At 71.8% G+C, this 45,087-nt stretch carries 34 protein-coding genes, 1 tRNA gene and 1 other RNA gene; 27 read left to right on the top strand and 9 right to left on the bottom strand.

Features of this window, described 5'->3' with window-relative positions:
- Positions 1-139: 139 nt before the first annotated feature.
- Positions 140-334: a hypothetical protein gene (locus AB0C46_RS37855; RefSeq protein ID WP_362833654.1), complete on the bottom strand. Its 195-nt coding sequence runs from the start codon at positions 332-334 to the stop codon at positions 140-142.
- A gap of 249 nt (positions 335-583) precedes the next feature.
- Between AB0C46_RS37855 and ftsE the strand changes: the two genes are divergently transcribed.
- The 6 genes from ftsE to AB0C46_RS37825 all read left to right on the top strand — a co-directional run bounded on the left by ftsE (position 584) and on the right by AB0C46_RS37825 (position 5,350).
- On the top strand, positions 584-1,273 hold the full coding sequence (gene ftsE, locus AB0C46_RS37850) for a cell division ATP-binding protein FtsE (protein WP_168479372.1): 690 nt from the start codon (positions 584-586) through the stop codon (positions 1,271-1,273).
- Positions 1,274-1,305: 32 nt separating this feature from the next.
- Positions 1,306-2,220 (top strand): permease-like cell division protein FtsX, encoded by a 915-nt coding sequence (gene ftsX / locus AB0C46_RS37845; protein ID WP_362833653.1) that lies wholly within the window; start codon positions 1,306-1,308, stop codon positions 2,218-2,220.
- Positions 2,221-2,287: 67 nt separating this feature from the next.
- Entirely contained in the window at positions 2,288-3,505 is a 1,218-nt protein-coding gene (locus AB0C46_RS37840) for a S41 family peptidase (RefSeq protein ID WP_362833652.1), read from the top strand.
- An 18-nt stretch (positions 3,506-3,523) separates the two neighbouring features.
- The gene (smpB, locus tag AB0C46_RS37835; protein ID WP_362833651.1) at positions 3,524-4,021 is read left to right on the top strand and encodes an SsrA-binding protein SmpB; all 498 of its coding nucleotides are present in this window, start codon (positions 3,524-3,526) and stop codon (positions 4,019-4,021) included.
- 124 nt (positions 4,022-4,145) lie between these two features.
- Positions 4,146-4,515: a transfer-messenger RNA gene (gene ssrA, locus AB0C46_RS37830) on the top strand.
- A 142-nt stretch (positions 4,516-4,657) separates the two neighbouring features.
- A complete protein-coding gene (locus AB0C46_RS37825; protein WP_362833650.1) occupies positions 4,658-5,350 on the top strand; it encodes a hypothetical protein in 693 nt (230 codons plus the stop codon).
- Here the strand turns inward: AB0C46_RS37825 and AB0C46_RS37820 are convergent.
- Positions 5,343-6,710, bottom strand: a complete 1,368-nt coding sequence (locus tag AB0C46_RS37820; RefSeq protein ID WP_362833649.1) for an MFS transporter — start codon at positions 6,708-6,710, stop codon at positions 5,343-5,345. The two genes, AB0C46_RS37825 and AB0C46_RS37820, sit on opposite strands and share 8 nt — an antisense overlap.
- A 121-nt stretch (positions 6,711-6,831) precedes the next feature.
- Between AB0C46_RS37820 and AB0C46_RS37815 the strand changes: the two genes are divergently transcribed.
- Both AB0C46_RS37815 and AB0C46_RS37810 read left to right on the top strand, forming a co-directional pair.
- A complete protein-coding gene (locus AB0C46_RS37815) occupies positions 6,832-7,806 on the top strand; it encodes a LysR family transcriptional regulator (protein ID WP_362833648.1) in 975 nt (324 codons plus the stop codon).
- A gap of 177 nt (positions 7,807-7,983) precedes the next feature.
- Positions 7,984-8,523, top strand: a complete 540-nt coding sequence (locus AB0C46_RS37810; RefSeq protein WP_362833647.1) for a DUF4232 domain-containing protein — start codon at positions 7,984-7,986, stop codon at positions 8,521-8,523.
- 6 nt (positions 8,524-8,529) lie between these two features.
- Here the strand turns inward: AB0C46_RS37810 and AB0C46_RS37805 are convergent, their stop codons facing one another.
- Positions 8,530-8,850 carry a DUF397 domain-containing protein gene (locus AB0C46_RS37805; RefSeq protein ID WP_362833646.1) on the bottom strand — a complete coding sequence of 107 codons (321 nt, stop codon included), beginning with the start codon at positions 8,848-8,850 and terminating at the stop codon, positions 8,530-8,532.
- A gap of 7 nt (positions 8,851-8,857) precedes the next feature.
- Positions 8,858-9,673, bottom strand: a complete 816-nt coding sequence (locus tag AB0C46_RS37800) for a helix-turn-helix transcriptional regulator (protein ID WP_362833645.1) — start codon at positions 9,671-9,673, stop codon at positions 8,858-8,860.
- A gap of 270 nt (positions 9,674-9,943) precedes the next feature.
- Here AB0C46_RS37800 and AB0C46_RS37795 point away from each other — a divergent pair, with 270 nt between their 5' ends.
- Positions 9,944-11,392, top strand: a complete 1,449-nt coding sequence (locus AB0C46_RS37795) for a nitrate/nitrite transporter (protein WP_362833644.1) — start codon at positions 9,944-9,946, stop codon at positions 11,390-11,392.
- Positions 11,393-11,621: 229 nt separating this feature from the next.
- Entirely contained in the window at positions 11,622-12,848 is a 1,227-nt protein-coding gene (locus tag AB0C46_RS37790) for a uroporphyrinogen-III synthase (protein ID WP_362833643.1), read from the top strand.
- A gap of 92 nt (positions 12,849-12,940) precedes the next feature.
- Here AB0C46_RS37790 and AB0C46_RS37785 read toward each other — a convergent pair whose 3' ends face one another.
- A complete protein-coding gene (locus tag AB0C46_RS37785) occupies positions 12,941-13,717 on the bottom strand; it encodes a class I SAM-dependent methyltransferase (protein ID WP_362833642.1) in 777 nt (258 codons plus the stop codon).
- Positions 13,718-14,130: 413 nt separating this feature from the next.
- On the opposite strand from AB0C46_RS37785, the gene AB0C46_RS37780 reads away from it, so the two are divergent.
- The 6 genes from AB0C46_RS37780 to AB0C46_RS37755 all read left to right on the top strand — a co-directional run bounded on the left by AB0C46_RS37780 (position 14,131) and on the right by AB0C46_RS37755 (position 21,575).
- The gene (locus AB0C46_RS37780) at positions 14,131-14,772 is read left to right on the top strand and encodes an ABATE domain-containing protein (RefSeq protein WP_362833641.1); all 642 of its coding nucleotides are present in this window, start codon (positions 14,131-14,133) and stop codon (positions 14,770-14,772) included.
- Positions 14,773-14,890: 118 nt separating this feature from the next.
- Positions 14,891-15,412 carry a sigma-70 family RNA polymerase sigma factor gene (locus AB0C46_RS37775; protein WP_026169908.1) on the top strand — a complete coding sequence of 174 codons (522 nt, stop codon included), beginning with the start codon at positions 14,891-14,893 and terminating at the stop codon, positions 15,410-15,412.
- A complete protein-coding gene (locus tag AB0C46_RS37770; RefSeq protein WP_362833640.1) occupies positions 15,409-16,149 on the top strand; it encodes a zf-HC2 domain-containing protein in 741 nt (246 codons plus the stop codon). Before AB0C46_RS37775 ends, AB0C46_RS37770 begins: the two co-directional genes overlap by 4 nt.
- A gap of 348 nt (positions 16,150-16,497) precedes the next feature.
- Entirely contained in the window at positions 16,498-19,125 is a 2,628-nt protein-coding gene (locus AB0C46_RS37765; protein WP_362833639.1) for a UvrD-helicase domain-containing protein, read from the top strand.
- A gap of 427 nt (positions 19,126-19,552) precedes the next feature.
- Positions 19,553-20,986 (top strand): NAD-dependent malic enzyme, encoded by a 1,434-nt coding sequence (locus AB0C46_RS37760; RefSeq protein WP_362833638.1) that lies wholly within the window; start codon positions 19,553-19,555, stop codon positions 20,984-20,986.
- A gap of 307 nt (positions 20,987-21,293) precedes the next feature.
- A complete protein-coding gene (locus tag AB0C46_RS37755) occupies positions 21,294-21,575 on the top strand; it encodes an HU family DNA-binding protein (protein ID WP_006605312.1) in 282 nt (93 codons plus the stop codon).
- Positions 21,576-21,911: 336 nt separating this feature from the next.
- On the opposite strand, the gene AB0C46_RS37750 is transcribed toward AB0C46_RS37755, so the two are convergent.
- A complete protein-coding gene (locus AB0C46_RS37750; RefSeq protein ID WP_362833637.1) occupies positions 21,912-23,108 on the bottom strand; it encodes a serine hydrolase domain-containing protein in 1,197 nt (398 codons plus the stop codon).
- 166 nt (positions 23,109-23,274) lie between these two features.
- Entirely contained in the window at positions 23,275-24,621 is a 1,347-nt protein-coding gene (gene murA, locus AB0C46_RS37745) for a UDP-N-acetylglucosamine 1-carboxyvinyltransferase (protein ID WP_362833636.1), read from the bottom strand.
- 296 nt (positions 24,622-24,917) lie between these two features.
- Between murA and AB0C46_RS37740 the strand changes: the two genes are divergently transcribed.
- The 10 genes from AB0C46_RS37740 (at position 24,918) to AB0C46_RS37695 (ending at position 41,772) form a co-directional block, all read left to right on the top strand.
- A complete protein-coding gene (locus tag AB0C46_RS37740) occupies positions 24,918-25,589 on the top strand; it encodes a YqgE/AlgH family protein (protein WP_362833635.1) in 672 nt (223 codons plus the stop codon).
- 211 nt (positions 25,590-25,800) lie between these two features.
- Positions 25,801-26,481 (top strand): hypothetical protein, encoded by a 681-nt coding sequence (locus AB0C46_RS37735; RefSeq protein ID WP_362833634.1) that lies wholly within the window; start codon positions 25,801-25,803, stop codon positions 26,479-26,481.
- 270 nt (positions 26,482-26,751) lie between these two features.
- Complete coding sequence (locus AB0C46_RS37730) at positions 26,752-27,045, top strand: DUF3039 domain-containing protein (protein ID WP_078568732.1); 294 nt, start codon at positions 26,752-26,754, stop codon at positions 27,043-27,045.
- 761 nt (positions 27,046-27,806) lie between these two features.
- Positions 27,807-29,513, top strand: coding sequence for a beta-N-acetylhexosaminidase (locus tag AB0C46_RS37725; protein WP_362833633.1), 1,707 nt, complete (start codon positions 27,807-27,809; stop codon positions 29,511-29,513).
- Positions 29,514-29,850: 337 nt separating this feature from the next.
- On the top strand, positions 29,851-30,747 hold the full coding sequence (locus AB0C46_RS37720; protein ID WP_362833632.1) for an FAD binding domain-containing protein: 897 nt from the start codon (positions 29,851-29,853) through the stop codon (positions 30,745-30,747).
- Positions 30,744-33,002 carry a 2Fe-2S iron-sulfur cluster-binding protein gene (locus AB0C46_RS37715; RefSeq protein WP_362833631.1) on the top strand — a complete coding sequence of 753 codons (2,259 nt, stop codon included), beginning with the start codon at positions 30,744-30,746 and terminating at the stop codon, positions 33,000-33,002. The genes AB0C46_RS37720 and AB0C46_RS37715 overlap by 4 nt, the downstream gene beginning before the upstream one ends.
- A 73-nt stretch (positions 33,003-33,075) precedes the next feature.
- Complete coding sequence (locus AB0C46_RS37710) at positions 33,076-35,403, top strand: xanthine dehydrogenase family protein molybdopterin-binding subunit (RefSeq protein ID WP_362833630.1); 2,328 nt, start codon at positions 33,076-33,078, stop codon at positions 35,401-35,403.
- A gap of 844 nt (positions 35,404-36,247) precedes the next feature.
- The gene (locus tag AB0C46_RS37705; RefSeq protein WP_362833629.1) at positions 36,248-38,368 is read left to right on the top strand and encodes an ATP-binding protein; all 2,121 of its coding nucleotides are present in this window, start codon (positions 36,248-36,250) and stop codon (positions 38,366-38,368) included.
- A complete protein-coding gene (locus AB0C46_RS37700; RefSeq protein ID WP_362833628.1) occupies positions 38,365-39,894 on the top strand; it encodes an ABC transporter substrate-binding protein in 1,530 nt (509 codons plus the stop codon). Before AB0C46_RS37705 ends, AB0C46_RS37700 begins: the two co-directional genes overlap by 4 nt.
- 630 nt (positions 39,895-40,524) lie before the next feature.
- On the top strand, positions 40,525-41,772 hold the full coding sequence (locus AB0C46_RS37695; RefSeq protein ID WP_362833627.1) for a DNA sulfur modification protein DndB: 1,248 nt from the start codon (positions 40,525-40,527) through the stop codon (positions 41,770-41,772).
- A 214-nt stretch (positions 41,773-41,986) separates the two neighbouring features.
- Here the strand turns inward: AB0C46_RS37695 and AB0C46_RS37690 are convergent.
- Both AB0C46_RS37690 and AB0C46_RS37685 read right to left on the bottom strand, forming a co-directional pair.
- Positions 41,987-42,058 (bottom strand) — tRNA-Cys (locus tag AB0C46_RS37690).
- A gap of 274 nt (positions 42,059-42,332) precedes the next feature.
- Positions 42,333-43,196 carry an alpha/beta hydrolase gene (locus tag AB0C46_RS37685; RefSeq protein ID WP_362833626.1) on the bottom strand — a complete coding sequence of 288 codons (864 nt, stop codon included), beginning with the start codon at positions 43,194-43,196 and terminating at the stop codon, positions 42,333-42,335.
- 139 nt (positions 43,197-43,335) lie between these two features.
- Here AB0C46_RS37685 and AB0C46_RS37680 point away from each other — a divergent pair, with 139 nt between their 5' ends.
- Entirely contained in the window at positions 43,336-44,904 is a 1,569-nt protein-coding gene (locus AB0C46_RS37680; protein ID WP_362833625.1) for an MFS transporter, read from the top strand.
- Positions 44,905-45,087 lie beyond the last annotated feature (183 nt).

The raw sequence follows: 45,087 nt of genomic DNA, 5'->3' as shown, positions 1-45,087 counted from the left end.
AAGGGTGTGCTCCCTTGCGCTCTGGGGGGCCCCGACGACACCCCGCCCGCGCGCCGGTGCGGGGCCCGGGCCCCCCCCGGCCCCCCGCGCCCCTCGGCGTCCGCGCTCCCGCGGCCGCCGAGGAAGCTTCTTACCGGTCTCAGACGGTCTGGTGGAGCAGTACACCCAGCGCAATCAGCAGGATCATCAGCGTCACCAGCATCGTGGGGCTGAGCTGGGCGAAAATACCGCCCGCTTGCTGCTGAAGCCGTTCTCTGCTTGCCCGGCACACGGGGCAGCGGCCCTCGTTCACAGGGGCCGCGCAGTTGGCGCACACCAGTCGGTCGTACGTCATGCGACCTCCTTCTCCACTGCGCCAACGCACCGGAAGGCGCATTGGTTCCCTCCTCCACTGTGCCAGCTCGCCGCCGGAACGGCGCGCCCCGCGGGATTGTGCGCCTTTTGTCCTGTAGGTGCCGTGAATAAACGGACCAACCCCCCACGGCGATGCGCCGCCGTGGGAGGTTCGCGTATGGTCACGCACACCGACGGGAGCCGCAACTCGGTAACCCGTACCTCTATCCAGGTCGACCGTGGTGCATCAGTGATCCGATTCGACAACGTCTCCAAGACCTACCCGAAGCAGAACCGCCCTGCACTCAGGGACGTCTCCCTTGAGATCGAGCGCGGCGAGTTCGTCTTCCTGGTGGGCTCCTCGGGCTCCGGTAAGTCCACCTTCCTGCGGCTGCTGCTGCGCGAGGAGCGGACCAGCCATGGCCACGTGCACGTTCTGGGCAAGGACCTCGGCAAGCTCTCCAACTGGAAGGTCCCGCAGATGCGGCGCCAGGTGGGCACGGTCTTCCAGGACTTCCGACTGCTCCCCAACAAGACCGTGGGGGAGAACGTCGCCTTCGCCCTGGAGGTCATCGGCAAGCCGCGGGGCCAGATCCGCAAGACGGTTCCCGAGGTCCTCGAACTCGTCGGCCTCGGCGGCAAAGAGGACCGTATGCCGGGTGAACTCTCCGGTGGTGAGCAGCAGCGCGTCGCCATCGCGCGGGCGTTCGTCAACCGCCCGATGCTGCTCATCGCGGACGAGCCCACCGGCAATCTCGACCCGCAGACCTCGGTCGGCATCATGAAGCTGCTGGACCGGATCAACCGGACCGGTACGACGGTGGTCATGGCCACCCACGACCAGCAGATCGTCGACCAGATGCGCAAGCGGGTCATGGAACTCGAAAAGGGCCGGCTCGTACGCGACCAGTCGCGCGGCGTGTACGGCTACCAGCACTAAGCGTGTACGGCCCCCAGTACTGAAAGGACGCCATGCGCGCCCAGTTCGTCCTGTCGGAGATCGGCGTCGGTCTCCGCCGAAACCTCACGATGACTTTCGCCGTCATCGTCTCCGTAGCCCTTTCGCTCGGTCTGTTCGGCGCCTCGCTGCTGATGCGCGACCAGGTGAGCACCATGAAGGGCTACTGGTACGACAAGGTCAACGTCTCCATCTTCTTCTGCAACAAGAACGACGCCGAAAGCAGCGGTGCCAACTGCGCCAAGGGTGCGGCCACCCAGCAGCAGAAGGACGACATCAAGGCCGAGCTGGACCGGCTGCCGATCGTGCAGAACGTGACGTACGAGTCCAGCGACCAGGCCTACAAGCACTACAAGGAGCAGTTCGGTGACACGCCCGTCGCCGGGCTGGTGACGCCCGACCAGCTTCCGGAGTCCTACCGCGTCAAGCTCAAGGACCCGACGAAGTTCACGGTCATCAAGTCGGCGTTCTCCGAGCGGCCAGGCGTCCAGGAGGTGCAGGACCAACGGGGCACCGTTGAGCCGCTGTTCAACCTCCTCAACGGCATGAACATCGCCGCGCTGGTCGTGATGGGGCTGATGCTGGTCGTTGCGCTGATGCTGATCGTCAACACCGTCCGGGTGTCGGCGTTCAGCAGGCGGCGGGAGACCGGGATCATGCGGCTGGTGGGAGCGTCCAGCTTCTACATCCAGATGCCGTTCATCCTGGAAGCGGCCATCGCGGGTCTGCTCGGCGCCGTGTTCGCCTGTGTGCTGATCGTCGGCGGCAAGTACATCCTCGTCAACAACTGGCTGGCGGAGAAGATCCAGGTGATCAACTTCATCGGCTGGGACTCGGTGGTGGCGGTCCTTCCGCTGGTCCTTTTGATCGGGCTGCTGATGCCCGCGCTCGCCGCGTTCTTCGCGTTGCGCAAGTACCTCAAGGTGTGAGCTTTGCCAAGGGGCGCCGTACGGCAACTTGCCGTACGGCGCCCTTTTGTCCCCTAGACTCACCGGCATGTCGGGCCCGTGTTCGTACGACCGGCCCCGCCGCATTCGCCGCGGGGCGGCCCTGACGTTGTTCCTCGTGAGCGTGCTCGCCACCGGCGCGGTGACCGGCACCTGGAGCGATGAGGCGGAGGGCGCCGCGGGGCGCACCGCCCCGGACCGTATGTCCTCCGGAGCGCACACCCGCGAGTCCCTCGCGGACCGCGCCGCCGTCGAGCGGGCCGCTTCCGAAGCCGTCGAGGACGGCAAGTCCGGTGCGCAGGCCGCCGCCGAGGTCGTCAGCCGCAGCGGCGACCGCTGGTCGACGATCTACACACCGGGCCAGTACGAGGACTTCCAGGAGCAGTTGGGCGGCGGCTATGTCGGCGTCGGGCTCTGGGTTCGGCCGGCGGCCGGCGGCCGGATCGCGGTGTCCCGGGTCCAGCCCGGCAGCCCCGCCGCACAGGCCGGTATCGCGGTGGGCGACCGGCTGCGCGCCATCGACGGCCGCACCACCCGCGACGTCCCGGTCACCGATGTCGTCGCCCGGCTGCGCGGTGCCGCCACCGACGGCTCCCGTGGCCCCGCCGCCGCGGCCGGCACCCGCGTGACCCTGGATCTCCAGCGCGGCGACCGCCGCTGGACCGAGACCCTGCACCGCACCCGGCTGAGAGCCCGGAACGTCGTCGTGGACCGGCCGGCCGGCGCCCATGGCCCGACCCGCGTCAAGATCGCCGCGTTCACCAAGGGCACCGGCGACGCGGTCCGCCGTGCGGTGCGCCATGCCTCCCCGGACGACGGCATGCTGCTCGACCTGCGGGGCAACACCGGCGGCCTGGTCACCGAGGCCGTCGCCACCGCTTCCGCCTTCCTGGACGGCGGGCTGGTCGCGACGTACGACGTCCGCGGCCGGCAGCGCGCCCTGTACGCGGAGCGCGGCGGGAATACGCACGTTCCGCTGGTCGTCCTGGTCGACGGGGGCACGATGAGCGCCGCCGAGCTGCTGGCCGGCGCCCTCCAGGACCGCGGCCGGGCGGTCCTGGTGGGCTCCGCGACCTTCGGCAAGGGCGCGGTGCAGATGCCCAGCGAGCTGCCGGGCGGCTCGGTCGCCGAGCTGACCGTCGGCCACTACCGCACCCCCACCGGCCGGACCGTCGACGACAGCGGCCTCACCCCCGACCTGGTCGTGGGGAAGGGCGCCGAGAAACGGGCCCGCACGGTATTGAGTGGCCTCGGGGGCGGGTCTTAGTGCGAAAATGGCCGCACTATGGCTAAGGACAAGGGCAAGGACAAGGATCCCGGGCGCAAGCTCGTGGCGCAGCACAAGAAGGCGCGGCACGACTACCTCATTCTGGACACCTATGAGTGTGGTCTGGTGCTGTCCGGCACCGAGGTGAAGTCGCTGCGGCAGGGCCGGGCGTCGCTGGTGGACGGATTCATCCAGATCGACCGGGGCGAGGCCTGGCTGCACAACGTACACATCCCCGAGTACGCCCAGGGCACCTGGACGAACCACAGCGCGCGACGCAAGCGGAAGCTGCTGATGCACCGCGTGGAGATCGACAAGCTGGAGGCCAAGAGCCAGGAGTCGGGCCACACGATCGTGCCGCTGGCCCTCTACTTCAAGAACGGCCGGGCCAAGGTCGAGATCGCGCTGGCCAAGGGCAAGAAGGAGTACGACAAGCGGCAGACGCTCCGCGAGCAGCAGGACCGCCGTGAGACGGACCGGGCGATCTCGGCTGCCCGCCGGCGGCAGCGGGCCTGATCTGCCCCGACGGGCCCCGTCGGGGCCGGTCCGCGGGGAATACGCTGGCAACGGCAGCCGTTGTTCCCGTACGATGGCTCCACACCCCACGAGGGGTGCAGGCACCACCTTGATAAATCAACATGGGGATGATCGGTTTCGACAGCGGATGTCGAAGCAGGGGAAGCGAGTCGAGGAAGCGGCAATGATCTCGTAAACCATATGTCGCAACCAATAATCGCCAACACCAAGCGCGATTCCTTCGCCCTCGCTGCCTAAGTAGCGACTTGCGAAGTGTCAGCCCGGGGCTGTTCCCGACCCGGATCCTGGCATCGACTAGGGAACTAAACTTCTAGACCCGGTCACGGGGTCCAGAAGGAAATCAAACAGTGACTGAGCCCGTCGGAGACTTGTTCGCGTGATCTCCGGGGCCGAGAAAATCGCAGCGAACTGCACTCGGAGAAGCCCTGATTCCGCACCGTTGGACGCGGGTTCGATTCCCGCCATCTCCACAATTCCCATGTGAGGCCCAGGCCCCGTCTGTCCGAGAGGACAGCGGGGCCTGAGTCGTGTCGGGGTCCTGGTCGTGACGGCAATGGGGGAGTCGATGGAACAGTCGCCGGCCCGGGTGAAGCGGGCGGTCCGGGAGGTTTTCGGGTGAAGATCAGCGAGGTGGGCGACGCCCTCTGGGCGGGGGTCAAGGGCTGGCTTTCCGGCCCGGACCGGCATGCGCAGGCCCGGGCGGCCACGGAGCGGGCGGCGGCCGTGCTGCCGCCCGGGGAGCGGGTCGTCGCCGGCCATCCGGTCGAGGCGGGCGAGCGGCTTCCCGAGCCGCCCCGGCAGTTCCGGCAGGAGGCGTTCCCGGCGCAGCGCACCACCGGTGACCGGCTCGTCGACGGACTGGGGCGGGCCGAGGACGGACTGCACCGCCTCAATCCCGTCAATGCCGTGGTGGACAGGTGGGACGACCGGCACCACCGCGACACCCCTCAGCTGTCGGGCAGCTGGCAGAGCCTGGCCGGGCAGCTGGCGGCCGTGCTGCGGCCGCGCTGTTCGTTCCGGTATCTGTCGGTGCTGCTGGTGACCGACCACCATCTCCATGTGGTGCGGGTGCGACTGGCCGGCAACCGGCGGGAGCCGATGGGCGGTGCGGACGCGGTGGAGTACGCGTGGCGGGTGGAGCGGCGGCAGGTCGCCTGGGTGCGGAACCGTACCGATGTGCGGCACGGCACGCATGAGGTCGGCTTCGTGGACGGTTCCTGGGTGACGTTCGCCTTCACGGTCGGCGGGTACGGCCCGGTCGTGGAGACCTTCCCCCGGCGGTTGCGGTACACGGACCCGATCAGCTGACGGGCGCCGGCGGGCGGTTCGGGCCCCGGCGGGCCGTGCGCAGGGTGACGGTCAGCGCGAGGGCGGCCGCCGCCGCGGGCACTCCGTAGGCCGCGCCCGTCGCGGCCAGGTGGTCGACCGCCCAGCCGCCGCTCGCCGATCCCGCTGCGATACCGCCCAGCAGCGCGGTCACGGCGAGCGTCATGCCCTCGTTCAGCCGGCCGGGCGGCGTCAGCGACTGGACGAGTCCCATGCCGGTGACCATGGCCGGCGCGGTCGCCATACCGGCCAGGAGGAGCGCGACGGCCAGCACTGCCGGGCTCCCCGTCCCGGCCGCGAGCAGCGGAAGCAGCATCAGGGCCGCCATCGCCGAGGTGCAGCAGAGGAAGCGGTGGCCGGCGCTCCCCCATGCTCTTGAAGAGCGGGGAGGGACCTCCCTCGTCGGCCGCAGCAGGCCGTAGAGCAGCCCCGCCGCGCAGGAGCCGGCCGCCTGGAGGGCCAGCATGCCGCCCCCGGCGGAGCGGATGCCCTGGGCGTCGGCGTAGGCGAGGGTGGCCACCTCCAGTGAGCCGAAGATCGCGCCGGTGCAGAGGAAGCTGAGCAGCAGCGGCGGGAGGCCGGGGCGGCGCAGCGGGGAGCGGGCCGGGGGACGGTCCGCGCTGCGGGCGGCGACCGGGGGTTCGGTGCGGCGCTGGGCCGCGAAGAGCAGCACCCCGGTCAGCAGCAGCGCCGCGCCCACCGCCGTGCCCGCCTCCGGGAAGAGGGTGGTGCACAGCAGCGTGGCGAGCACCGGTCCGAGCAGGAAGCACAGCTCGTCCGCGGCCTGTTCGAAGGAGTTGGCGGTGTGCCGGGCGGCCGGATCGTCGCGGAACAGGTGCGCCCAGCGGGCGCGGGACATGCCGCCGGTGTTCGGGGTGGTCGCGGTGGCGGCGTACGAGGCGAAGAGGGTCCAGTCGGGCGCGCCGTAGTGGACGCAGAGCAGGAGTGAGAGCGAGCCGAGGGTGGCGAGCGCGGTGGCGGGGATTGCGGTACGGGCCTGGCCGTACCGGTCGGCCATCCGGGCGGTCCACGGTCCGGCCAGCGCCGTTGCCGCCAGTCCGGTCGCGGTGACCGCCCCGGCCAGCGCATAGGAGCCACGCGAGCCGGCGATCATCAGGACCGCACTGATGCTGAGCATCCCCATGGGCAGCCGGGCCAGCAGATTGGCCGCCGTGAAGGCGCGGGTGCCGGGGACGGCGAAGATCCGCCGGTAGGGGGCGAACGGGCGGAAGCGGGCGCGGCGGCGGCGCGGGGCCGGGCGTACGGGCGCGGGGGGTCCCGCCGGTCGAGCGGAGCCGAGAGTGGGGGAGGCGACCGGCCGGGCGGCGAGGAAGAGGATCATGCTTTCTACGGTCGCCGCCGGGCCCGATGCCCGTCCAACACCTGATCAGCGCCCATTCACGCACATGTGTTGTTGATGCGCGGCAGGTGTCGGCCGGTATCGGCGCTGCCAGGATGGCCCGATGCCGTACGACATCGATCCGCGACTGCTCCGCGCCTTCACCGCCGTCGCCGAGGAGCTGCACTTCACCCGGGCCGCCGCCCGGCTGTACGTCGCCCAGCAGGCGCTGAGCCGCGATATCCGGCGGCTGGAGCGGGAGTTGGACGCCACGCTGTTCGTACGGAGCACCCGCCGGGTCACGCTGACGGCGGACGGGGAGCGGCTGCTGCCGTACGCACAGCGGGTGTTGGCCGCGCAGGACGACCTGGCCGCCGCGTTCCGGGCCGCGCCGGAGCGACCGCTGCTGGTCGATGTGAGTGTCCCGATCGGCACCGCCCACGGGGTGCTGGAGGCGGCCAGGGGCCGGCTGCCGGACAGCTGTGAGCTGGTCGCCCGCTTCCACAGCGGGCTGACGGGCGCGGCGGCCGAGATGGCGGCCGGGCGGCTCGATGTCTCCTTCGGCCGGATCGCGGCGCTGCCGGCCGCCGTACGCGCCGGTCTCGGCCATCAGCCGGTCCGGCTGGAGCCGATGGCGGTCCTGCTGCGCGACGATCATCCGCTGGCCGCACGGCCCGCCGTCCCGCTCGCGGAGCTGGCCGGCGAGACGCTCTACGCGGCCGCCGGCAATCCGCAGACCGTGGAGTGGACGGACCTGGCCGAGCGGCTCTTCGCGGGGCGCGGTATCGCGACGGCCGAGCCGTTCCCGGAGATCGAGGGCTCGCAGGAGTTCGTACGGGTGGTGCGCAAGCGGGGGTGGTCGGTGCTGGCGAGCGTGGAGTTCATGGACGTGCCGGGGATGGTGCTGCGGCCGCTCGTCGACCCCGTACCGCTCTCGCCGGTGTCTCTGGTGTGGCGGCGCGGGCTGCGGCATCCGGGCCTGGACGCGTTGCGGGCCGCGGCGCGGGAACGGGCCGAGCGGCACGCCTGGCTGGCGCTGCCCGGGAGCGCATGGTGGCTCCCGGAGGCGGATGCGCGGGCGATGGGCGTGCACGGGTGACGGGCCGGCGTTGCGCGGCGTACGGCCGAAGTTGGGCGACGTACGGCAGAAGTTGGGTGACGTACGGCCGAAGTCGCGCGGCGTACGGCAGAAAGTAGCCATGCACAGGCAACCGCGGGTGTGTGAAAACCTTTCCTTAACGGCAGGGGATCTTATGGGGAACGAACAGGGAGAGCTGTGCAACGGCGTGCACTTCTTGCGGCGGCGGCCGCGCTGACCTTGACCGTCACGGCGGGCCTGGCCCTGACCGGCTGCGGGTCCCCGCGGATGGCGGCGCTGCACGCCAGCTGCACGACCAAGGGCCTGGGGTGGAAGATCACGGTCCTGAAGAAGAAGCCGCGCTCCCAGCACCGCGAAGCCCGGCTGTCCGTCGTCAACAAGGGTTCGGCCCCGTGTGTGTTCCGCGGCTTCCCGGCTGTCGCGGTGCATCTCGGCAAGGGGCCCCAGGCCGATGCCCAAGGGCATGGCCGGGCCCTGCCGATAGACCTGGGGCGCGGCGCCACGGTCACCACCGGCCTGCGTTACCGGGACTGCCCCAAGGACGCGCTGCTGAGCGAGCCCATAGCCGTCACCAACGACACCGCCGTGGTGTCCGCGCCGCGCGACTCCACGACCGGGCAGGCGGTGGTGGCCCGGGACGAGGCGGGCAAACGCCTGCGGATGAACATCTGCGCGGACACGATATGGATGGGCCCGCCGCGGGAAGCGGCCGAGTAGCCCTGTTTATGGGGCCATTGAGGCACCGGCGGTACGTGCCGCGAACGAGGTGAACGCGGCCCAGGCACCCGGCGGGAAGTCGAGGTGCGGGCCCTGGGGGTCCTTGGAGTCGCGGACATGGACGGTGGCGGGGTGGGCGGCCACCTCGACGCAGCAGCCGCCTTGTTCGCTGCTGTGGCTGGACTTGTGCCAGTTGTAGGCGACTTCTAGGCAGTTGCCGCCTTCGTCGCTGCTGTAACTGGACTTGCGCCATTCGTATGCCACTTCTAGGCAGGCGCCGCCCTCGCTGCCGCTGTAGCTCGACTTGAACCATGTCAGGTGGGTCATCGCTCTCCTACAGCCGATCCAGCAGACCCATGGTCTCTTCGGCATTGAGGGCCTGCATTCGCAGCATTCCATACTTCTGAGCGAGGATGCTGACCTCGTCCGGGTCAGAAATCAGCTCACTACTGCGCTGCGCCTCGGTGTAGGCGAGGTGTTGATGGTCGGGGGTCTCCAGCACCACGAACGGACCGGCGAGACCGGCGTGATGCTCGCGGCTCAGCGGCAGGATCTGCATCGAGACCCCATTGAGATCCGCACAGGTGCGCAGGTGAGAAATCTGATCCCGCATGATCTCCCGACCCCCGAGATTGCTCAGCACGGCGGCCTCGGAGAAGACGAAGCTGGCGATGACGGGCTTGACCTTGTGCAGGATCTGCTGGCGTTCCAGCCGTGCCGCGACCCGCCGTTCCACCGTCTCCTCGTCGAGGTGCGGGATATTGCTGCGGAAGGTGGCGCGGGCGTAGCCCTCGGTCTGGAGCAGGCCGGGGAGGACGCCGTGCTCGTATCCACAGAGCGCGATGGCCTGCTGCTCATAGGCGATGAAGTCCTCCGCCCAGATCGGATACTTGTCCTTCGGCGGCAGCTTCCCCACCCCGGTCGCCAACGCCCCGCCCGTGCGCAGGAGTTGATCGAACTCGGTGGCCAGATGCGGCATCAGGGCCCGCCTGCCCTGTTCGATGGAGGCGATGGTTTCCTCGGAGGCGGTGGTCTGTTCCCCGAGGCCGCGTTGGGTGAGTCCGGCGTTGATGCGGAACATCGCCAGTTGTGCGCCGATGACTTCCATGGCTGCGGAGTGCCGGTTCTTGGGCTTCTTTCGCGGCTGCATGGCCTTCCACTCCCCCTACTTGAGCGCCAGTGACCGTGTGTGCGCCCGTACTCACCAGGAGTACGGGTCCGTCTGGCGCGGCAGCATAGTTACGCAGCGCAACCGCCACGTCGGGAATGCGCAGATTGCACCCGCACGGGAGTCCGGGCCGCCTCACGACCGTCCGCCGCACCCGGTGAGTGCAAGGTTTCGTACGCGTCACCGGGCGGCACGGTATGGAAACCCGCCCTCCCTAGCGTCGGTGTGCAGGACACGACCCCTGGAGGCGCGATGACGGCCGCGGCAGCAGAGACCCGTAGCGACAGCCCTGACGAGACCCCTGCCCGCAGCCGTACCGAGGGCCGGCCGCGGAGGGGCGGCCGGTGGATCGAGCACTGGGACCCGGAGAACGAGGGGTTCTGGCGGGAGAAGGGGGAGCGGATCGCGCGGCGGAACCTGGTGTTCTCCGTGCTCTCCGAGCACATCGGGTTCTCGATCTGGAGCCTGTGGTCGGTGATGGTGCTGTTCATGGGGCCCGAGTACGGGATCGATCCGGCCAGCAAGTTCTTCCTGGTGGCGATGCCGACGGTGGTGGGCGCGGTGCTGCGGGTGCCCTACACCTTCGCGGTGGCGCGGTTCGGCGGGCGCAACTGGACGGTGATCAGCGCCGCGATGCTGCTGGTGCCGACCTCGGTGGCGGCGGTGGTGATGGAGCCGGGCACCTCGTATACGACGTTCATGCTGGTCGCGGCGCTGGCGGGGGTCGGCGGCGGGAACTTCGCCTCGTCGATGACCAACATCAACTCCTTCTATCCGCTGCGGAAGAAGGGGTGGGCGCTGGGGCTGAATGCCGGTGGCGGGAACATCGGGGTGCCGGTGATCCAGCTGCTGGGGCTGCTGGTGATCGGGACCGCGGGGGCCGCGCATCCGCGGATCGTGCTGGCCGTCTATGTGCCGCTGATCGTGCTCGCGGCGGTGCTCGCGGCGCTGTTCATGGACAACCTCGCCCCGGTGACCAACGACACCGGGGCGGCCCTCGACGCCGCCAGGGAGCCGCACACCTGGGTGATGTCGCTGCTGTACATCGGCACCTTCGGGTCGTTCATCGGCTACAGCTTCGCCTTCGGCCTGGTGCTGCAGAACCAGTTCGCGCGCACGCCCCTCCAGGCGGCGTCGCTGACCTTCATCGGGCCGCTGCTGGGGTCGCTGATCCGGCCGGTCGGCGGACGGCTGGCGGACCGGTTCGGCGGCGCCCGGATCACTCTGGGCACCTTCGGGGCGATGGGCCTGGCCACCGGGGTCGTCATCTACGCCTCGGCGGTGCGGTCGCTGCCGGTGTTCCTCGTCGGGTTCATTGCGCTGTTCGTGCTGACGGGGCTCGGCAACGGCTCCACGTACAAGATGATCCCGGGGATCTTCCAGGCCCAGGCGCTGCGGCGGGGGCTGGCGGGGGAGGCGGCCGCGGCCCACGGGCGGCGGCTGTCCGGCGCGGCGATGGGGCTGATCGGGGCGGTGGGCGCGCTCGGCGGGCTGGCCATCAACCTCGCCTTTCGCCAGTCGTTCCTGGTGGCGGGGTCGGGCACGCCGGCCTTTGTGTCGTTCCTCGGCTGCTACGTGGTGTGCGGCGCGGTGACCTGGACCGTATACCTGCGCCCGGCGGCCCGTGCGCGGCGTACGGCGCAGGCGGCGGAAGCGGCACCGGCGGACAAGGGGCGGCGCCCGGTGTACGCCGAGGTGTGAGCGGGGGGAGAGGCGGGCGTGGCGGCCGCCTGCGGGCCGCTGTACCCGCCCCCGCACCCGGCCGGTCGGGCGGGGTGGCGTGCGGAGCGTCGTAACCACGGGGAAATATGGGAGGACCGGGGTTGTCACGTGCCGTTGGCACGCTGGCGACTTGGCACTCCGTGCCGTCCGAGCCGCGGCGGTACGGAAGCACAGGGCACCACACCACTCTGGGCGGAGCGGGACGACCATGCACGAGCAGCAGCAGGAGCACGGTGAGCAGGAGCGGACGGCGCCGGAACCGGGGTCGGGACCGGGGCCGGACTCGGGGCCGGGCTCGGTCCCGGCCGTCCGGCCGCTGGACGGGTTCACCGTCGGGGTGACCGCGGCCCGGCGGGCGGAGGAGCTGGGCGCGCTGTTGGAACGGCGCGGCGCCCAGGTGCTGCATGCGCCTGCCCTGCGCATCGTTCCGCTGCCGGACGACACCGAGCTGCTCGCGGTGACCCGGGATCTGATCGACCACGCGCCCGACATCGTCGTGGCCACCACCGCGATCGGCTTCCGCGGCTGGATCGAGGCCGCGGAGGGCTGGGGCCTGGGCGAGGCGCTGCTGGACCGGCTGACCGGGGTGGAGCTGCTGGCGCGCGGGCCCAAGGTACGGGGCGCCATCCGGGCCGCCGGGCTGACCGAGAAGTGGTCACCGGCCTCCGAGTCGATGGCCGAGGTGCTGGACCGGCTGCTGGCGGAGGGTGTCGCCGGGCGCCGGGTGGCCCTGCAACTGCACGGGGAGCCGCTGCCGGGGTTCGTCGAGGCGCTGCGGGCCGATGGTGCGGAGGTCGTCGGCATCCCGGTGTACCGCTGGATGCCGCCGGAGGACATCGGGCCGGTCGACCGGCTGCTGGACGCGGTGACCGGGCGCGGTCTGGACGCGGTGACCTTCACCAGTGCCCCGGCCGCGGCGTCATTGCTGCGCCGTGCCGGGGAGCGCGGTATCCGTGCGGAGGTGCTGGCGGCGCTGCGGCGGGACGTGCTGACGGTGTGCGTGGGGCCGGTGACCGCGCTGCCGCTGGAGGCGGAGGACGTTCCCACGCTCCAGCCGGAGCGCTTCCGGCTCGGGCCGCTGGTGCAGCTGCTGTGCCGTGAACTCCCGGGACGGGTGCGGGCATTGCCGGTGGCCGGGCGGCGGATGGAGATCCGTGGGCACGCGGTCGTGCTGGACGGCGCGCTGCGGCCGGTGCCGCCGGCCGGGATGGCGCTGCTGCGCGCGCTGGCCCGCCGCCCCGGCTGGGTGGTCTCCCGCGCCGACCTGCTGCGCGCCCTGCCCGGCGCGGGCCGGGACGAGCATGCGGTGGAGACCGCGATGGCCCGGCTGCGGGTGGCGCTGGGCGCCCCCAAGCTGATCCAGACGGTCGTCAAGCGCGGCTACCGGCTGTCGTTGGACCCGCATGCGGACACGGACAAGTACGGCGGGGAGTAGCGGGCCGGGGCGGAGGCGGGGCCGGGGACGGAGGCGGGGACGGTGGCCGGAGACGGGGGCGGGCCGGTGTGCCGAGCTCCCCAAGGGGCGTGCTACTGCGGGTTGTTGACGCGGATCTTGGACTGGCCGTGCTTGCGCTGCTCCCAGTCGTCCATGAAGCGCGCCTCCAGGCCGTGCTTGCGGGCCAGCTGCAGCAGGGTCTCGGTCCGGTAGTAGAAGTCCTCGCGCAGCACCTGGTGTTCGGCGCCCTCGGTGCGGTCGAAGGTGAAGTCGAAGAAGCCGCCGGGGGCCAGAATCCGGCCGACATGGGCGAGGCACTCGTCGATGACGTCGAGCGGTGAGTGCGAGAAGACGCTGTGCGCGTGGACGACGTCGAAGTGGGCGGACGGCAGGAAGTCCAGCTTCAGGTCCTGCGTGATCGTCAGGTGCGGCAGCTTGTCCTGGAGCTCGTAGGTCGTCAGGGTCTGCTTCGCGGAGATCAGGATGTCCGGCGAGATGTCGATGCCGTAGTAGTTGCCGGTGTCCAGGTAGGCGATGAAGCGCCAGCCGGCGCGCAGATTGCCGCAGCCGATGTCCAGCATCCGGTGGCCGGGCTTCAGACCGTGCTCGGACAGGTAGTCGAACTGCATCTCGCCCAGTGCCAGCCAGCGCTCATGGCTGCGGCTGCCGACCGCGGCCTCCGGGTTGCGGCCGGCGTCGGAGGCCATCACCGCCCGGTAGTACGCCACATGGCCGGGGTGCTTGAGGCGCAGCCAGGCGTCGCGGGCGGTGCGCTTGACGTACGGGGCGATCCGGGCCGGATGGCGGAGCGCGTATCCGGCCTTGTGGGTGAGGCTGGCGCGGTTCGTGTGCAGGGACTTGCGCGACATGGAGACCTTCGTCCTGGAGGGGCTGAGGTGCTGAGGCCTGGCCGGTGGATCGGGACACGCCCCCAGCATGCGGCGGACCGGTGCGGGAGGCCTGCGGAGCGCCGCGCCGCGGACTATACATCACGTGTATACGCGTGGTGTCTACTCGCGGTGCCTACTCGCGGTGTCTGTGCGACGCGGGTGTGCGCGTGGATGTGGCGTGGGCGTACGTGTCCACGTGGCGTCCGCGTCCGCTTCCATGTGGTGTGGGCGTCCGCCTCCCCATGGCGTGGATGTGCGCATGCATGTGGCGTGAGTGTCCGCGTCCACGTGGCGTGGGTGCGCGGAGTGGCCGCCTCCGGAGGGTTCCGGCCGGCCCGTGGGCCGGGCACTCTGGGAGCACACACGTTTGGTCCCTAAGGAGTGACAGGCACATGGCGGCGCCTTGCGAGCTGCGGTTCGACTGCGGGCGGGTCTGCCTGGACCTGGCGGCCACCGCCGACGGCGCCGTCGCCGAACGCCTCGCCGGCCCGGACCAGTTGCGGGCCTGGCTGACCGGCGCGGGCCTGGTGCCGCACGGCACCCCGCTGGACGGCGTCGACGGCCGCTGGCTCGGCCGCTTCCGCGCGCTGCGGGAGCTGCTGCTCCGGGTGGTGCACGGCGAGCTGCGGGGCGGAGCGGCCGACGCCGACCTGATCCTGCTCAACTCCGCGGCCGCCGCCGGGCAACCGCCCGCCGCCTGCGCGGTACGGGCCGCCGACGGCACCCTGGTCCGCGCCCTCCCCGGCCCGCCCGAATGCGCCGGACTGCTGGCCGAGGTGGCCCGGGACGCGATCGGGCTGCTCACCGACGGGTCGGCGCGCGCGCAGCTGCGGCAGTGCGAGGGCGAGAGCTGCACCCTGGTCTACCTGGACACCTCGCGGGGCCGGCGCCGTCGTTGGTGCTCCAGCGAAGTGTGCGGCAACCGGGAGCGGGTGGCGCGGCACCGGAGGCGGACGATGGTGCGCCGGGAACAGTCCGGGGGCGCCGCCGCGGGCCCCGTCCACGCCGCGGAAAATTATTCCGCCGGACGCTGAACGCCCCGTCCGTCCCGTCCGTACTCCTCACCGCAAGTCCGATTCATGGCAGGGTCCCCGTCGATCTTGGGCGATCTGGGCTATCGACCCGGGAGTTGGAGTGCGTAAGGATGCCGTCGTGGCAGACAGGACGACACCTGAAGAGGAGCTCATGCGAGCCCTCTACGACGATCATGCGGGCCCGCTTCTCGCCTTCGTCCTGCGATTGGTGGCGGGAGACCGGCATCGCGCGGAGGACGTGGTGCAGGAGACGCTGGTGCGCGCCTGGCGCAACGCCGACCAGTTGCAACGGGCGACCGGCTCGATCCGGCCCTGGTTGGTTACGGTCGCCCGGCGGATCGTGATCGACGGGCACCGCAGCCGAAAGGCCCGGCCCCAAGAGGTCGACGCGACCCCGCTGGAGACCATGCCCGCCGCCGATGTGATCGACCGGGCGCTGCGCCTGATGACGATCTCCGAGGCGCTGAGCGACCTGAGCCAGGCCCACCGAGAGGCCCTCGTGGAGACGTACTTCAAGGAGCGTACGGTCAGCGAGGCAGCGGAGGTGCTGCGCGTGCCGGCCGGAACCGTGCGGTCCCGGGTGTTCTACGCGCTGCGCTCCCTGAAGCTCTCACTCGAGGAACGAGGAGTGACGGAGTGATCCCGCCCACGCAGCCGGACCGGCACAGCGACGTCGGCGCCTATGTGCTGGGCGTCCTGGACGCCGCCGACGCCGAACGGTTCGAGGCGCATCTCGTCGCCTGTGACCGGTGCGCGGCCGAACTTGAGGAGCTGATGGCCCTGACGCCGGTGCTCGCCGAGTTCAAACAGTCCGCCCCCACCCCGCAGACGATCACGGCCGTCCCCGGCCCCCGGGTGCTGGACGGACTGCTCGACGAGGTCCACGCCACCCGCCGCGGGCGCAGCCGGCGCCGGCTGTTCCTGGTCGCCGCGGCCGTGGTGCTGATCGTCGGCGGGCCGCTCGCCGCCTTCTCCCTCAAGGGGGAAGGGGACAAGGCGCCGGCGCCGCCGCTGGCGAACGCCGTCCGGGCCCAGTACGCCGCGGGCGAGAAGGTGACCTCCGTCGACCCGGACACCAAGGTCTCGGCGGGCGTCTCCATGGCCGCCCGGCCCTGGGGCACCCAGGTCGTCCTCGAACTCGCCAACGTCAAGGGGCCGCTGAGCTGCGACCTGGTCGCCGTCGGCAAGGACGGCAAACGGCAGACCGTCACCACCTGGGCGGTCCCCAAGGGCGGCTACGGCATCCCGGGCAGCGCCGCGAAGTGGAACCGCGAGCCCCTCTACGCGACGGGCGGCGCGGCCCTCAACCGCGGCGACATCGACCACTTCGAGATCAGCACGCTGGACGGCAAGCGGCTGGCCACGGTGAAGGCCTGAGAATCCGGGGCGCCCGGACCGGCGCCCCGGCCGGACAGGGTGCGGGGCGCCGGTCAAGGGCCGCCGCGGCTCCGACCGGATCGCCAAGGGTCCGACCGGAGCACCAAGACCCCGACCGGACCGCCAAGGGCCCGACCGGAGCACCAAGGCTCCAACCGGACCGCCAAGAGTCCCGCCCCGACCGCCAAAGGCTCCGACCGGCGAAATCTCCGCCGGCCACACCCGATGTAGCGGTCTGAATCAACATCCGACCAAACTCGCCCGCTTTTGTCCCTTTCACCAGGTGCGCGCGGTGCCTGGTTCGCGTACGGTTGACGGCTGCCCTACGCACAGCAGAAGGGGGCCTGGGTGGCCGCGCACAACGCCACGCACGCACCGGATCACGCTTCGGATTCCGTTCGCGACCGCGAGATCGAGGCCGAGCAGACGCATCTGGACCGTGTCTACCGGCGCCTTGAGGAGAAGATCCACGAGGCAGAGTTCCTGATGGACGACGCCGCCAAGCGCGGCCAGGTCGGCACGCCCGGCGCGCTCGCCGAGCGCGACGCCCAGGTGTTCCAGGCCGGCGTCCATCTCCACCGCCTGAATTCCGAGTACGAGGACTTCCTCTTCGGCCGGATCGACCTGCTCCTCGGCAAGGACGGCAAGAAGGGCCCGGACGGCGCCTTCACCTCCGTCGAACCCGCCGACGGCGCGATCGAGGACGGCCGCGCCACGATCGCCGAGACGCTGCACATCGGGCGTCTCGGCGTGCTCGACGCGGACTACACCCCGCTGGTCATCGACTGGCGGGCACCGGCCGCCGCCCCCTTCTACCGGGCCACTCCGGTCGCCCCGGGCCGGGTCGTCCGCCGGCGGGTGATCCGCTCCAAGGGCCGTAAGGTCCTCGGCGTCGAGGACGACCTGATGCGCCCGGAGATCACCGCGACGCTGGACGGCGAGGAGCTGCCGGCGATCGGTGACGGCGCGCTGATGGCCGCGCTGGGCCGGGCCCGCAGCCACACCATGCGGGACATCGTCGCCTCCATCCAGGCCGAGCAGGACAAGGTGATCCGGGCGCCCGCCGCCTCCGTCACCGAGGTCGAGGGCGGGCCCGGCACGGGCAAGACCGCGGTCGCCCTGCACCGCGCCGCCTACCTCCTCTACCAGGACCGCCGCCGCTACGCGGGCGGCATCCTGATCGTCTCCCCGACCCCGCTGCTGGTCGCGTACACCGAAGGCGTGCTGCCGTCGCTGGGCGAGGAGGGCCAGGTCGCCATCCGGGCGCTCGGCTCGCTCGTGGACGGCGCCGAGGCATCGAGCGGGGGTGGCCCGGAGGGCCTCGATGAGGGGCGGCGGTCGGGTGACGGGGGGGCCTATGACCCGCCGGCGGTGGCCCGTATCAAGGGCGCGTCGCGGATGCAGAAGCTGCTGCGCAAGGCGGCCCGCGGCGCGCTGGAGCTGGCCGCGCCGGGCGCACAGCACACCGGCCGGGAGGCTGCCAAGGCCGCGGCGAACGGGGGAGGGGCCCCGGAGGGGGACGCCCAGCTGTCCCTGGAGGACCTCTTCGCGGCGGCCGGGGACGACACCGACCGGGACGCGGCCGCCAACGGCAGTCGCAGAAGACGCACCAGGGCCCCGCGCCCGGCCCCGCCCGCCGCGGGCCCGCCCGCCCACCTGCGGGTGGTCGCGTTCGGCGGCCGGATCGAGCTGGACGCCGACGAGCTGCGCGCCATCCGGCAGTCCGCGCTCGGCGGCACCGCGCCGGTCAACCTGCTGCGCCCGCGGGCCCGCCGGCTGATCCTGGACGCCCTGTGGAGCAAGTCGGGCGCCGCGCGCCGCTACACGGACCCCGAACTCGCCGCCGAGGCCCGCGAGGGCTTCGACGAGGACATCACCACCGAGCCCGACTTCCAGGAGTTCCTGGACGCCTGGTGGCCCGAGCTGACCCCGCGCGGAGTGCTGGCCGCCATGGCCGACGAGCGCCTGCTCGGCCGCTGGGCGCGCCGCGTCCTCACGTCGCGCGAGGTACGCCAACTGGCCCGCTCGCTGCAGCGGCTGGACAGCTCCGGCCATGGCCCGCTGTCGGTGCACGATGTCGCGCTGCTGGACGAGCTGCAGATGGTCCTCGGCGCCCCGATGCGCCCGGCCCGCCCGCGCGAGGCCGATCCGCTGGACCATCTGACCGGCCTGGAGGAGCTCTCCACCCACGCGGACCGCATGGGCGGCGGCCGCAGCCGGCGCGAACGGCTGGAGGAGGAGCGCACCGACTACGCCCATGTCATCGTCGACGAGGCGCAGGATCTGACGCCCATGCAGTGGCGGATGGTCGGCCGCCGCGGCCGGCACGCGACGTGGACGGTCGTCGGTGACCCCGCGCAGTCCTCCTGGTCCGACCCGGACGAGGCCGCCGTCGCCCGCGACGAGGCGCTCGGCACCCGCCCGCGCCGCCGCTTCACGCTCACCGTGAACTACCGCAACCCCGCGGAGATCGCCGAACTGGCCGCCCGGGTGCTGGCGCTGGCGATGCCCGGTATGGCGTCACCGAAGGCGGTCCGCTCCACGGGCCTGGAGCCCCGCTTCGCGCTCGTCGCGGACGGGGACAGGGACGGGAACGGGGGCAGGGACGGGAACGGGCAGGCCCGGCCCGGTGACGACGCGGCGCTGGCGCAGGCCACGGTGGCCGAGGCGGAGCGGCTGCTGGGCGAGGTGGACGGCACGGTCGGCGTCGTGGTGGCCATGAACCGCCGTGCGCAGGCCCGCCGTTGGCTGGCCCCGCTCGGCGACCGGGTGGTGGCGCTGGGCTCCCTGGAGGCCAAGGGGCTGGAGTACGACGCGACGCTGGTGGTCTCACCGGCCGAGATCGCCGACGAGTCCCCGGCCGGCCTGCGGGTCCTGTACGTGGCGCTGACCCGGGCCACCCAGCAGCTGACCGTGCTGTCGGCCGAACGGGACGAGCCGGACGCGGCAGGCGTACCCGACCTGCTGCGGGACTGAACCGCCCGTCGGCCATGTGCCGACACCCGTACGGCGGCCCGCGCCGGGCGTGCGCGCCGCCGTACGAGGGGTCTTGAAAACAGCGCCCCGGGACGGGATTCGCTTCGGGGGATGGTTTGTTAGCCTGGGTGACGGCACCGGCCCGATCCAAGCCCCCGGGCCCAACCATCGTCGCTACGAGCGACCACTTGCCGCGAGGCGAGCATGGCGGGTCGGTGCCGCTGAATGTGGAAGAGGCCCACGTCACCCCGTGACGTGGGCCTCTTTGCCGTGGTGGCAAAATCTCGTATGGTGGAAGTTGTTTTCCGAGGCAGTCGCCGCCCGCGAACAAAACGTTCGCAATGCCGGGCGGCTACCGCGTACTCCGCGGTAGGTGCGACGATCGGACGGCAATCCAGCGACACGGTGAAAGCAGAGGAAGTCGGCCATGGCAACGGCGCCCAGCGTCTCCTACTCGATGACGGTCCGGCTGGAGGTGCCCGCGAGCGGAACCGCGGTCTCCCAGCTCACCACGGCCGTCGAGTCCCACGGAGGCTCGGTGACCGGCCTCGACGTCACTGCGTCCGGACACGAAAAGCTCCGCATCGACGTCACCATCGCGGCGACCTCCACGGCCCACGCCGACGAGATCGTCCAGCAGCTGCGCACGATCGAGGGCGTCTCGCTCGGCAAGGTCTCCGACCGTACCTTCCTGATGCACCTCGGCGGCAAGATCGAGATGTCGTCGAAGCACCCCATCCGCAACCGTGACGACCTGTCGATGATCTACACCCCGGGCGTCGCCCGCGTGTGCCAGGCCATCGCCGACAACCCCGAGGACGCCCGCCGGCTGACCATCAAACGCAACAGCGTCGCGGTCGTCACCGACGGTTCCGCCGTCCTCGGCCTCGGCAACATCGGCCCCAAGGCCGCACTGCCCGTCATGGAGGGCAAGGCGGCCCTCTTCAAGCGCTTCGCCGGCATCGACGCCTGGCCGCTGTGCCTGGACACCCAGGACACCGACGCCATCGTGGAGATCGTCAAGGCCATCGCCCCCGGCTTCGCGGGCATCAACCTGGAGGACATCTCCGCCCCCCGCTGCTTCGAGATCGAGGCACGGCTGCGCGAGGCCCTGGACATCCCGGTCTTCCACGACGACCAGCACGGCACCGCCATCGTGGTGCTCGCCGCGCTCACCAACGCGCTGCGCGTCGTCGGCAAGAAGACCGAGGACGTCCGGGTCGTGATGTCCGGCGCCGGCGCGGCCGGCACCGCCATCCTCAAGCTGCTGATCGCCGCCGGTGTCCGGCACGCCGTCGTCGCCGACATCCACGGTGTGGTGCACGCGGGCCGTACGGACCTGGTCGAGGCCGACCCGGACTCGCCGCTGCGCTGGATCGCCGACAACACCAACCCCGAGGGCGTCACCGGCACCCTCAAGGAGGCCGTGGTCGGCGCGGACGTCTTCATCGGCGTCTCCGCGCCCAACGTCCTGGACGGCGACGATGTCGCGAGGATGGCCGACGGTGCGATCGTGTTCGCACTCGCCAACCCCGACCCGGAGGTCGACCCGGCCGTTGCCCGGCAGACCGCCGCCGTCGTGGCCACCGGCCGCTCCGATTTCCCGAACCAGATCAACAACGTCCTGGTGTTCCCCGGCGTCTTCCGCGGCCTGCTGGATGCCCACTCCCGTACGGTGAACACGGAGATGATGCTGGCCGCGGCCGGAGCCCTCGCGGACGTCGTCCTGGAGGACGAGGTCAACCCGAACTACATCATCCCCAGCGTCTTCAACGAGAAGGTCGCGGGCGCGGTGGCCGGAGCGGTCCGGGAAGCGGCGAAGAGCGGCGACCCGTCTGTGACGGCTGCCACGACGGTCTGAGTACGGCGCGTCGCTGGACACGCCGTCGTTGGGGCCCCCATAGGGTGGCGGGCAGCAAGCGACCGCCGCCCTGTGGGGCCGGCCCGGAGCGGGAATGATACGGAGCGTCACCACTAACGAGGCAGTGGCGCTTTTCGTGTGACCCTCCTGGGTGCCGGATTGGCTTTACCGCCGCAGGTGGGGGCAGGATGCGTAATCGGGCGCGAGGGTCTGGCACCAGACCCGGGTCCGGGGACTGTCCGAGGACCCTGGCAGCATCGGCTTCGATCTCACGCCTCATTGGCAAGAAGAACACGGGAGTACAAACATGAACCGCAGTGAGCTGGTGGCCGCTCTGGCCGATCGCGCCGAGGTGACCCGCAAGGACGCCGACGCCGTTCTGGCCGCCCTCGCCGAGGTGACCGGCGAGGTCGTCGCCAAGGGCGACGAGAAGGTCACCATCCCCGGCTTCCTGACCTTCGAGCGCACCCACCGTGCCGCTCGCACCGCGCGCAACCCGCAGACCGGCGACCCGATCCAGATCCCGGCCGGCTACAGCGTGAAGGTCTCCGCGGGCTCCAAGCTCAAGGAAGCCGCCAAGGGTAAGTAACACCCTCAGCACGGCATGACAGGGCGGCCATCCCTTCCAGGGGTGGCCGCCCTTTTGTGTTTCTCGGGGGAGTGCGGGAGCCGTGCCGGACGGCCTGAGCCCGCGTTGGCCTTCCGGCGCCCGTGAGGCGGCCTGTGCCGCCCCGGGATCAGCGGCCCGGGCGAACGGAAGTCCGCCGGGTCCGCGTCCGCCGGAGAGGCCGTCAGGGCCGTACGGGGGCCGGGCGCGACGCCCGACCGGGGCCGCACCCCCAACAGGCGGCGGCAGCAGCCGGCTCCCTACGCCCTGCGCCCCCGCCGGCGTTCCTGCCGGCGCCGCTCGCCCGCACCCTCCGGGTCACCGGGCCCCGTCGTCCCGCGCGGCGCACAGCGCATGGTCGGTCAGGTCGGTGATGCCGCGGATCTGGCGCGCGGCGGTGTCGTTGTCCCCGGGCCGGCTGTGTGCGGAGACGGTGACGGTCGTCCGCCCGTCCGGGGTCACGGCGGGCCCCACCACGTAGCCGAACCCGGAGCCGCCGTGCCCCCAGTACCCGCCGCCGCAGGACAGCGGTGTCCAGAGGAGGCCGAGTCCGGCGCGGGTGCCCGGGGGATCGCCGTGGTCGTCGGGGACGTCGACCGTCCGTTGCATCTCGGCGAGCTGCGCGGGGGCAAGCAGCTTCCCGCGCACCAGCGCGCTGAAGAACCTGCCGGTGTCCGCCGCCGTGCTGATCATCGAGCCGTCGGCGTCCCCGTCGAACGGGAGGTACGCGATCGTGGTGTCGGTCATCGGCCCGGCCGGCTCGAACTGCTGGTAGTTGTGGGCGTGAGGGCGCGGCAGGAACGGCCGGTTTCCGGGCGTGCGGGTGTGGGTCAGCCGCAGCGGACGCACAATGCGGTCCCGGACCTCCTGCTCCCAGGAGTGGCCCGTGACCGCCTTGATCACCATGCCGGCGAGGACGTAATTGGTGTTGGAGTACTCCCAGCGGGCACCGGGGTCGAAAGCGGCCGGGTGCCGCAGGGCCAGGGCGACGCGCTGTTCGGGGGTGTGGACGGTCCAGCGGTGGTGGCGGTATCCCGCGGCGCCCGGTTCGGGGACGACGTCCTTGACGTAGTCGGGCACTCCGCTGGTGTGCCGGAGCAGGTGCCGCAGGGTGATCCGGCGCCCGTCGTTCCCGTGGCCGCGGACCACGCCCGGCAGCCATGTGTCCACCGTGTCGGTGAGCGACAGCCGCCCCTCACCGGCGAGCTGGAGCAGCACGGTCGCGACGAACGTCTTCGTGGTGCTGCCGATTCTCATGTACCCGTCAGGGGGCACCGGTTGTCCGGTGCGGAGGTCGCCGACTCCGCTGCGGACGGTGTGTAACCCATCGGGTGATGCCAGCCTGACCGATACGCCGGTGACCCCGGCGTCCCGCAGTGCGTCGGCGTCCTGTTGCAGACGGGAGGTCCGGGCGGCGGCGGCCGTCGCGGTGCCTGCGGGGAGAAGCGTGGTGAGGAGCGCGGCGGCAAGGAAGGCCGCTGTCCGGCGCGCCCTCCGGTGTGGGGTGATCGACATGCGGCAACCGTAGGAGCGGGCAGGTACGGCGACCATCCGGCCTGCCCCAGTTTCTGCGGTCGGGTTCTCCACCGTCCCGTGCCCGTACGCCCGTTGTCTGCACACGGCCTGGGGTGTGCGCGGAGCGGGCCGCCGGCCCGGAGCCGGAAGCCCGCCCCGCCCGCGCTCAGTTGGGCAGTGCGCCGTTCGGCAGCTCGACGTCGGCGCCGAGTTCCACGAGCTTCTCCATGAAGTTCTCGTAGCCGCGGTTGATCAGGTCGATGCCGTGCACCCGGGAGGTGCCCTGCGCCGCCAGTGCCGCGATCAGATACGAGAAGCCGCCGCGCAGGTCGGGGATGACCAGGTCGGAGCCCTGCAGCTTGGTGGGCCCGGAGACGACCGCGGAGTGCAGGAAGTTGCGCTGGCCGAAGCGGCAGGCGGAACCGCCCAGGCACTCGCGGTAGAGCTGGATGTGCGCGCCCATCTGGTTGAGCGCGGAGGTGAAGCCGAGCCGGGACTCGTAGACCGTCTCGTGCACGATCGACAGGCCCGACGCCTGGGTCAGCGCGACGACCAGCGGCTGCTGCCAGTCGGTCTGGAAGCCGGGGTGGACGTCGGTCTCCAGGGCGATGGCGTTGAGCAGGCCGCCCGGGTGCCAGAAGCGGATGCCCTCGTCCTCGATCTCGAAGGCGCCGCCGACCTTGCGGAAGGTGTTGAGGAAGGTCATCATCGACCGCTGCTGCGCGCCGCGGACATAGATGTTGCCCTCGGTGGCCAGCGCCGCGGACGCCCAGGAGGCCGCCTCCAGGCGGTCCGGGAGGGCGCGGTGGTTGTAGCCGTCGAGTGTGTCGACACCCGTGATCCGGATCGTCCGGTCGGTGTCCATGGAGATGATCGCGCCCATCTTCTGCAGTACGCAGATGAGGTCCTCGATCTCCGGTTCCACGGCGGCGTTCGACAGCTCGGTGACGCCCTCGGCCAGCACGGCGGTCAGCAGCACCTGCTCGGTCGAGCCGACCGACGGGTAGGGCAGCCGGATCTTGGTGCCGCGCAGCCGCTGCGGGGCTTCCAGGTACTGCCCGTCGTCGCGCTTCTCGATCGTCGCGCCGAACTGGCGCAGCACGTCGAAGTGGAAGTCCACGGGCCGGCCGCCGATGTCGCAGCCGCCCAGGCCGGGGATGAAGGCGTGGCCGAGGCGGTGCAGCAGCGGGCCGCAGAACAGGATCGGGATCCGGGAGGAGCCCGCGTGCGCATCGATGTCCGCGACGTTGGCGCTCTCCACGTGCGACGGGTCGAGGATCAGCTCGCCCGGCTCGTCACCGGGGCGCACCGTGACGCCGTGCAGCTGCAGCAGCCCGCGCACCACGCGTACGTCGCGGATGTCGGGCACGTTGCGCAGTCGGCTGGGGCCGCTCCCGAGGAGGGCGGCGACCATGGCCTTGGGCACAAGGTTCTTCGCGCCGCGAACCCGGATCTCGCCCTCGAGCGGGGTGCCGCCGTGGACAAGCAGTACGTCGTCAGTAGAGACGGTCATGGATCTCGCGTTCCTGGAGACGGGCAGGGGCCAAGCAGAAATGGTAAGGGCGGCGGGGGGTGGGTCCGTAGGCCCGTGCACGCTTTGAACGTGTAATGGCTTTGTCACAACACGCTCCGCTACGATCCGCCTTTGATCTGTAATCGCCTTTTGGGGTAATTGACGGGGAACGTCGTTAATTGGCTGTCCGGTGCCGATGGTGTGCGCCGGTGCTGCCGCCGTACGCCCTGCCCTGCTCTCGCGCGGGTCCGGGCGTTGACTCCCCGCTCCGGGCAGAAGTGCGGGATCATGTGGCCATGACCGAGGTGTCCTCGCTCACAGGCCGGCTTCTTGTCGCGACCCCCGCGCTCGCCGATCCGAACTTCGACCGCGCGGTGGTGCTGCTCCTCGACCACGACGAGGAGGGCTCCCTCGGCGTGGTCCTGAACCGTCCCACCCCGGTCGGCGTCGCGGACATCCTCGCGCCCTGGGCCGCGCTGGCCGGTGAGCCAGGGGTGGTCTTCCAGGGCGGTCCGGTGTCGCTGGACTCGGCGCTCGGGGTGGCGGTGGTGCCGGGCGGCCTGTCCGGTGAGGGCGGTATCCCGTCGGTGGACGGCGGCGTCCGCCCCCATGACGACGGCGCGGAGATGGCCGGTGCACCGGCCGCGGACCGGGCGGGCGTGCAGTCGGGTGACGAGCCGCTGGGCTGGCGCAGGGTGCACGGTGCGATCGGCCTGGTCGATCTGGAGGCCCCGCCGGAGCTGCTCGCGGCGGTGCTCGGCAGTCTGCGGATCTTCGCCGGGTATGCGGGCTGGGGGCCGGGTCAGTTGGAGGACGAACTGGTCGAGGGCGCCTGGTACGTGGTCGAGTCCGAGCCCGGCGATGTCTCCTCGCCCGATCCGGAGCAGCTGTGGCGCGCGGTGCTGCGCCGGCAGCGCAATGAGCTGGCGATGGTGGCCACCTATCCGGATGATCCGTCGCTGAACTGAACTCGTCGGGCGCTGCGCGCGCGGCCGGTGCCGGGGCGAGACGGCGGGGGCGAGGCGGCGGGGGCGCCACCGCCCCGTTTTTGTTGACGACTTGATTATTGTGACGGCTTCGGCATGGGGAATTGTCAGTCCCCGTCGCTAGGGTGCGGGATGACAGGGGACGGTGCGCGGCCGCGTCGGCGGGGCCGTGCTGGACAAACGGGGAGAGGCCATGCACAGGCCGAGCGTGCCCGAGGATCTGGACCACCCGGAGCGCCTGTGGGCGCGCGCCGCGACGCTGGCGGTAGTGGCGGCCGCCGTGGACGACGGGGACGAATTCTCCTGGAGCGACCAGGGGTTGCAGTGCTGGAACGTCGGCGGAAGCTACTGGTGGCGGCTGAAGATGTTCCAGGACGGCCGGGCCCTGCTGTGCGGCCAGGACTCCGACGGCAGTCACACGCACAGCGGAGGCCGGCAGATCGACTTTCTGGACGGCGGCCCCGAGTGGCTGCCCTGGGAGGAGCTGCGGGAGGACGCCGACGGCAATCTCTTCGGCTTCGTCTACTGGTGGCAGGACGGCGCCTGGGCCCGCGCGCCGTATCCCGAGAAGATGCCGGACGACGGCCTGGAGACGGCCATGAGCTGGGTCGCGCCCGGCGACGACGCGATCCGCGAGATCGCCGAGGACCTCGTGGCCCGCACGGAGACCGAGGTCGACGCGAGGGCGGCGGTGCGCGCCTTCCTCGCCGCCGCCGAGGCCCGCACGGTCTGCGCCCAGGACATCACCACCCTGCTCGACACGGTCTGCGGCCAGGACGCCTGGTACGAGGTCCGGCCGGACGCCGCGCTGGCGTTCGCCACCGAGCTGGGGCTGACGGCCGGGGACCGGGGCGGGATGGCGGTGGCTTCCTAGGAGCCGCAGGGGGAGGGGCTGGTCACCGTCCCCTCCCGGGCGCGTCCGGGGTGCTCGGGGCGAAGAAGCGCTCGGCCCGCCATCTGGGCAGCGCGGCCGGCTCCGCGCTCGGCGGGCCGGCGCTCGGGGTGGGGCTGGCGCTCGGGGCGGGGCTGGCGCCGTACGCGCTGCCCTGGGTGGCCGCCGGGGTGGCGGCGGCGGGTCTGGCGCTCCACCTGGCGGCGGGCCGAGGCTCCCGGGTTGCGGCGCGCGTGAGTACCCTTGGCTTTTATGAGCACTGTTGAGCCCGAGCGCGGGGCAGGTACGGGGACCCTCGTAGAGCCGACACCGCAGGTGTCGCACGGCGACGGCGACCACGAGCGCTTCGCCCACTATGTCCAGAAAGACAAGATCATGGCGAGCGCGCTCGACGGCACCCCCGTCGTGGCGCTGTGCGGCAAGGTCTGGGTCCCGGGTCGTGACCCGAAGAAGTACCCGGTCTGCCCCATGTGCAAGGAGATCTTCGAGTCCATGGGCGCCGGTGGCGACAAGGACAAGGGCGGCAAGGACGGCGGCAAGAAGTAACCGCCGCGGGCCGGCCCGACCGGCCGGCCCCGCCCGTTCCGTCAGCGCATGAGCACGGCCGCACGAGTCCAGCCGCACGAGCACAACAGAGCCGAAGAGTCGGAGAGCCGAAGAGTCGCCGGACACAGCCGTCGTCCTGCGGTGACGGCGCCCCGCCTCGGGTACGGGCCCGGGTCCCGCGTGGACCGGGCCCGTCCGCGTGCCCGGCCGGACTCCTGGGCGGAACCGTGGCCTGGCCGGGCTCCTGGGCGGAACCGTGGCCTGGCCGGGCTCCTGGGCGGAACCGCGGCACAGTCGGGCTCCTGGGTGGAACCTCGCCACGGTCGGGATGCTGGGCGGACCGCGGCGCGGTCGGCAGCCGCTTCCTGGACCGGAAGCACGGCCGATGTCCCGGCGCCCGGGGCGCACAACCACCTGCGATCTTCCCGGAGTTGCGCAGCCCGCGTCCCCGCCGCCACCTCCGTGCGCCGGTCACCTCCGCTCCGCCATCACGGCGCTCCCGCGTGCCACGTCCCCCTCACCGGCCCCACCCGGCACTCCACCCCGCCCGGCGCGGCCGGTCTTCCGCACGCCGGACGGGGCGAACGGCGCGGGGAACATGGCAGCATCGCCCGTGACGACCACCCCCGCGCTGGTCTTCGCTTCTGCGCACCCGTATCTGCCTACTCGTATCCGCCCACTCGTATCTGCGCACCCGTATCTGCGCACTCGTACAGGCCGGACCGGTCCTGGGCCGTCCGCCGCGGTGAAGGACGGACGGCATGCCGGAGACGGACAGCACCCCCACGGCACCCGGCGGCGGTCTGGTCCCCGCGCCGCTGAGCATCGACGGGCCCTACCGCAGCGCCGTCCGCCTGGACGAGGACACGGCGTTGGCGGCCGGGCCCGGCACCGAGGACACTGCGCGCTGGCTGCGCGCCACCCTGGGCGAGGCCTTCGGCCTGCCGCTGCCGCCCGGCTCCGGCAAGTCGGCGGACACCCTCGCCCTCGCCCTCGACCCGGCCCTCCCCGAGGAGGGCTACCGGCTGGCGGCCGACGCCCGTTGGGGCGTACGGATCACCGGCGGCAGCCCAGCCGGCGTCTTCTGGGGAGCGCAGACGCTGCGGCAGCTCCTCGGCCCGCACGCCTTCCGCCGGGCGCCGCTCGCACCGGGGTGCGCGGCCGTCCTGCCGCAGCAGACGATCGAGGACCGCCCCCGCTTCGCCTGGCGCGGCATGCTGCTCGACGTCGCCCGGCACTTCCTGCCCAAGGACGGGGCGCTGCGCTGTCTCGATCTGCTCGCCGCCCACAAGCTCAATGTCCTGCACCTCCACCTCACCGACGACCAGGGCTGGCGGATCGAGATCCTGCGCCACCCGAAGCTGACCGAGATCGGTGCCTGGCGGGAGCGCACCAAACTCGGGCACCGGGCCTCCCCGTTGTGGGACGAGCGCCCGCACGGCGGCTACTACACCCAGGACGACATCCGCGAGATCGTCGCCTACGCCGCCCAGCGGCATATCACCGTCGTCCCCGAGATCGACATCCCCGGACACTCGCAAGCCGCCATCGCCGCGTACCCCGAACTCGGCAACACCGACGTCATCGACACCACCTCCCTGAAGGTCTGGGACACCTGGGGCGTCAACCCCAACGTACTGGCCCCCACCGACAACACCCTGCGGTTCTACGAGGACGTCCTCGAGGAGGTCCTCGGCCTCTTCCCCTCGCCGTTCGTGCACATCGGCGGCGACGAGTGCCCCAAGGACCAGTGGCGGGCGTCCGCCACCGCCCAGGCGCGGATCGCCGAGCTGTCACTGGCCGGCGAGGACGAGCTGCAGAGCTGGTTCATCCGGCACTTCGACCGCTGGCTCGCCGACCGCGGCCGGCGGCTGATCGGCTGGGACGATGTCCTGGCAGGGGGACCGGCCGAGGGCTCCCGCCCGCCGCCCGCCATCCCCCTGCCCGACGCGCAGCGCGCGGCCCCTTTCGCGGTCTCCTCCTGGCGTGGCTACGCGGGCGGTGTCGCAGCCGCGAAATCCGGCCATGACGTCGTCATGTGCCCCGAACAGCAGGTGTATTTGGATCACCGTCAGGACCCCTCCCCGGACGAGCCGGTGCCGATCGGCTTTGTACGGACCCTGGAGGACGTCTACCGCTTCGAGCCGGTCCCGCCGGAGCTCACGGCCGGTCAGGCCGCGCACGTCCTGGGCACCCAGGCCAACGTCTGGACCGAGGTCATGGACAGTCAGCAGCGCCTCGACTACCAGGTCTTTCCACGGCTGGCCGCCTTCGCCGAGGTCGCCTGGTCGCAGCTGCCCGCCCCGGCCGACCGCGACTACCAGGATTTCACCCGGCGAATGGCTGCCCACTACACCCGCCTCGACGCCCTCGGCGTCGGCTACCGCCCGCCCGGCGGCCCCCTCCCCTGGCAGAAACGCCCCGGAGTGCTCGGACGCCCGATCGACGGGGCGCCCCCAAACGTGTGAGCCCTGGTGCAAGGAGGGCGCTCGTGCGGCCGGTCCCTGGGACGGTGGTGCGGTACGGCGGTTCCCCCCGCTCCGCCGCACCGGCCGCCGCCGCAACGACGGTGAGCGCCCGCCGGACGCACCCGCGGGACGCCTCCGCCGGACGCACCGCACCGCAGTTCCGGACCGCTGCGGCGGACGAAACCGGACCAGCAGCCTGTTCGGGGACGGATCGTCGCTTCGTGGACCCTCGCGCCGAGGGCCCGGGAAGATGTGCCAGAGTTGCCACGTCCGGGCTGCGAGCACGTACCGTACGGCGGAGCGGAACTGCCGGGACACCGGGGAAGGGGCAGCTGGCTTGACCACGCACGCACCGCACGCGTCGCACACGGTGACGTTGCCGGCCTCGCTCGACGAGGCGGTGGCGGCGCTCACGGCCATGCCTGCCGCCGTGCCCGTCGCGGGCGGCACCGATCTCATGGCGGCGGTCAATGCCGGACTCCTCAGACCCGCAGCCCTGGTGGGCCTCGGCCGTATCAGCGAGATCCGCGGCTGGCAGTACCTGGACGGCCATGCGCTGCTCGGCGCCGGCCTCACCCTCGCCCGTATGGGACGCCCCGACTTCGCCGCCCTGATCCCGGGCCTCGCCGCCGCCGCCCGCGCGGCCGGCCCGCCGCAGGTCCGTAACGCCGGCACCCTCGGCGGCAACATCGTGACCTCCGCACCCACGGGCGACACCCTCCCGGTGCTCGCCGCCCTCGAAGCCACGGTGATCATCGCCGGCCCCGGGGGCGGCCGCCGCGAGATCCCGGTCAGCCACCTCCTGGCCGGCCGGGAGATGCTGGGCCCCGGCGAACTCGTCGGCTTCGTACGGGTGCCGCTGCTGCATGCCCCGCAGACCTTCCTGAAGGCGACCGGCCGTACCGGCCCCGGCCGCGCCACCGCCTCGGTGGCGCTCGTCCTGGACCCGGCCAGGCGTGGTGTGCGCTGCGCGGTGGGCGCCGTCGCTGCCATGCCGCTGCGCCCCCTGGAGGCCGAGCAGTGGGTGGCCTCGCTCATCGACTGGGACGGCGAACGCGGCCTGGTGCCCGAGGCCCTGACGGCCTTCGGTGACTATGTCGCCGCCGCCTGCATCCCGGACCCGGCACCGCCCGAGGACGGCTCGGAACCGGCAACCCTGCCGCCTGCCGCACTGCACCTGCGCCGTACGGTGGCAGCGTTGGCCCGCCGCGCACTTGGGAGGGCGCTCTCATGAGCGACGCAGACAACCGCCATCCGTACCAGCCGCACCCCGATCAGGGCTGGCAGCCGCTGCCCCAGGGCGGCGAGTACGAGTCGGAGGCGACGGCCTTCGTGCAGCTCCCGGAGGGCTTCACCACCGGGGTCTACGGCGGCGGATCGCCCCGGTACAACACCCCGGGCCCCGAGCCGCTCGCCGCGCCCGGCCATGGCTACACCCCGCCGGCCTCCTTCAGTTCGCACCCCGCCGCCCCGCCGGTCGCGGACGCGGGCGCCGACCCGTCGTCCACCGGCCAGTGGACGATGCCGTTCGCCGACCCCTCGGCCGGTTACGCGGACCCGACCGCCGGATACCCGGCGCATACGGAGCACGCGCCCCACCACGACCCCTCGGCGGGCTACCGGGGCGGCGCGCCCGAGGCGGCCCAGCCGTGGGGCGGCGACTCCGTGGAGTGGCCCGTGGCGGGCAGCCCGGAAGCGGGTGGCACCGGCACCTGGTCGGTCCCCGCGGCGCCGGACGACGGCCTGGAGGAATCCGGCGAGTATCTGGTCGGCGACGACGGCCTGACGGGGCATACGGGATTTACGGGCGGCCACCCGGGCCTCCCCGGTCATTCGGGCCATCCAGGCCATCCAGGGCATCAGGTGCATGGTGTCGCCGACGGTTACCACGGCGCCGGTTACCCGGACGCCGGTGCGTACGGCGACGCCGGGAGCGCGGCGGACACCGGCGAGGCCGCCCGGACCGGGCACTGGAACTTCACCGCCGGGCTGAGCGCCACGAGCGCGCCGGAGACGCACCCGGCGGAGCCGCAGCAGGCCGGGCACGGCGGAGCGGGCCACGACCCCTTCGGCGGCCCTGCGGGCGACCCGTACGCGCACGAGAGCGGTCTCCGGGGCCACGGCGCCGAGCCGGGCGGCGAACTGCCCGGAGACGGCCGTCCGCCGGCCGACGACCCGTACGCCACGGACGCGGCCGCCGGCCGGAACGCCGCGGCAGGCGACGCGACCGGCCACTGGTCGCTGCCGGCCGATGCGCTCGCCCAGTGGCCGCCGGCCGCGGAGACGGCGCCGCCCCCGCACGACGGGACGCCGCACCAGCAGGAGGCGGCGGACCGTCCCGATGCGGCGGCGGACGCGCCCGGCGCGGGCGGCTGGACGCTCCCGGCGGCCGACGGCGAACAGCAGGAGCACTCCGGCGAGTTCGCGATCACCGACGCGGCCGGGCCCCTGGCGCCCGCCTCGCCCGCCGTGCCGGAGGCCGACGGAGTGGCGGACGCTCCCATGGAGCCCGTAGAGCCCGTAGAGCCCGTGGAGCCCATGGAGCCCGGTGCGCACACCGAGCCTGCGGACCTCACCGAACCTGCCGCCCCCGTGGTGGCCCCTGGCGAGGGCGCCGAGCCGCGCGACGCCGCCGACACTGCCGGTTCCCCCGGCAACGCCGAGCACTCCGGCGACGCCGCCCCCGACCCCGCCGCTGCCGGGGAACCCACGGGGACCGGGGAACCCACGGATACCGGGGAACCCACGGGTGCTGACGCGGGCGCCGACGCGGGTGCCGAGGAGCCCACCGGCCTCGTCGACGGGCTCGCCGCCGCCGCGCACGTCTCCGACCTCGCGGCCGATCCGGGCTTCGACGACCATGACGAACACCCCGCCGCCTCCTACGTCCTGCGGGTGAACGGCATCGACCGGCCGGTCACCGACGCCTGGATCGGCGAATCCCTGCTCTATGTGCTGCGCGAGCGCCTCGGCCTGGCGGGCGCCAAGGACGGCTGCTCGCAGGGCGAGTGCGGGGCCTGTTCCGTCCAGGTGGACGGCCGGCTGGTGGCGTCCTGCCTGGTGCCCGCGGCCACCACGGCGGGCAGCGAGGTCCGTACCGTCGAGGGGCTCGCGGAGAACGGTGTGCCCTCCGACGTGCAGCGCGCGCTCGCCGCGTCCGGTGCGGTGCAGTGCGGCTTCTGTGTACCGGGGATGGCGATGACCGTCCACGACCTCCTGGAGGGCAACCACGCCCCCAGCGAGCTGGAGACCCGCAAGGCGCTGTGCGGCAACCTGTGCCGCTGCTCCGGCTACCGGGGCGTGCTGGACGCCGTCGACGAGGTCGTCAAGGCCCGTGCGGAGGCCGCCGAGGCCGCCTATGCGCCCGCGGACGAACCGGACGGGACGGCACCCGCGGACACTGCCCGTATTCCCCACCAGGCGGGCCCCGCCGACGAAACGGGCCACGCCCCGCACGACCAGGATCCGCACACGGGAGGCTCCGCATGAGCGAGCGTAGCGAGCGAATGATGGAGAGGTGCGCGCTGAGCGAATGCGAGGCCGAGCGAAGCGAGGTTTCGGCATGAGCGGTACGTCCGACGGCGCAGGTGCCGTTACCGCGACCCCCGCGGCGGGCGTCCAGATCCCGGCGGAGCCGCTGCACGGCCTGGGCGTCTCGCTGCCGCCCGCCGACGCGCCGGCGAAGACCGAGGGCACCTTCCCGTACGCCGCCGACCTGTGGGCCGAAGGGCTGCTGTGGGCCGCGGTGCTGCGCTCGCCGCACCCGCGCGCGCGGATCCTGTCGATCGACACCAAGCACGCGGTGGAGATGCCGGGCGTACGCGTCATCGTCACGCATGAGGACGTCCCCGGGGACACGGGGCACGGCCGGGGCACCGCCGACCGCCCGGTGTTCGCCAAGGACGAGGTCCGCCACCACGGTGAGCCGATCGCCGCGGTGGCCGCCGAGCACCCCGACACGGCACGGCTGGCCGCCGCCGCCATCGCCGTCGAGTACGAGGTCCTGGACGCGGTCACCGACCCCCAACTGGCCTTCGAGGCCGAGCCGCTGCACCCGGACGGCAACCTCATCCGGCACATCCCGCTCCGCTTCGGTGACGCCGAGGCCGTCGGTGAGGTGATGGTCGAGGGGCTGTACCGGATCGGCCGGCAGGACCCGGCGCCCATCGGGGCCGAGGCCGGGCTCGCGGTGCCGCGCCCCGATGGCGGCGTGGAGATCTACACCGCCTCCACGGATCCGCACACCGACCGCGATCTGGCCGCCGCCTCCTTCGGACTCGAACCGGAGCAGGTCAAGGTCGTGGTGACCGGTGTTCCCGGCGCCACCGCCGACCGTGAGGACCCCGGCATCCAGCTCTCGCTCGGTCTGCTGGCGCTGCGTACGGGCTGCCCCGTCAAGCTCGCCGCCACCCGTGAGGAGTCCTTCCTCTCGCACGCCCACCGGCACCCCACGCTGCTGCGCTACCGCCACCACGCGGACGCCGACGGCAAGCTGGTCAAGGTGGAGGCACAGATCCTCATGGACGCCGGTGCCTACGCCGACACCTCGGCCGATGCGCTCGCCGCCGCCGTCTCCTTCTCCTGCGGCCCGTACGTCGTCCCGCACGCCGTCGTCGACGGCTGGGCGGTACGCACCAACAACCCGCCGTCCGGCCATGTGCGCGGCGAGGGCGCGATGCAGGTCTGCGCCGCCTATGAGGGCCAGATGGACAAGCTGGCCGCCCGTCTGGGCCTGGAGCCCGACGAGATCCGGCTGCGCAACGTCATGGCCACCGGTGATCTGCTCCCCACGGGGCAGACCGTGACCTGCCCCGCCCCGGTCGCCGAACTCCTCGACGCCGTCAAGGAAGCGCCGCTTCCCGAGCTGCCCAAGGACGCGCCCGAAGCGGAGTGGCTGCTGCCGGGCGGGCCCGAAGGGGCGGGCGAGCCGGGCGCGGTGCGCCGTGGCGTCGGCTATGGCCTGGGCATGGTGCACATGCTCGGCGCGGAGGGCACCGACGAGGTCTCCACCGCGACCGTCAAGGTCAGCGGCTCGGTCGCCACCGTCATCTGCGCCGCCGTCGAGACCGGCTCCGGGTTCTCCACGCTGGCGCGGCAGATCGTGCAGGAGACGCTCGGCGTCGAGGAAGTGCATGTCGCGGGCGTCGACACCGACCAGCCGCCGGCCGGAGCGGCCTGCCACGGGCGGCACACCTGGGTCTCCGGTGGCGCCGTCGAGCGCGCCGCCAAGATGGTCCGTACCCAGCTGCTGCAGCCGCTGGCCCACAAGTTCGGGATGTCCACGGAGCTGCTGCAGATCAACGACGGCAAGATCACCTCTTATGACGGGGTGCTCAGCACCACCGTCGCCGAGGCGCTGGACGGCAAGGAACTGTGGGCCACCGCCCAGTGCCGGCCGCATCCGACCGAGCCGCTGGACGAGGGCGGCCAGGGCGATGCGTTCGTCGGCCTCGCCTTCTGCGCGATCCGCTGCGTCGCCGATGTCGACATCGAGCTCGGCACGATCCGGGTGGTGGAGATGACCGTCGCCCAGGACGTGGGCCGGGTGCTCAACCCCCGCCAGCTGCGGGCCCGTATCGAGGCCGGGGTCACCCAGGGCATGGGCGCCGCCCTGATGGAGAATCTGCGCACCACCCGGGGCCAGGTCCGCCACCCCGACCTGACCGGCTATGCGCTGCCGACCGCCCTGGACGCTCCGGAGATCCGCATCGTCAAGCTCGTCGAGGAGCGCGATGTGGTCGCTCCCTTCGGCGCCAAGCCCGCCAGCGCCGTCCCGGTCGTCACCGCACCGGCCGCCGTGGCCTCCGCGGTCCGCGCCGCCACCGGCCGCCCCATCGGCCGCCTCCCGATCCGCCCGCAGGCGGCGGTGGCCCAGGTGGTGCAGCAGTAGGACTCGGGGGCGAGGGCGGGGGCGGGGGAGAGCGCGAGGGCGGGGGTCGGAGGCCTGCGGGCCTTTGCGGATTTGGCTGATGGGCCGTGCGCCTTTTGGGGTTTTCGTCTGTTGGCCAGCCGCTGTTGCGGCTTTTGCCCCAGTACACCCACCCGCTGTTTTGGCCTGACCCCAAGTCGCCTACCCCGCTGATTTGGTTTCCCCCAGTCCACCTACCCGCTGTTTTGGTGTTCCCCGAACTACGCACCCGCTGCTTTGGTTTTCCCGAGCCGCCCACCCGCTGTTTTCGTTTTTCCCCACCGCCCACCCCCCTTCGGGGGGTGGGCGGGTGTATGTGGGTCGGTTTGAGGTGAGGGGCGTGTGCGCGGGGCGGTTGTGGCCTGGCGTGGGGGCGTGCGTGTGGGGCTGTGGCGGTCGGTGGGTTGTGGTGTGGCGGCGTGTGGGGCTGTAGCGGCCGGTGGGTTGTGGCGTGGGGGCGTATGGCGGTCTGTGTCGCGGTTGGTGGGTCTGTGGTGTGGCGGGGTGTGGCGTCTGCGCCCGCGGATCGGTGGGGGTGAGCGGCGGCGTAGCGGTGCAGGGGCTGGGTGTGTGCCTCGTGCGCGTTCCTGTGGCGATCGGTCGGTGACCTGCAGCTTCACCCTCCGTCACGGAGATTGTCAGTGGTGCCACTTAGAGTGATTTCCAGTGGGCGAGATGGCGTCGCGCGAGGGGAGGAAAACCGCCTGGTGGGGTCAAAGTGCTTGCGGGGGACGGGAATTGGAGGATCCTGGGGCGGCCGGAGTGAGCTGGCCGGTCGTGGGGATCGCGGGGATCGCAGGGATTCGCGAGGTCGAGGGGGAGCGGGATGCCGCAGGAATGGGCGGGGGAGTCCGGGCGCGACCGGGCGGTGGAGCGGTACGTCCAGGAGTTGTTGGTGCGCAGGCCGGGCAGCCGGACCGAACTGCCTGCCACGTTGTTGCTGGGGCCGCGTGGCAGCGGGAAGACGACGGTGCTGCGCCATCTGGCGGACTGGGCCCGGCGGGCCCCGGTGGCCCGCCTCGATCTGGCGGCGCTGGGCCAGGAAGGCCGCAAACCGATCGATGTGCTGGCCGCTCTGGTCTTCCAGCTCAACGAGACGAAGAGGGACTTCGCCCGCCTGCGCTTCCCGGCGTTCGGGCTGCTGACGATCGCGGTCGCGGCGCGGATGGACGCGGCCGACCGGGACGCCGCCGTACGGCAGATGGAAGAGGCGCTGGTCGGGCCGCCGGGCAGCCGCTCGGAGGTGATCAACCAGCTCGCCACGTATGCCGCGACGGTCCTGGGCGCCCCGACCGCCGTGACCGCCGCGCTGCCGCTGCTGCCGGAGTGGCGGCGCCACTGGGTGCGGCTGCGGGTGCGCTGGCAGCTGGCGCGTATCGGGCGCCGCAGCCGTGGCGGCGGTTCCGTCGACGGCTTCCTGATCGACCTCAACCAGCGCTACGGCGACCGCGAGGCGGCCGAGCGACAGCGGGCCGAGGCGGTGCTCTTCGATGCCTTCCTGGACGATCTGCGGCGGGCGTACGGCTCGCGTGGCGGCGACAAGCGGCGTACGACGCAGTGCCTGGTGCTGCTGGACAACGTCGACAGTCCGCTGGGCAACGACTTCCTCAAAGCACTGCTGGACGCCCGGCGAAAGGCCGGGGCGCCCGATCCGCTGCTGGTGTTCGCCACGGCGGGGAGCTATCCGGCGGCGCTGGAGGGCTTTGCGTTCGGCGGGCCGCGGCGGCCCGGTGCGCTGCCCGGACGGTGGCCCGCGCAGGAGGACAGGTTCGTTCCGGAGCAGGTCGTGAAGGGGCTGGTGGTGGGCCGGTTGCGCGATCTGGTCCGTCATGAGGTCGAGCAGCAGGCCAAGGAGGCGCTGCGGTCGGCCGGCCCCCGGGTGCCGGTGCCGGCTGCCGACAACGGTGTGCAATGGCTGGGCTGGGTGGTGCACGAACTCACCCGGGGGCATCCGGCGGGCACCGCACAGCTGTTGGCGGCCCTGCTGGAGTGTCCGGCGGACGACGGCTGGGAGGCGCGGCTCCGGCAGGTCCTGCAGCCCTCCTCGGACCTTGTCGACGCCCTGCTGGAGCGGCTGTTGCCGATGGATGCCAGCGGCGAGCTGATGCAGGCGCTGGCCCGCGGCGCGGCCGCCGTCGACCTGGCCCAGGCGCAGGCGGGCCGGGTGCTGTGGGACGAGTCGAGTGCCCGCGTCCAGGAGGAGTTCAACGACTTCTGTACGGACGTGCTGCGCACCATGCATCTCGACAGCGGCGACGAGGAGTCCGACGGCCGGACGGAAACTCCCCACCCGTTGCTGCGTCTGCTGTTGCTGCGCCGGCTCGCGGCGGTCCCCGAGCCCGACGCTTCGGCAGGCGGAGCGGCAGGTGGAACGGCAGGTGGAACGGCCGGGGGTGTTGACGGGGGTGGTGGCGGGGCGGCCGGTATCCGGGGGCGGCGGGCGGTGCATGCGGCGCTGCGGGACCGGGCGGCCGCAGCGGGGGAGGAGGCCACCGCGGCCTATCACGCGCTGGCGGGCGGTGATCTCGCCGCGGCGGCCGCCTATCTGGACGACGCGTTCGACCGGATCGCCCCGGAGGAGTGGTGCGCGGAGCTGTGCCGACTGCGGCGCGCCCCGCTCACCGAAGCCGGACCGGCCCTCGGCCGGCCGCTCTGGGAGCGCTACGAGCGACTGGTGGAGCACCTCGGCGAGGGAGCCGTGGAGCAGCGGCTGCGGACCATCACCCGGCTCCTCGCGGCCGTCTGGATCGGCCCCGAGCCGCCGGACGATCCCCGTACGGACCGGGTCGGCGATCCGTACCGCGATCCGCTCGGTGACCCGGGGGCCGAGCTGTACGGCGAGATCCAGGCACGCTTCCACACCCTCGCGGTGCATGCCGACAGCGTGCCCTGGACCTCGGCGCTGCTGCGGAAGGCGAAGCAGTACGGGAAGGAGCCGTGGCTGTGAGCGCCCGTATCTTCGAACCGCCCAGGCCCCCGCGCCGCTGGGGGCTGTGGATCGTCTCGGTGCTGGTGGTGGCGGTGGTCGTGGCCGCCGCCGTGGTGCAGATCGTCGAGAGGAACGGCCGCTGCGGGGAGGGCATTCGCGAGGTGGCCGACGGCGAGTGTGTGGGTGTCACGGACGGTACGTACGCCTTCGGGAACCTGAAGGCACTGAGCGACCGGATCCGCGCCGAGAACGACAAGGTTGCCAAGTCCGGCGAGCGGTCGGTCGCCATCGCCTACCTCGAGGCCATGGCGGGCGGCTCCGCGGACCGCGGGCCGGAGGCCACCCGGCAGGCCATCAGTGGCGCCTACCTCGCCCAGCGCGCCCTGAACGCCGAGCGCTCGACGCTCCCCAAGATCCGGCTGCTGCTCGCGAACACCGGCCGTGGCGACCGCCATTGGCGCCAGGTCGTCGACCAGCTCATCGCGATGAAGGACAAGGAACGCCTGGTCGCGGTGGCGGGCTTCGGGCAGAGCAACGACCGTACGATGAGCGCCGTGAAGCGGCTGCGCGCCGCCGGGCTGCCGATGGTGGGTGCGACCGTGGCGGCGGACGGGCTGAGTTCCCGTACGGCCGGGTTCTACCGGGTTTCCTTCCCCAACCGCGACCAGACTGCGGCCGCCGCCGGCTACCTCAAGGAGCAGCAGCGCAAGCACCCCGGCTACCGCGTCCAGGTGATCAGGGACGGCAACGAGAAGGACAACTACAACACCTCGCTCTACGAGGACTTCTCGGCGGCGGCGCGGCACGCGGGCCTCGACGTGGACGACGAGGTCATCCCGTTCCGCTCCGGGGAGGACGAGGAGGCGACGGCGGGCAACGCGCTGTCCCTGGTCGCCGACAAGGTCTGCGGTGACCCGAAGCCGCCGGACGTGGTGTATTTCGCGGGCCGGGGGCGGGAGCTGCGCCGGTTCATCGAGGCAGCTGGGGAGGGCGGCCGGCACTGCCGTACGACGGTGCTCTCCGGCTCCAGTGCGCTGGGGGTCTACTTCGACACCGGAGGCGACCGGCACCGCGCCGAGCTCGCCACCCTCGCCGAGCGCTGGAAACACAGCCAACTGACCGTCTACTACACCGCCTTCACCCACCCCGCGATATCCAAGGAGGTCTACGGAGGCGCCGGGAACGGCCCGTTCGCCGACTTCGAGCGTGCCTACCGCAGCGAGGTCGGCGGCCTGACCGCAGATCTCGCCAGCGGCCAGGCGATGCTAGGCCATGACGCCACGTACACCATCGGCAAGGCGGCCCGGAACGCCGTCGGCGTCTACGGCACCCGCCAGGTCACCGCCCGTATGGTCCTGGCCATGCTGGAGCAGACCAACGGCAGGTCCCGGGTCCGTGGCGTCAGTGGCTACATAGCCTTCGACCCGGACACCGGCGAGCCGGTGGAGCGCCCGCTGGCGCTGGTGGAACTGCGCCGCCCGACGGACACCGGCGAGGCCGGCGACATCTACCGCTTCGTGGCCGCGCTGTCCGCCGGCCGATAGGGGCGGGCGCGGCATGGCGGCTCAGCCGGCCCCTGCTGCGCGGCCCGAGGACGTGAGACGCACGAACGGAAGGGCGGCACCCCTCTCCGGGGCGGCACCCCTTTCCGGGGCGCCAACCTTCCGTATTGCCTGGTCGAGGCAGTGGAAGCCGTGGCGGGATTCGAACCCCAACGGAAGGTGGTTGGGTGTTCGCCGAGGAACACGGCGGTAGTCCGTCCCATCGCAGGGACTGGGCCGAGTGGAGGGGGGAAGCGGGTTCCGGGCAGCCACCACGGCTGCCCGGAACCCGTCCGGCGGATGACCTTGCTCGGAGTATCTGGCAGTGGGTGAAGGGCGGACGATTGCTGCCACTGGCCGGTGCAGCAGAGCTCAGGGAGCAGCGCGGAGTCCTTCCTGGCCCGCTCCTCGCTTCAGCAACCGCAGCCCCTACGCGTGAAATGCAGCTTTCTACGCGCGATATGCCAACGGCTACGCTCTTTCGGTCGGCATTTGATCGAAGCCGGCCATCAGTTGCACGTGTTGATTGACCGGTTGGAGTCGGATTATCGGCGTAGTAGATTCAAGTAATGCGCCGATGGCAAATCAGTTTCCGTGGGGGGAACTGTCGTTGGCGTAGTCAAGGGGGCCGCTATGCCTAAGATCCACATTCCGGTGATCGGCTACATGCAGGGTGGACGTCAGATGATGACCACCGCGATGAGTGCGCCTGACCTGGTGACGATGGTGACGAAGCCGGCCGCGTGGAATCCGGTCAAGACGGACGCTCACGGTAACCGTCCTCGCGACACCAACCACCTCAAGGGCATCGTGAAGTACCTGGAGGATGAGGAGCACTTCGTTCTCGGTGCCGCAGTGCTCTACCTCGCCTCAAAGGAGGCCACGTTCACGCCGCACGCAATCCCCGGCGTCACCACCGAGTATGACGCCGCCCAGGTCGGCCTTCTCTCGGTCGACATCGGCGCCAAGTTTGACATCGGCGACGGTCAGCACCGGATCGGGGCGTACGAGGACGTCGTGCAGAACCGTGACGACGATGACCCGATTATTGAGCGACTCAAGGACTCGGGCCAGCCTTTGATCATCGTTATCGAAGACGATCACAAGCGTAGGGCGCAAGACTTTGCCGACCTTCAGCGCAACGTCAAGGCGCCGACTCAGTCGCTCGGCCAGTCCATGGACCGTCGTCAGCCGATCAACCGGGAACTCAGCGACCTGTTCGACAGCATCCCCGTGTTTGAGGATCGGGTCGAGTACCTCAAGGACAACCCTGGCAAACTCTCCGCGAAGCTGTTCTCCTTCAAGACCGTTCGCTACGTCTCTGGGCTGCTTCTGGTCGGTAACAAGTACCGCACGCCCTCGACAATGGACAAGGCGGTAAATGGCCGCTTTGAAGGGGAAGGGGAAGAGGGAGAGAAGTCGCGTGACGAATTGATCGCCTTCTGGACTGCCCTGGGTGAGATGACGAGGTTCGCTGATGCGATCGAGGGAGAGGTCAAGGGCGCGGAACTTCGGGAAGCGACCTACCTCCTGTCGGCTGGCGTGCTCTACGCCATTGCCTACGCCGTTTACTTGGTCAAGAGCGCGGCTGCGGCATTGTCTTACTCCGCCGACCCGGACTTGAAGGACAAGATCGATAGCATCATTCCGCTGGCCGTAAGGGCCTTGGATGACGTGGACTTCGCGCGCATCCTCGACGAGAAGATCAAGAAGGCCACCGCGGACGAGCCTCTGAGCGAGGACGACAGTATCTTCGTCGGTAACCTCATCGAGCCCGCAACCGGCAAGTTGGCGGCCGGCCGAACTGCGTGGGAAGGCGCTGGGATGAAGCTGGCCCGCATCATCCTGGACGACGAGGAGCTCTCCTTCCTGTCGAAGTAGCCACGGAGGCAGTGCACGCCCTTCCCTCGGTTGTTGACTGAGCGGGACCGATGGCGACTGTCGGCGTGGGTACCGCCTGGTGTTCAAGCTGAACCATGGGGTGCGTCAGCACGCCGACTGAGACGGGAACCGAGACGGGAACTGAGACGGACAACGAAAGGGCGGCACCCCTTCGAGGGTGCCGCCTGTTCGTCTTGCCTGGTGCAGGCGCTAGAGGCCGTGGCGGGATTCGAACCCACGTAACTCGCTTTGCAGGCGAGCCCCTGAACCACTCGGGCACACGGCCGGGTTGCGGTGCTGTCCTGACTGTAGGCCGCGGGGCAGGGTGCCCGGCAAGGGTGCGGGGCGGGGTGGCATGAGGCTGCAATGCGGGGTGATGCAGGGAAACCCGGAGCAACACGGGGCAACACGGGGCAACAAGGGGTTCATGAAGCTCGGCTGGGGGGCCGGCGGTCAGAGGGGTGGCGGGGGTGTCCCGTATGGCGACCAGGTCGTGATGAACGACGCCGATGGCCGTGCCCGCCATGCCATGGCCGTGCCCGCCATGGCGGGCACGGTCCTCACACTGCGTGCAGGAAGTCCTCCACCACCGGACCGAACAGGTCCGGTTCGTCCACCCATGGATAGTGGCCCACCCCGTGCAGGGGGTGCACCTGCGCGTCCGGGAAGGACGCGGCCACCAGTTCGCCCGCCCGCATACCGGTTACCGCGTCCCGGTCCCCGGTCACCACCAGCACCGGGCAGGTCACCTCCTGCAGCCCGGCCAGCAGGGCCGAGCGAAGCTGCTCGTCCACGCCCTGCCAGAACCCGGCCCGCGGTACCGGCCCCAACTGCGCGCCCTCCGTGGCGGCATGGGCCCGCTGTGCCTCGTCCCACCGCCCGTAGGCGAGCGGGGCCGCGGCGAACAGCAGCTCCCGCACCTCGCTCAGATCGGTTGCCTCGGCCAGCTGCTGCAGCGCCACCGAGGCCTTGGGCCACCACTCCTCGTGACTGCGCGAGGCGAAGATCTCCTGTGCGTCGTCGGGGAGTTCGCCCTGCAACCGGGAGCCGGGGCAGACCAGCACCAGCCGGGTCAGCCGCTGCGGGTACCCCGCCGCGTACGCCTGCGCGACCGCGGCCCCCGCGTCGTGCGCGAGCAGTGCGAACCGCTCCAGGCCCAGATGCGCGCGGAGCGCCTCCAGATCCTCGGCGAGCTGCGGGAAGGCATAGCGGGACGGGTCGGCGGCGGCAGGGGAGTCGCCGGTGCCGCGGCTGTCGGGAAGGATCAGCTGCCGGTGTGCGGCCAGGCCGCCGAGGTCGCCCAGATACGCGGCGTCCCGCCCGGGTCCGCCGGCCAGGCACACCAGGGGCGGCAGGGGCGAATCGGCCGGGCCGAGCACGCGGTAGTGGAGCTCGGCATCGTCGTACGTACGGAAGTGCGGCATATGGACAGCTTGCCCGACGAGCGGCGACGAGGGCGGGTCGGCGGCGGTCGTGCGGGCCGGTCGTCGTACGACCGACGACCGACCCGATCTCCGTCCGCCGCCAGGGGCACAGCCGTCGTACGGCCCTTACGCTGGCCCGATGACCGCTGACCGCCCCCACGACCTCGGCCCCGGCACCGGCACCGGCCCCGACCTCGGCACCGGCCCCGACCTTCGCATCGGCACCGGCGAGGGCGCCGGCACCGCACCTGGTGCAGAGGTCACCGCCACCCCCGGCCACCCCGCCCGGTCCGCCGACGACAGCGGTGGCGGGCCGGACGGCGGCATCCTCGGCCGGGCCCATCGGGCGCTCACCCTCGGCATCATCTCCGTCGTCTCGCTCGTCGCCTTCGAGGCGAGCGCCGTGAACACCGCGATGCCGGTCGCCGCCCGCGCCCTGGACGGCATCGGCCTGTACGCCTTCGGCTTCTCCGCGTTCTTCACGGCGAGCCTGTTCGCGATGGCGCTCGCGGGGGAGTGGAGCGACCGGCGCGGCCCGCTCGGACCGCTGTTCACCGGGATCGCCGCGTTCGGGGCCGGGCTGCTGGTCGCGGGCGTCGCACAGGGCATGGGGACGTTCATCGTGGGCCGCGGGGTGCAGGGCATCGGCGGCGGACTGGTGGTGGTCTCGCTCTATGTGGTCGTCGGCCGCGCCTATCCCGAGCGGCTGCGCCCGTCGATCATGGCGTCGTTCTCCGCGGCCTGGGTGGTGCCGGTGATCGTCGGCCCGCTGGTCGCCGGGACCGTCACCGAACAGCTCGGCTGGCGCTGGGTCTTCCTCGCCATCCCCGTCCTGATACTGCTGCCGCTCGTGGTGATGCTGCCCGCGCTGCGCACCCTGCCGCGGACCGGGCCGGGCCCGCGGGGCGGCGTGCGGCAGGTGCTGGGCAGCCGGCGCTGTCTGCTCGCGCTGGCCGTCGCCGTGGGCGCCTGCCTGCTGCAGTACGCGGGCCAGCACCCGTCCTGGCTCGCGCTGCTGCCCGCGGCCGCCGGACTGGCCCTGCTGGCGCCGGGCATTGTGCGGCTGCTGCCCCGCGGCACGTTCCGGGCGGCGCGCGGCCTGCCGTCCGTGGTGCTGATGCGCGGACTTGCCGCCGGGGCGCTGGTCGCCGCCGAGAGCTTCATCCCGCTGATGCTGGTCACCCAGCGCGGACTGACCGCCACCCTCGCCGGGCTCTCCCTCACCGGCGGCGGGCTGACCTGGGCGCTCGGTTCGTATGTGCAGAGCCGGCCGCGCCTGGAGCCGTACCGGGAGCGGCTGATGGGCCTGGGCATGGTGCTGCTGGCGGTGGCCATCGTGACGGTGCCGCTGGCCCTGGTCGACGGGGTGCCGGCCGGGATCGTCGCGGCGGCCTGGACGGTCGGCGGCTTCGGCATGGGCCTGAACATCTCCAGCGGCGGCGTACTGCTGCTGAAGCTGTCCCGTCCCGAGGAGGCCGGCAGCAACTCCGCGTCCCTGCAGATGTCGGATGCGCTGGGCAATGTCACCTTTGTCGGGATCGGCGGTGTGCTGTTCGTCGCGTTCGGCGGCGGCGAGATCGCTGCGCATGCCGCCACGGTCAGCGCCGCGTCCGGCGCGGTGAGCCATCCGGCGGCGTTTGTGGCGGTGTTCGCGACGATGGCGTTGGTCGCGCTGGTCGGTTCGGCGGTGGCGTACCGTCTTAAGTAGTCCTCCCACGTTTTTGGCTTTCCCGCCGGTCCGCTGCGCTTTGCCTCGGCCCCACGTTTTTGGCTGTCTCGCCGTTGCGCCTGCGGCGGGCGGGGTCCGCTGCGCGGGGCTGTCGGGGTGCGGTGACGGGCCTCCGGGGCAGGGGTGTGGGACTGCTTCGCTTTACGTCCCACACCCCTGCCC

Origin of the sequence: Streptomyces sp. NPDC048637, assembly GCF_040650675.1 — a bacterium.
Classification (GTDB): domain Bacteria; phylum Actinomycetota; class Actinomycetes; order Streptomycetales; family Streptomycetaceae; genus Streptomyces.
Note: the sequence above shows the minus strand (reverse complement) of the source record. Positions and strands in the feature narration are given on the sequence as shown.

Coding starts and splice junctions, on each gene's coding strand:
- AB0C46_RS37855 (WP_362833654.1), bottom strand. CDS start 334: ATGACGTACGACCGACTGGTGTGCGCCAACTGCGCGGCCCCTGTGAAC.
- ftsX (WP_362833653.1), top strand. CDS start 1,306: ATGCGCGCCCAGTTCGTCCTGTCGGAGATCGGCGTCGGTCTCCGCCGA.
- AB0C46_RS37840 (WP_362833652.1), top strand. CDS start 2,288: ATGTCGGGCCCGTGTTCGTACGACCGGCCCCGCCGCATTCGCCGCGGG.
- smpB (WP_362833651.1), top strand. CDS start 3,524: ATGGCTAAGGACAAGGGCAAGGACAAGGATCCCGGGCGCAAGCTCGTG.
- AB0C46_RS37820 (WP_362833649.1), bottom strand. CDS start 6,710: ATGATCCTCTTCCTCGCCGCCCGGCCGGTCGCCTCCCCCACTCTCGGC.
- AB0C46_RS37815 (WP_362833648.1), top strand. CDS start 6,832: ATGCCGTACGACATCGATCCGCGACTGCTCCGCGCCTTCACCGCCGTC.
- AB0C46_RS37805 (WP_362833646.1), bottom strand. CDS start 8,850: ATGACCCACCTGACATGGTTCAAGTCGAGCTACAGCGGCAGCGAGGGC.
- AB0C46_RS37800 (WP_362833645.1), bottom strand. CDS start 9,673: ATGCAGCCGCGAAAGAAGCCCAAGAACCGGCACTCCGCAGCCATGGAA.
- AB0C46_RS37795 (WP_362833644.1), top strand. CDS start 9,944: ATGACGGCCGCGGCAGCAGAGACCCGTAGCGACAGCCCTGACGAGACC.
- AB0C46_RS37790 (WP_362833643.1), top strand. CDS start 11,622: ATGCACGAGCAGCAGCAGGAGCACGGTGAGCAGGAGCGGACGGCGCCG.
- AB0C46_RS37785 (WP_362833642.1), bottom strand. CDS start 13,717: ATGTCGCGCAAGTCCCTGCACACGAACCGCGCCAGCCTCACCCACAAG.
- AB0C46_RS37780 (WP_362833641.1), top strand. CDS start 14,131: ATGGCGGCGCCTTGCGAGCTGCGGTTCGACTGCGGGCGGGTCTGCCTG.
- AB0C46_RS37760 (WP_362833638.1), top strand. CDS start 19,553: ATGGCAACGGCGCCCAGCGTCTCCTACTCGATGACGGTCCGGCTGGAG.
- AB0C46_RS37755 (WP_006605312.1), top strand. CDS start 21,294: ATGAACCGCAGTGAGCTGGTGGCCGCTCTGGCCGATCGCGCCGAGGTG.
- AB0C46_RS37750 (WP_362833637.1), bottom strand. CDS start 23,108: ATGTCGATCACCCCACACCGGAGGGCGCGCCGGACAGCGGCCTTCCTT.
- murA (WP_362833636.1), bottom strand. CDS start 24,621: ATGACCGTCTCTACTGACGACGTACTGCTTGTCCACGGCGGCACCCCG.
- AB0C46_RS37740 (WP_362833635.1), top strand. CDS start 24,918: ATGACCGAGGTGTCCTCGCTCACAGGCCGGCTTCTTGTCGCGACCCCC.
- AB0C46_RS37735 (WP_362833634.1), top strand. CDS start 25,801: ATGCACAGGCCGAGCGTGCCCGAGGATCTGGACCACCCGGAGCGCCTG.
- AB0C46_RS37730 (WP_078568732.1), top strand. CDS start 26,752: ATGAGCACTGTTGAGCCCGAGCGCGGGGCAGGTACGGGGACCCTCGTA.
- AB0C46_RS37725 (WP_362833633.1), top strand. CDS start 27,807: ATGCCGGAGACGGACAGCACCCCCACGGCACCCGGCGGCGGTCTGGTC.
- AB0C46_RS37715 (WP_362833631.1), top strand. CDS start 30,744: ATGAGCGACGCAGACAACCGCCATCCGTACCAGCCGCACCCCGATCAG.
- AB0C46_RS37710 (WP_362833630.1), top strand. CDS start 33,076: ATGAGCGGTACGTCCGACGGCGCAGGTGCCGTTACCGCGACCCCCGCG.
- AB0C46_RS37705 (WP_362833629.1), top strand. CDS start 36,248: ATGCCGCAGGAATGGGCGGGGGAGTCCGGGCGCGACCGGGCGGTGGAG.
- AB0C46_RS37695 (WP_362833627.1), top strand. CDS start 40,525: ATGCCTAAGATCCACATTCCGGTGATCGGCTACATGCAGGGTGGACGT.
- AB0C46_RS37685 (WP_362833626.1), bottom strand. CDS start 43,196: ATGCCGCACTTCCGTACGTACGACGATGCCGAGCTCCACTACCGCGTG.
- AB0C46_RS37680 (WP_362833625.1), top strand. CDS start 43,336: ATGACCGCTGACCGCCCCCACGACCTCGGCCCCGGCACCGGCACCGGC.